This is a genomic window from Ruegeria pomeroyi DSS-3 (assembly GCF_000011965.2).
Classification (GTDB): Bacteria; Pseudomonadota; Alphaproteobacteria; order Rhodobacterales; family Rhodobacteraceae; genus Ruegeria_B; species Ruegeria_B pomeroyi.
On record NC_003911.12, the window covers coordinates 3522971 to 3578997 of the forward strand.

General features: G+C 64.7%; 54 protein-coding genes (2 of these 54 running past the window's edge). 15 read left to right on the forward strand and 39 right to left on the reverse strand.

Features of this window, described 5'->3' with window-relative positions:
* The 3 genes from SPO_RS16835 to SPO_RS16845 all read right to left on the reverse strand — a co-directional run.
* Positions 1–955, reverse strand: partial view of an AAA family ATPase gene (locus SPO_RS16835; protein WP_011049006.1) — the 5' portion only. Its footprint begins 983 nt before the window's first position; only the first 955 of its 1938 coding nucleotides appear in the window; it begins with the start codon at positions 953–955; its stop codon lies off the left edge, out of view.
* Between the two features lie 67 nt (positions 956–1022).
* The gene (locus SPO_RS16840) at positions 1023–2144 is read right to left on the reverse strand and encodes a hypothetical protein (RefSeq protein ID WP_011049007.1); all 1122 of its coding nucleotides are present in this window, start codon (positions 2142–2144) and stop codon (positions 1023–1025) included.
* A 414-nt stretch (positions 2145–2558) separates the two neighbouring features.
* Complete coding sequence (locus SPO_RS16845) at positions 2559–3638, reverse strand: hypothetical protein (protein ID WP_011049008.1); 1080 nt, start codon at positions 3636–3638, stop codon at positions 2559–2561.
* A gap of 189 nt (positions 3639–3827) precedes the next feature.
* On the opposite strand from SPO_RS16845, the gene SPO_RS16850 reads away from it, so the two are divergent.
* Positions 3828–4169 (forward strand): cupin domain-containing protein, encoded by a 342-nt coding sequence (locus tag SPO_RS16850; protein ID WP_011049009.1) that lies wholly within the window; start codon positions 3828–3830, stop codon positions 4167–4169.
* 60 nt (positions 4170–4229) lie between these two features.
* Here the strand turns inward: SPO_RS16850 and SPO_RS16855 are convergent, their stop codons facing one another.
* Positions 4230–5447, reverse strand: a complete 1218-nt coding sequence (locus tag SPO_RS16855) for a M24 family metallopeptidase (RefSeq protein WP_011049010.1) — start codon at positions 5445–5447, stop codon at positions 4230–4232.
* Positions 5448–5702: 255 nt separating this feature from the next.
* Here SPO_RS16855 and SPO_RS16860 point away from each other — a divergent pair, with 255 nt between their 5' ends.
* Positions 5703–7178 (forward strand): NAD-dependent succinate-semialdehyde dehydrogenase, encoded by a 1476-nt coding sequence (locus SPO_RS16860; protein ID WP_044028714.1) that lies wholly within the window; start codon positions 5703–5705, stop codon positions 7176–7178.
* Between the two features lie 6 nt (positions 7179–7184).
* On the opposite strand, the gene SPO_RS16865 is transcribed toward SPO_RS16860, so the two are convergent.
* The 4 genes from SPO_RS16865 to dapE all read right to left on the reverse strand — a co-directional run bounded on the left by SPO_RS16865 (position 7185) and on the right by dapE (position 11739).
* Positions 7185–7586 carry a globin domain-containing protein gene (locus SPO_RS16865; RefSeq protein ID WP_011049012.1) on the reverse strand — a complete coding sequence of 134 codons (402 nt, stop codon included), beginning with the start codon at positions 7584–7586 and terminating at the stop codon, positions 7185–7187.
* A 99-nt stretch (positions 7587–7685) separates the two neighbouring features.
* Positions 7686–9944: a ribonuclease R gene (gene rnr, locus SPO_RS16870; RefSeq protein WP_011049013.1), complete on the reverse strand. Its 2259-nt coding sequence runs from the start codon at positions 9942–9944 to the stop codon at positions 7686–7688.
* A 31-nt stretch (positions 9945–9975) separates the two neighbouring features.
* A complete protein-coding gene (locus tag SPO_RS16875) occupies positions 9976–10587 on the reverse strand; it encodes a TIGR04282 family arsenosugar biosynthesis glycosyltransferase (RefSeq protein ID WP_011049014.1) in 612 nt (203 codons plus the stop codon).
* A 9-nt stretch (positions 10588–10596) separates the two neighbouring features.
* Positions 10597–11739 (reverse strand): succinyl-diaminopimelate desuccinylase, encoded by a 1143-nt coding sequence (dapE, locus tag SPO_RS16880; protein ID WP_011049015.1) that lies wholly within the window; start codon positions 11737–11739, stop codon positions 10597–10599.
* 305 nt (positions 11740–12044) lie between these two features.
* On the opposite strand from dapE, the gene SPO_RS16885 reads away from it, so the two are divergent.
* The 3 genes from SPO_RS16885 to SPO_RS16895 all read left to right on the forward strand — a co-directional run bounded on the left by SPO_RS16885 (position 12045) and on the right by SPO_RS16895 (position 15939).
* Entirely contained in the window at positions 12045–13619 is a 1575-nt protein-coding gene (locus SPO_RS16885) for a Hint domain-containing protein (RefSeq protein ID WP_044028717.1), read from the forward strand.
* 1 nt (position 13620) lies between these two features.
* Entirely contained in the window at positions 13621–14715 is a 1095-nt protein-coding gene (locus tag SPO_RS16890; protein WP_044028718.1) for a Hint domain-containing protein, read from the forward strand.
* Between the two features lie 168 nt (positions 14716–14883).
* On the forward strand, positions 14884–15939 hold the full coding sequence (locus SPO_RS16895; protein ID WP_044028720.1) for a transporter substrate-binding domain-containing protein: 1056 nt from the start codon (positions 14884–14886) through the stop codon (positions 15937–15939).
* 6 nt (positions 15940–15945) lie between these two features.
* Here SPO_RS16895 and SPO_RS16900 read toward each other — a convergent pair whose 3' ends face one another.
* The 6 genes from SPO_RS16900 to SPO_RS16925 form a co-directional block, all read right to left on the reverse strand.
* Positions 15946–16287, reverse strand: a complete 342-nt coding sequence (locus SPO_RS16900; RefSeq protein WP_011049019.1) for a hypothetical protein — start codon at positions 16285–16287, stop codon at positions 15946–15948.
* 73 nt (positions 16288–16360) lie between these two features.
* On the reverse strand, positions 16361–17188 hold the full coding sequence (gene dapD, locus SPO_RS16905) for a 2,3,4,5-tetrahydropyridine-2,6-dicarboxylate N-succinyltransferase (RefSeq protein ID WP_011049020.1): 828 nt from the start codon (positions 17186–17188) through the stop codon (positions 16361–16363).
* 96 nt (positions 17189–17284) lie between these two features.
* Entirely contained in the window at positions 17285–18241 is a 957-nt protein-coding gene (bioB, locus tag SPO_RS16910; protein WP_011049021.1) for a biotin synthase BioB, read from the reverse strand.
* The gene (locus SPO_RS16915; RefSeq protein ID WP_011049022.1) at positions 18234–18821 is read right to left on the reverse strand and encodes a biotin transporter BioY; all 588 of its coding nucleotides are present in this window, start codon (positions 18819–18821) and stop codon (positions 18234–18236) included. The genes bioB and SPO_RS16915 overlap by 8 nt, the downstream gene beginning before the upstream one ends.
* Before the next feature lie 123 nt (positions 18822–18944).
* Positions 18945–19544 (reverse strand): GntR family transcriptional regulator, encoded by a 600-nt coding sequence (locus SPO_RS16920; RefSeq protein WP_011049023.1) that lies wholly within the window; start codon positions 19542–19544, stop codon positions 18945–18947.
* Between the two features lie 45 nt (positions 19545–19589).
* The gene (locus tag SPO_RS16925) at positions 19590–20510 is read right to left on the reverse strand and encodes a threonine/serine dehydratase (protein ID WP_011049024.1); all 921 of its coding nucleotides are present in this window, start codon (positions 20508–20510) and stop codon (positions 19590–19592) included.
* Between the two features lie 88 nt (positions 20511–20598).
* On the opposite strand from SPO_RS16925, the gene SPO_RS16930 reads away from it, so the two are divergent.
* Positions 20599–21441, forward strand: coding sequence for an LOG family protein (locus SPO_RS16930; RefSeq protein WP_044028724.1), 843 nt, complete (start codon positions 20599–20601; stop codon positions 21439–21441).
* A gap of 15 nt (positions 21442–21456) precedes the next feature.
* Here SPO_RS16930 and SPO_RS16935 read toward each other — a convergent pair whose 3' ends face one another.
* On the reverse strand, positions 21457–21666 hold the full coding sequence (locus SPO_RS16935) for a hypothetical protein (RefSeq protein ID WP_044028726.1): 210 nt from the start codon (positions 21664–21666) through the stop codon (positions 21457–21459).
* A 237-nt stretch (positions 21667–21903) separates the two neighbouring features.
* Between SPO_RS16935 and SPO_RS16940 the strand changes: the two genes are divergently transcribed.
* Positions 21904–23019: a cystathionine gamma-lyase gene (locus SPO_RS16940; protein ID WP_011049027.1), complete on the forward strand. Its 1116-nt coding sequence runs from the start codon at positions 21904–21906 to the stop codon at positions 23017–23019.
* A 2-nt stretch (positions 23020–23021) separates the two neighbouring features.
* Here SPO_RS16940 and SPO_RS16945 read toward each other — a convergent pair whose 3' ends face one another.
* From SPO_RS16945 to SPO_RS16960, 4 genes are all read right to left on the reverse strand, one after another.
* Positions 23022–23405 carry a phage holin family protein gene (locus tag SPO_RS16945; RefSeq protein ID WP_044028728.1) on the reverse strand — a complete coding sequence of 128 codons (384 nt, stop codon included), beginning with the start codon at positions 23403–23405 and terminating at the stop codon, positions 23022–23024.
* A 79-nt stretch (positions 23406–23484) separates the two neighbouring features.
* A complete protein-coding gene (gene rlmN / locus SPO_RS16950) occupies positions 23485–24666 on the reverse strand; it encodes a 23S rRNA (adenine(2503)-C(2))-methyltransferase RlmN (RefSeq protein WP_011049029.1) in 1182 nt (393 codons plus the stop codon).
* 169 nt (positions 24667–24835) lie between these two features.
* Complete coding sequence (locus tag SPO_RS16955; protein ID WP_011049030.1) at positions 24836–25222, reverse strand: lysozyme inhibitor LprI family protein; 387 nt, start codon at positions 25220–25222, stop codon at positions 24836–24838.
* A 35-nt stretch (positions 25223–25257) separates the two neighbouring features.
* A complete protein-coding gene (locus SPO_RS16960) occupies positions 25258–25797 on the reverse strand; it encodes an invasion associated locus B family protein (protein WP_011049031.1) in 540 nt (179 codons plus the stop codon).
* Between the two features lie 181 nt (positions 25798–25978).
* On the opposite strand from SPO_RS16960, the gene SPO_RS16965 reads away from it, so the two are divergent.
* On the forward strand, positions 25979–26977 hold the full coding sequence (locus SPO_RS16965; protein WP_011049032.1) for an asparaginase: 999 nt from the start codon (positions 25979–25981) through the stop codon (positions 26975–26977).
* Positions 26978–26983: 6 nt separating this feature from the next.
* On the opposite strand, the gene SPO_RS16970 is transcribed toward SPO_RS16965, so the two are convergent.
* The 4 genes from SPO_RS16970 to serB are packed head-to-tail and all read right to left on the reverse strand — an operon-like array spanning position 26984 to position 29008.
* The gene (locus SPO_RS16970; protein ID WP_011049033.1) at positions 26984–27298 is read right to left on the reverse strand and encodes a YciI family protein; all 315 of its coding nucleotides are present in this window, start codon (positions 27296–27298) and stop codon (positions 26984–26986) included.
* Positions 27299–27334: 36 nt separating this feature from the next.
* On the reverse strand, positions 27335–27769 hold the full coding sequence (locus SPO_RS16975; protein WP_011049034.1) for an SRPBCC family protein: 435 nt from the start codon (positions 27767–27769) through the stop codon (positions 27335–27337).
* Positions 27757–28086, reverse strand: coding sequence for an ArsR/SmtB family transcription factor (locus tag SPO_RS16980; RefSeq protein WP_044028730.1), 330 nt, complete (start codon positions 28084–28086; stop codon positions 27757–27759). Before SPO_RS16980 ends, SPO_RS16975 begins: the two co-directional genes overlap by 13 nt.
* Before the next feature lie 43 nt (positions 28087–28129).
* Positions 28130–29008, reverse strand: a complete 879-nt coding sequence (serB, locus tag SPO_RS16985; protein ID WP_044028732.1) for a phosphoserine phosphatase SerB — start codon at positions 29006–29008, stop codon at positions 28130–28132.
* Between the two features lie 362 nt (positions 29009–29370).
* Here serB and SPO_RS16990 point away from each other — a divergent pair, with 362 nt between their 5' ends.
* Together SPO_RS16990 and serA are read left to right on the forward strand one after the other, a co-directional pair.
* On the forward strand, positions 29371–30552 hold the full coding sequence (locus SPO_RS16990; RefSeq protein ID WP_011049037.1) for a phosphoserine transaminase: 1182 nt from the start codon (positions 29371–29373) through the stop codon (positions 30550–30552).
* Positions 30553–30639: 87 nt separating this feature from the next.
* On the forward strand, positions 30640–32235 hold the full coding sequence (gene serA / locus SPO_RS16995; protein WP_011049038.1) for a phosphoglycerate dehydrogenase: 1596 nt from the start codon (positions 30640–30642) through the stop codon (positions 32233–32235).
* A gap of 52 nt (positions 32236–32287) precedes the next feature.
* Here the strand turns inward: serA and SPO_RS17000 are convergent, their stop codons facing one another.
* Entirely contained in the window at positions 32288–32671 is a 384-nt protein-coding gene (locus SPO_RS17000) for a hypothetical protein (protein ID WP_011049039.1), read from the reverse strand.
* A gap of 105 nt (positions 32672–32776) precedes the next feature.
* On the opposite strand from SPO_RS17000, the gene SPO_RS17005 reads away from it, so the two are divergent.
* Positions 32777–33772 (forward strand): LysR family transcriptional regulator, encoded by a 996-nt coding sequence (locus SPO_RS17005; RefSeq protein ID WP_011049040.1) that lies wholly within the window; start codon positions 32777–32779, stop codon positions 33770–33772.
* Positions 33769–34503 carry a metallophosphoesterase family protein gene (locus tag SPO_RS17010; protein ID WP_011049041.1) on the forward strand — a complete coding sequence of 245 codons (735 nt, stop codon included), beginning with the start codon at positions 33769–33771 and terminating at the stop codon, positions 34501–34503. The genes SPO_RS17005 and SPO_RS17010 overlap by 4 nt, the downstream gene beginning before the upstream one ends.
* Positions 34504–34575: 72 nt before the next feature.
* On the opposite strand, the gene tdh is transcribed toward SPO_RS17010, so the two are convergent.
* The 8 genes from tdh to SPO_RS17050 form a co-directional block, all read right to left on the reverse strand.
* Positions 34576–35604: an L-threonine 3-dehydrogenase gene (gene tdh, locus SPO_RS17015; protein ID WP_044029362.1), complete on the reverse strand. Its 1029-nt coding sequence runs from the start codon at positions 35602–35604 to the stop codon at positions 34576–34578.
* Positions 35605–35618: 14 nt separating this feature from the next.
* Positions 35619–36803, reverse strand: coding sequence for a glycine C-acetyltransferase (locus SPO_RS17020; RefSeq protein ID WP_011049043.1), 1185 nt, complete (start codon positions 36801–36803; stop codon positions 35619–35621).
* A 95-nt stretch (positions 36804–36898) separates the two neighbouring features.
* The gene (locus tag SPO_RS17025; protein ID WP_011049044.1) at positions 36899–38137 is read right to left on the reverse strand and encodes a DNA recombination protein RmuC; all 1239 of its coding nucleotides are present in this window, start codon (positions 38135–38137) and stop codon (positions 36899–36901) included.
* Between the two features lie 57 nt (positions 38138–38194).
* Positions 38195–40060: a DNA mismatch repair endonuclease MutL gene (gene mutL / locus SPO_RS17030; RefSeq protein WP_011049045.1), complete on the reverse strand. Its 1866-nt coding sequence runs from the start codon at positions 40058–40060 to the stop codon at positions 38195–38197.
* A 268-nt stretch (positions 40061–40328) separates the two neighbouring features.
* Positions 40329–41258: a metal ABC transporter permease gene (locus SPO_RS17035; RefSeq protein WP_011049046.1), complete on the reverse strand. Its 930-nt coding sequence runs from the start codon at positions 41256–41258 to the stop codon at positions 40329–40331.
* A complete protein-coding gene (locus SPO_RS17040) occupies positions 41255–42460 on the reverse strand; it encodes a metal ABC transporter permease (RefSeq protein ID WP_011049047.1) in 1206 nt (401 codons plus the stop codon). The genes SPO_RS17035 and SPO_RS17040 overlap by 4 nt, the downstream gene beginning before the upstream one ends.
* 4 nt (positions 42461–42464) lie before the next feature.
* Positions 42465–43268 (reverse strand): metal ABC transporter ATP-binding protein, encoded by an 804-nt coding sequence (locus tag SPO_RS17045; protein ID WP_011049048.1) that lies wholly within the window; start codon positions 43266–43268, stop codon positions 42465–42467.
* Between the two features lie 3 nt (positions 43269–43271).
* The gene (locus SPO_RS17050) at positions 43272–44225 is read right to left on the reverse strand and encodes a metal ABC transporter solute-binding protein, Zn/Mn family (protein ID WP_011049049.1); all 954 of its coding nucleotides are present in this window, start codon (positions 44223–44225) and stop codon (positions 43272–43274) included.
* A 199-nt stretch (positions 44226–44424) separates the two neighbouring features.
* Here SPO_RS17050 and deoC point away from each other — a divergent pair, with 199 nt between their 5' ends.
* From deoC to SPO_RS17065, 3 genes are all read left to right on the forward strand, one after another.
* Positions 44425–45414, forward strand: a complete 990-nt coding sequence (gene deoC, locus SPO_RS17055) for a deoxyribose-phosphate aldolase (RefSeq protein ID WP_030003260.1) — start codon at positions 44425–44427, stop codon at positions 45412–45414.
* 86 nt (positions 45415–45500) lie between these two features.
* Complete coding sequence (locus tag SPO_RS17060) at positions 45501–47834, forward strand: aldehyde dehydrogenase family protein (RefSeq protein ID WP_011049051.1); 2334 nt, start codon at positions 45501–45503, stop codon at positions 47832–47834.
* Between the two features lie 27 nt (positions 47835–47861).
* A complete protein-coding gene (locus tag SPO_RS17065; protein ID WP_011049052.1) occupies positions 47862–48674 on the forward strand; it encodes an SDR family oxidoreductase in 813 nt (270 codons plus the stop codon).
* Positions 48675–48771: 97 nt separating this feature from the next.
* On the opposite strand, the gene SPO_RS17070 is transcribed toward SPO_RS17065, so the two are convergent.
* The 7 genes from SPO_RS17070 to SPO_RS17100 all read right to left on the reverse strand — a co-directional run.
* On the reverse strand, positions 48772–50082 hold the full coding sequence (locus SPO_RS17070; protein WP_011049053.1) for a M16 family metallopeptidase: 1311 nt from the start codon (positions 50080–50082) through the stop codon (positions 48772–48774).
* Positions 50079–51422 (reverse strand): M16 family metallopeptidase, encoded by a 1344-nt coding sequence (locus SPO_RS17075; protein ID WP_044029363.1) that lies wholly within the window; start codon positions 51420–51422, stop codon positions 50079–50081. The genes SPO_RS17070 and SPO_RS17075 overlap by 4 nt, the downstream gene beginning before the upstream one ends.
* Before the next feature lie 78 nt (positions 51423–51500).
* Complete coding sequence (locus tag SPO_RS17080) at positions 51501–52019, reverse strand: DUF3035 domain-containing protein (protein ID WP_044029365.1); 519 nt, start codon at positions 52017–52019, stop codon at positions 51501–51503.
* Positions 52020–52069: 50 nt separating this feature from the next.
* A complete protein-coding gene (lspA, locus tag SPO_RS17085) occupies positions 52070–52543 on the reverse strand; it encodes a signal peptidase II (RefSeq protein WP_011049056.1) in 474 nt (157 codons plus the stop codon).
* Complete coding sequence (purH, locus tag SPO_RS17090; RefSeq protein ID WP_011049057.1) at positions 52543–54132, reverse strand: bifunctional phosphoribosylaminoimidazolecarboxamide formyltransferase/IMP cyclohydrolase; 1590 nt, start codon at positions 54130–54132, stop codon at positions 52543–52545. Before purH ends, lspA begins: the two co-directional genes overlap by 1 nt.
* A 22-nt stretch (positions 54133–54154) precedes the next feature.
* Positions 54155–55894, reverse strand: coding sequence for a heparinase II/III family protein (locus SPO_RS17095; RefSeq protein ID WP_044028735.1), 1740 nt, complete (start codon positions 55892–55894; stop codon positions 54155–54157).
* Positions 55895–55963: 69 nt separating this feature from the next.
* A protein-coding gene (locus tag SPO_RS17100) for an RsmB/NOP family class I SAM-dependent RNA methyltransferase (protein ID WP_011049059.1) crosses the window boundary here: on the reverse strand, positions 55964–56027 show its final stretch. The gene runs 1208 nt beyond the window's last position; the window shows 64 of its 1272 coding nt (coding positions 1209–1272); the start codon falls outside the window, past its right edge — the gene reads right to left on this strand; the stop codon is at positions 55964–55966.

Sequence of the window (56027 nt, forward strand, 5' to 3'; positions counted from 1 at the left end):
CCATGAAGGTGAAGATGAAGCCGCCCAGTTCCGCAAACGGGTTCAGACGGCGCTCGAAATCGTAGGCCATCAGCATCTTGGCAAGCTTCATGGCCTGGTATTTGGCGATATGGTTGCCCACCACTTCGTTCGGTTTCTTGAACGTCATGGTCAGCTTGGTCGAGCGCGCCTTGGCCGAGGGGGTAAAGCCGCGCAGGGTCAGATCGTCGGCCTCGACATGCCAGGCGGCACCGGTGAAAGGGGCCAGATGTCCGGCGCCTTGCGCGCGGGCGGCCGCCTTGGCCATCAGCTGTTCGGCAAAACCGGCGGTGGTGGCGATCAGTTGCGCATCGTCGCCCGCGAACTGCGCCAGCTTCTGGTCCAGATCCCACAGCGCGCCGTGCAGTGCCACTTGTGCGTTGTCGGTCAGGAACTCCTCAACCTCGCCCACCTCGACCGAGGTGGCGCCCAGATGCGGCGACAACAGATAGGCCAGTGCGTTGCCGAACACATGGGTGACAACCAGCCCCTCGGCGGTCAGCAGTTCGGTGAACTCGCCCTTGCGCGCCACTGGCAGGTCGCCCGCCAGATTGGCGCGTTTCAGATCGCCCAGCGGCGTGCGATCGCCATAGCCCTCGCCCATGGCCAGCGCGATGGCCAGCGCCCGGCGGATCGCCTGCGCCACGGTTGCCTGTAGCGGCGAGACCAGCGTGTCGCCGTCATCCGCCGCCTCGATCCGCTCACGCAGATGCACCCCGTCGGGCCGAGTGGTGCGCCGTGTCACCAGACCGGGCGTGGTCGAGCGGAACCGCCGCGCCGTGGGGATACCGGGCGAGCGCTCCTCCGCCCTGGCGGGCGTCCTCGCCTGCGCCACCCGCGGCGCATGGTCGAACCCGTCCAGCAGCGTGGTGGCAGCCGGGTAATGCGCGCGGATCGCCTCTTCGCGCAGTTCCATCTGATCCGATGTCAGGCTCATGTCACAACGCCCCTGTCTTCACTTTGCTCAATATACACCCGCCGGAGGCTTGGCCCGGCAGGACCAATCAATATCGCAGGACCTGCCCGCTATCGCTCACCACGAATTTGCGCACATCGGCGAAACCTGCCGGGTTGCGCTCGGCCAGAACCTGGAATGGACGCTGCGGCAGGATAATCGACCGGCTGGTGCGGGTCGCCCCGGTCTCGGCCCCCTGCCCGCCAAACGGGTCAAGCGCAAAGACCTCGCGCTCGACCGTGCCGAACCAGCCCGCGCGCTCCTCGCGCACCTCCTCGCTTTCCAGCTCTTCGCTGGTCCAGGCCAGCGCCCAGTCCTGACCGGCGGGCGCCTGCGCATCCTCCAGCACCGCGCGCAGCGGACCGGACTGTTCGGTAAAGGCCGAGGAATACATCGGCCCCACATGGATGCGGCGCAGATGCTTGGGGTGCAGGTCGTCGAAATCCTCGTCAAACCCCTTGGCGATGGTCAACAGCTTCAGACCTGCAAGCGATTGCGCCATCAGATGCGCCTGTACCTCGGGCCAGCGGCGGCTGTCCTTGGGCAGCGCCTGTTTGCCGGTATCCTCCAGCCGCATCAGATAGATCACCGGCAGGTTGATCTGGCTGTCATAGACCGCCCAATGCAGCAGGAACCGCCGCCGCGCGCCCTCGGTCGCGATCCAGTGGCATTCGGGGTCGTTGCGCACCCAGAACAGCTGCCCCCTGGCCAGCTCCTCGTAATAGAGCCGTTGTGACAGGGCGAATTGCAGCTTGGTCGGGATCTCGCGACTGCCGAGGATAGTCTGCACCATCTCGTCTTTCAGCGCCGCCTCAGACGGCATGTTGGCCAGATGGCTGGCCGCCTGCTGGGCGTCGTTGGCCATGGTCATCAGCTCGGCCGCCACCGGAAAACCGCTATCGCGCTTGTCCATGTTGAGCGAGCCAAAGAACCGACCCGTATCGCGCCCGACCAGCAGATACTTCATGCTGAGCGCACGAAAGGTGAACAGCAGCCCCGAGATATAGCGCGAGACAATCCGCACCTCATCCCGGCTGATCACGCCCTCGGCCTCCATATTGGCGGCCACCCGCAGCAGATGAGTCGTGATCCCCTCGAACTTTCGAAAGTACCGGCGCGAGGCAAAGGTGTCAGTCAGGCCGACATGGTCTTGGGTGGGATTAGCGGACAATTGCTTTCTCCCATAGCCTACGAACGTCTGCGGAAGCTATCTCGCGCTGCTTGCAAGCTGATCCCACTATTTCCGCTGCGGACCAGCGGTGCGCACGTTGGAAGAAAATCCCGCACTTCTGAACTATGCCTAAGTAGGCAGGACCTACAAACCTCGCCATTTGCCAAGCCAAAAAGGTCAAAGAAACTGGAGAAAGCAGTACAATCGAAACTCTCGTTGTAGTTTCACTGCTGCCCGTAATCCACAGCGCTAGCGCAAAGCCAAATGCGTATACCGCGATCAATGGTAAAGCAAAGAGATAGTACCAGCCTGCGACGTATGCCATCGCAAGAACTGCGCCGAAGATGCCATTAATCCAACGAATGGGCGACCAATCCAAGTGCTTCGACCGGTTTGTATCTACTCGGCCCAAGCTCAACCCCCATACAGGTTCTTGTCGTGCTTCTCGACGATCGCGGCGAACCGGCGGGCAAAGCGTTCATCCGCCTTGGCCTTTTTCTCCAGCACGTCACGGGCAAAGACCATGTGATCCTCATGCGCCTCCAGCATGTCGGCCATTTTCTGATTGGTCGCGGTGCCGATGGCGGCCATGGCGGTCTGTGCCTCCTGGTCGGTCTGCACGCCGATCTCGTTGATGCGGTGGGCAACGTCCTGCTGCTGCGCGGTTTTCAGCGATTTGGTCAGCGCATCATAGAGCACCACGCGCTGTTGCGTATCCGTTTGCAGCTTGTTGATCAGCACCATCTGGGTCGCGGCCTGGTTTTGCAGCGAATCCACCCAGGTCTTGCCCTTTTCGATATAGCGTTCCAGCGTCTGGCTCTTGGCCAGTTTCACCTGCTCGTCGCGCACCTTGGCGTTATAGGTCTTGTTCAGATCGGCCAGTTCGGTTTCCAGCTTGGTGCGCGCGGCGGCATCCTGTTCGACGCTGATCTTGTTTTCCAGCGCGATGATCTGCGGATCCATGGCAAGAATCTCGGCCCGCACGGTTTCCAGTTCCTGCACGGTGAATTCACGGTCGTCCAGCGTGCCCGTCAGGTTGGTTTCCACCTTCTCGCGCTGCTCTTCCAGTACGGTCAGCTGCCCCTGAAGCAGCTTCACGATCACATCGGACTTGGCGATCAGATCCTGCAACTTGTCGTCGATATTGGCGGTGCGCATCCGCTCTTGCCGCATCGATTCCGATTTGCCGCTGGAGAAGATGCCGACAAAGCTCTCCCAGCCGGTTTTCGAACGCATTTCGTCGAAATCCTTGGAAAAGGCCGAGGTCACATCGTCAAGCCCCATGATCAGCTCGGCGATATTGGCATTCATCACCTCGGTATGGGCGTGCACATCTTCCAGCGTGGCGTTTTCGATGTCGATATCGGCCTCGGCGGTGCCGATCTTGGCGCGGGCCGCTTCGATCCGGCTGGTCACCCCCTCGATCTGGGCCTGACTCTCGCGCACCTTGCGCTGGGTTTCCAGGATCATTGCCTCGAATGCGGTATCGGACATGGCTTTATCCTTTTAGGTCAAATACATCTGATAGATAGGGTATGTAACAAAGGTTTACATCCCCCCGGGGATCGGGTTTGAAAAAACTGTGGCAAACTCGGACGCAAAAGGAAAGCGGGTTGAATGTCGCTTGCCGACACACCGGCTGCGCGCGATGCTGCGCTTTGGTTACAGGAAAGGAACGATGGTATGAGCAGTTTCTATGCACCGGTGACGCCACAAGGCGCGGGCGAAAGTGAACGCCCGGCACCTGAAAAGGTGCTGTCGGGCGATCCGGTCTTTACCACCTGGAATCTCGAGGAGCGTGAGGGGCTTTATTGCGGCATCTGGCGCTCGACCCCGGGCAAATGGCGCGTCTCTTATGACGAATGGGAATATTGCCGCATCCTGTCGGGCCATTCGGTGCTGACCGATGCCGAGGGCACAGAGATCACGTTGCGCGCCGGGGACAGTTTCATTCTGCGCCCCGGGTTTTCCGGCACATGGGAGGTGATCGAGACCACCACCAAGGATTACGTGATCCGGTTGTGACGCGCGATGCTCCGCCCCCGTCAGGGGGCGAAGATTTTTCGGCGAAAAATCTCGCCTGCCTCAGCCGACGACGTTGAATTCCGGCCCGTAGGGGTAGCCGGTGATATTCTCGTTGCCGTCCTCGGTGATCACCAGGATATCGTGTTCACGATATCCGCCCGCGCCGGGCTGGTCATTGGCGATGGTCAGCATCGGTTCCATCGAGATCACCATACCGGGTTCCAGCACGGTATCGATATCCTCGCGCAGTTCCAGACCCGCCTCGCGGCCATAGTAATGGCTGAGCACGCCAAAGCTGTGACCATAGCCAAAAGTGCGGTATTGCAGCAGGTCGCGCTCGGCAAAGAAATCGTTGATCTTGTGGGTGACCTCGGCGCAGCTCGCCCCCGGTTTCAGCAGCGACATGCCGTATTCATGGGCGGCAACATTGGCCTCCCAGATCTTGAGGCTGGCGGCATCCACTTCCTGCACGAACATCGTGCGTTCCAGCGCCGTGTAATAGCCCGAGATCATTGGAAAGGTGTTGAGCGACAGGATATCGCCCCGTTCGAGTACCCGGCCCGTCACCGGGTTATGCGCACCGTCGGTGTTGATCCCCGACTGGAACCAGACCCAGGTGTCGCGATATTCGGCATCGGGAAAGCGCTTGGCAATCTCCAGCTCCATCGCGTCGCGCCCGGCCATGGCCACGTCGATTTCGCGCACGCCCGCCTTGACCGCCTCGCGGATCGCATAGCCGCCCACATCGGCCACCTGCGCGCCCTGACGGATCAGGGCGATCTCGGCTGCGGATTTCATCATCCGCTGGCGCATGGTGGTGTCGAACAGATCAACCGTTTTCGACGGAGCAAGGAAAGCGTCGAGCTTGCCCTTCTGCAACAGGCAGAGGTGGTCGCTTTCATAGCCGATCACCCGCCCCTCGCCGGTGACCGAGCGGATCGCGCGCCAGTAGTTGTCGCGCTGCCAATCGGTATAGGTGATGTTGTCGCCATGGCAGCGTCGCCAGGGCTGGCCCGCGTCGATCCCGGCGCTGATGGTCACGCTCTCTCTCGGGGTGACGACCAGCGCATAGGGCCGACCGAAAGCGCAATAGAGAAAGCCCGAGTAATAGGCGATGTTGTGCATCGAGGTGAACACGGCGGCCTCGGCGCCCAGCGCCTCCATCCGGGCGCGCAGCCCGGCAAGACGCGCTTCGTATTCTGCGGCCTCGAAAGGCAGCCTGGCCTCGGTTCCGTTGTGATAGCGATAGAATTCCGGACGCGACAAATCAGCGGTCATGGTTGACCCTCCTTTGCAGAAAGGTCCCGGCGTTCAGGACGGGGAGTGGGCGCATGCCGCGCGGCATGAGGCGACGCCATCGCCAGAGCCCGCGCGGAGATTGGCCCAGAGCCCCGAGTCGTGCAAGCGGGATTTATCGGGCCCTCAGAGGGGAAATTTGATCAAATCTGGATTGATTCCAATTGCACTGTGGACATAGACAGGAACAGCGCCACCTGATTGGGTGGACCCACGAATTCTAGGCGGAGACATGCCATGCTGGATGCAGCAACCGATCTGAAATCCCTTCTCAAGACACCCGACCTGTTGGCGACCAAGGCCTATATCGGCGGCCAATGGGTTGACGGCGACAACGGCACCTTTGCCGTCACCAACCCCGCGCGCGGCGACGTGATCGCCGAGGTCGCGGACCTAAGCCGAGCCCAGGTGGCGGGCGCCATCGCCCAGGCCGAGGCGGCGCAAAAGGAATGGGCCAAGTATACCGGCAAGGAACGCGCCGTGATCCTGCGTCGCTGGTACGATCTGATGATGGAACACGCCCAGGACCTGGGCCGCATCCTGACCGCCGAGCAGGGCAAGCCCCTGGCCGAGGCGGTGGGCGAAGTGGCCTATGGCGCCTCGTTCATCGAGTTCTTTGCCGAAGAGGCCAAGCGCATCTATGGCGAGACCATTCCCGGCCACCAGCGCGACAAGCGCATCACCGTTCTGAAACAGCCGATCGGGGTGGCCGCCTCGATCACGCCGTGGAACTTCCCCAACGCGATGATCACCCGCAAGGCTGGCCCGGCGCTGGCGGCGGGCTGTGCCTTTGTCGCGCGGCCTGCTGCGGAAACCCCGCTGTCGGCGCTGGTGCTGGCGGTGCTGGCCGAAAAGGCCGGCATCCCGGCGGGCGTGTTCAACGTGGTCCCCTCGTCGCGCTCCAGCGAGATCGGCAAGGAATTCTGCGAGAACCCAGGCGTGCGCAAGCTGACCTTCACTGGCTCGACCGAGGTGGGCCGCATCCTGCTGAAACAGGCCGCCGACCAGGTCATGAAATGCTCGATGGAACTGGGCGGCAACGCGCCCTTCATCGTGTTCGACGATGCCGATCTGGATGCCGCCGTCGAAGGTGCGATGCTGTGCAAATTCCGCAACAACGGCCAGACCTGCGTCTGCGCCAACCGGATCTATGTACAGGCGGGCGTCTATGATGCCTTTGCCGAAAAACTCGCCGCCGCCGTGGCCAAGCTGAATGTAGGCGACGGGCTGAGCGACGGGGTCACCACCGGGCCGCTGATCAATGCCGAAGCGGTCGAAAAGGTGCTGGAACACCTGGGCGATGTCACCGCCAAAGGCGGCGCGGTCCTGACCGGCGGCAAGCCCCATGCGCTGGGCGGCACCTTCTTTGAACCGACCGTGGTGACAGGCGTCACGCAAGAGATGAAGGTTGCCAAGGAAGAAACCTTTGGCCCGCTGGCGCCGCTGTTCAAGTTCGATGACGTGGACGAGGTGATCGCCATGGCCAACGACACGATCTTTGGCCTTGCCGCCTATTTCTATGCCAAGGATCTGAGCCGGGTCTACAAGGTCGCCGAAGCGCTGGAATATGGCATCGTCGGCGTCAATACCGGCATCATCTCGACCGAGGTCGCGCCCTTTGGCGGCATCAAGCAATCTGGCCTGGGCCGCGAGGGCAGCCATCACGGGATCGAGGACTATCTGGAGATGAAATACATCTGCATGTCGGTCTGACCCGGATCATTCGGGCGTGGCGAGCATCCGGGTCAACCGGCGCATCGCCACGTCCCATGCCTCTTGCTCTTGAGCGTTCAACGTGTCGCCAAAGACGTCGCGGAAAGCGGCCGACAGGGCCTCTGCGGCCTTGTCCAGATCATCCCGGCGCAGGTTGAATCGCGCATGTGAACGGGCCAGCGCCTGTCCCATTGTGTGAAATGCCTGTACATCGTTCATCCCACGAACCGTCGACGCCAGCATGGTGGCAAACATCTCTTTTTGCGCAAAGAAATCGCCCCGAAACAGGGATTTCGCATCAGGCAGTCGCTCGAACAGGTGGACATAGAAGCGCTCGGCCAGCTCCGCCTTTCTGGCGAATACCCGCGCAAAACTGGACTGCACCAGCCGGATTTGTTCGTCTTTCATCCCGCCTCGACCTTAGCCATTTCCGACGGTCGAACCGCCCGGATCCGCAGTATCGCGGGCGCATGTTAACGAGTGGTTTCCAGGGGGCTGGAAATCCGACTATTTCCGGCGTCCTTCCATCTTGCGCTTCAGCTTGTCGGTCTTGTGCTTGGCCTTGGCTGCCTTACGGCGCACAACGCGCTTGCCCTTGGACGGGGTGCCGCCACGTGGCATGTCCTTGTCCTCGATGCTCAGCATCTCGAACTCCAGCCCCCCGGTCACCGGCGAGGCCTGCGCCAGCCGTACCGTCACCCGCTGACCGATCGCGATCAGCAGCCCGGTTTCCGACCCCATCAGCGTCCCCGCCTCGCGGTCGAAATGAAAGAACTCGCGCCCGAGCGAACGCACCGGCACCAGCCCGTCGGCGCCGGTCTCATCCAGTTTCACAAAGGCGCCGAACCGGGCGATGCCGCTGATCCGGCCGCTGAATTCATTGCCCACCCGTTCCGACAGATAGGCCGCCAGATAGCGATCGGTGGTGTCCCGCTCGGCCATCATCGAGCGGCGCTCGGTGTCCGAGATATGGGTGGCGATGCGGTCCAGCTGCTCGATCTCGTCCGCCGTCAGCCCGTCATCGCCCCAGCCATGCGCCTTGATCAGGCCGCGATGCACGATCAGGTCGGAATAGCGCCGGATGGGCGAGGTGAAATGCGCGTAATTCTTCAACGCCAGACCGAAATGCCCGAAATTCTCGGGGTTGTAATAGGCCTGCGCCATCGACCGCAGGGTCGAGATGTTGATCAGTTCCGCCTCGTCCGTGCCTGCCGCCTGATGCAAGAGCGCGTTCAGGTGACGGGTTTGCAGCACCTGCCCCTTGGCCAGCGTCAACCCGGAGGCCTGCGCCGTCTCGCGCAGCGCCTCCAGCTTTTCGGGGGCGGGTTCCTCGTGGACCCGGAACAACAGCGGCACGCGCTTGGCGATCAGCGTCTCGGCGGCGGCCACGTTGGCGAGGATCATGAACTCTTCGATCAGCTTGTGCGCGTCCAGCCGGTCGCGGAAGGCCACGCTTTCCACATGGCCCTTGTCGTTCAGCACGATCCTGCGTTCCGGCAGATCAAGGTCGAGCGGCTGGCGCCGATCACGTTCCGCATCGAGCGCCTTGTAGGCGGCATAAAGCGGCGTCAGCACCTCATCCAGCAGCGGCCCGGTCTTGTCGTTGGGGCTGCCGTCGATGGCGTCCTGCACCTCCTGATAGTTCAGCGAGGCGACCGAGCGCATCATCCCGCGCACAAACCGGTGCCCGATCTTGTTGCCTTGCGCGTCGATCTGCATCCGCACCGCGATACAGGCGCGCGGCACCCCTTCGTGCAGCGAGCACAGATCGCCCGAAAGCCGGTCGGGCAGCATCGGCACCACCCGGTCGGGGAAATAGGTCGAGTTGCCGCGCTTGCGCGCCTCGCGATCCAGTGCGCTGCCCGCACGGACATAGGCCGCCACATCGGCAATCGCGACCCAGATCACATGGCCGCCAGGGTTCTTGGGGTCGTCATCGGCATGGGCGAAACAGGCGTCATCATGGTCGCGCGCATCCGAGGGGTCGATGGTGACCAGCGCCATGTCGCGCAGATCCTGGCGCCCTGACAGGCCCTGCGGCTTGGCGCTGTCGGCCTCCTCGATCACCTTGTCGGGGAAATCGTCGGGGATGCCGTGCTGGTGGATGGCGATCAGCGATACCGCCTTGGGCGCGGATGGATCACCCAACCGCTCGATGATGCGGGCGCGCGGCAGGCCCAGCCGGCCCTTGGGCCCGGCCTGTTCGGCCTCGACCAGCTCGCCGTCCTTGGCGCCATGCACCGCGCCCTCGGCCACCAGCCATTCGTTCTGGCCCGCCTTGTCGATGGGCAGAATGCGGCCACCTTCGGCGCTCTTGCGAAAGATGCCGAGGATCTTGTGCGGGTTGGTGCCGATCCGGCGGATCAGCCGCGCCTCGTAATTGTGATCCTCTTCATGCACCACGGTCAGGCGGGCAAGGATACGATCCCCCGCCCCCAGCGCCGGATCACTGGCGCGCGGCAGCACCAGCACGATGGGTTCCACCCCTTCGCCATGCCATTCCAACGGACGCGCGAAGAGATCACCGTTTTCATCGGGTTCTTTCACCTGCAACACGCTGACCGGCGGCAGCCGGTCGGGGTCGGCATAGCTGCGCTTGCGCTTCTCCAGATGGCCCTCGGCCTCCAGCTCCTTGAGGATGCGTTTCAGGTCGATCCGGTCCGAGCCCTTGATACCAAAGGCCTTGGCGATATCGCGTTTCGAGGTGAGCGTGGGATGCGCGGAAATCCAGTCGAGGATCTCCTGCTTGGTAGGGATGCGAGTCATGTCTCCGCCGTAGCACGCGGCGCGGTTGGCGTCACCGCAAAAGCGACGACGCCCGCCCGGGCGGAGAAGCGTCGCGCAGATCGGCCAGCCGGTCCACATCGCGCAGCCCGTCGACCAGCGCCACGCGACGTCCCGCAAGTCCCGCCAAGGTGTCCTCCAGCGCATGTTCGCTGGACCAGCGCACATGGCCGAACAGGCCCGGCGGCAAGGCGCCGCGGCGCGCCGCGCCAACCAGCCAATAGCCGCCATCGGGCGCCGGGCCGAACACGAACTCGGCCCTGCCCAGCGCCGCAAAGGCGCGGGCGATATGGGCGCGGGTAACGCCGGGAATATCCGCCCCGATCAGGCAGACCGGCCCCTTGGGCGCGCCCCGTAACTGCCGCGCCATCCGTTGGCCGAGATCGCCGCGCGCCTGTGGGCTGCGCGCCAGATCGGCCGGCCAGACGCGGCTGGCCAGACCTTCGACGTCGGGAGAGACCGCCAGCACGATGCGCCAGCGCGGATCGCGCAGGCGCCGGATCAGTGCCCGGGTCTGATGGCGAAACCACCAGGCCGCGCCCACCATGCCGATATCGCGCCCCAGCCGGGTTTTCACCCGGCCCGGGCGCGGTTCCTTGACCATGATGACCAGCGTGCGCCGCATCGCTCTGGCTCAGGCGAAAAAGTCCCGCAGGATCCGGCCATAGATCGCCTTGAGCTGATGGATCTGGGCGATCTCCACCCGCTCGTCCACCTGATGCATGGTGCGGCCCACCAGGCCGAACTCCACCACCGGGCAATGGTCCTTGACGAACCGCGCATCCGAGGTCCCGCCCGAGGTCGACAGCACCGGCGTCACGCCGGTTTCCGCCTCGACCGCGGCCGCCACCAGATCGGACAGCTCACCGGGCGGGGTGAGGAAGCTTTCGCCGGATATCTTCACCTTCATCTCGACCGCGACACCAAATTCCTCGGCCACCCGGTCGGCCTCGCCCTGCATCCACCCGGTCAGGCTGGCACCCGAATGCAGGTCGTTGAAACGGATGTTCACCGCCCCGCGGCATTGCGCCGGAATGACGTTGGTTGCGGTATTGCCGGTGTCGATGGTCACCACTGCAAGCGTCGACGGGTCGAAATGATCGGTGCCCTGATCCAGTCCGTGGCTGGCCAGCCGGTCCATCAACCGCGCCATCGCCGGGAGCGGATTCTTTGCCCGGTGCGGATAGGCCGAATGCCCCTGCACGCCGGTCACCGTGAACCAGGCCGTCATCGAGCCGCGCCGCCCGATCTTGATCATCTCGCCCATCCGGTCGGGGCAGGTCGGCTCTCCCACCAGGCAGACCGACATCCGTTCGCCCGATGCGGCCATGTAGTCGAGGAGCGCCTTGGTGCCGTCCAGTGCGTCGCCCTCCTCGTCCCCGGTGATGGTCACGATCACGGCGCCTTCGGGCGGGGTGGTGGTGACCAGATCCACCGCCGCCGCGACAAAGGCCGCAACACCCGACTTCATGTCGGTGGCGCCGCGCCCGTAGAGAAAGCCATCCTTTTCCTCGGCCCCGAACGGCGCCACGGTCCAGGCCGCCGCATCACCCACCGGCACCACATCCGTATGCCCGTTGAAGCCGAAGCTGCGCGCGTGTCCCTTGTCACCCCAGCGGGCGAACAGGTTGCAGATGCCACCGCGATCGACCCGGGTACAGGAAAAACCCGCCTGCGACAGCACCCGCTCGAGCACATCGAGCGCGCCGTCATCGGCCGGTGTGACCGAGGCGCAGCGGATCAGATCGGCGGTCAGGCGGGCAGCGTCGAGGGTCATAGAAGGCATCCTTTGCGGCTTTGGCATCCTCTGGAGCAGCAAATGTGACGAAAACGCCGCGTTGCCACCCTTGTTTGGCCCGAAATCACTTAACAGCGGCGGACCTCCCATGCTAGCCTGTCTTCAGAAAACAAAGACCCGAGGCAGGGTTACGAGCAGCACAGCCGCAAAGCGACCAGAAAAAAATCGCAAAGACGGCTGAACAGAACCGGCAACCGCACGACAGATGCGGCCCGTTTTTTCGTCGCGTGGCAACCTAGCCCGCGCCGGTCCCCTGCCCTGGATCACAACTCTTGGGGCGGGACATGGCTACAGGCGCCGAACTGAACTACAACCAGAACGCATCTGCGATGCAGATGGCGCAGACCATCTTTGGCGATGGTGTCACTGTTGTCGGCGCCTCTTACTCGGGGTGGAGCGGCTCTTCGGCGATCTATTCCAACGGTGACGCGCTGGCACCTGGGGCGACGCCGGGCGATACCGGCGTGATCCTGTCCACCGGCCGGGCCAGTCATTTCACCCGCGGCGGTGGCGATCCCAACCGCTCCACCAACACCTCGACAAACACATCGGGCGAGAACAACAACGCCGATTTCAACGCCGCCGCCGGCACCAATACCTATGACGCCTCCTATCTGGATGTCAGCTTCATCCCTGATTCCAGCGTGATGACGATGCAATTCGTGTTCTCGTCCGAGGAATATCCCGAATTCCAGAGCTCGATCTATCAGGATTTCGTCGGGGTCTGGGTCAACGGCCAGCAGGCCCAGCTCGAGGTCGGCAACGGCGATTCCGATCCCGGCAACATCAACGCGGTCAACAACCAGAACCTGTTCCTGGACAATAGCGGCGACGCCTTCAACACCGAGATGGACGGGCTGACCGTCACCATGACCCTGACGATGAACGTGATCCCCGGTCAGGTGAATACGATCCGTATCGGGGTCGCTGACGTGTCCGACAGCAACTACGATTCCAACCTGCTGATCGCCGCCAACAGCCTGCAGACGCGGCTGGTTGCAGTTGCCGATCACAGCACGATCTACCCCAACGGTAGCGTCACGATGGATATCCTTGCCAATGATATCAACCAATCCGGCGCCACGCTGACCATCACCCATCTGAACGGCATTCCCGTCACCGCTGGCAGCACGATCACGCTTGCCACCGGGCAGAGCGTGACACTGAACGCCGATGGCACCATCACCGTGACCGGCGACGGCGATGTCGAACATTTCAACTTCACCTACACGGTGACCAACGGCAGCAATACCGATACCGGTATCGTCAATGTCAACGCGATCCCCTGTTTCGTGGCCGGCACGTTGATCGACACCCCCTATGGAGAACGCCAGGTCGAACGGCTGACGCCGGGCGACCAAGTGTTCACCCGCGACAATGGCCCGCAAGAGGTGCGTTGGGTCGGTGAACGAACCGTCGATGCCGAGGGCGAATTCGCACCCATCCTGATCCGCGCCGGCACCTATGGCGCCCAGCGCGATCTGATGGTCTCGCCCCAGCACCGGATCCTCATCCGGGACGGGCTGAGCGAACTTCTGTTCGGTGAGCCCGAGGTTCTGGTGGCAGCCAAGGATCTGGTCGATGGCCGCAGGGTGCAGATCGTGCCCGGCGGGCGGATCACCTATGTGCATGTCATGTTCGACAGTCACCAGGTGATCTATTCCGAGGGGCTGGCCAGCGAAAGCTTTCTGCCCGGCCCGCAAACAACGCATCTGTTCGAACCAGAAACGCTTGCCGAAATCCGGGCCGTGTTCCCCGACCTCGATACCGCCACCGGGCAGGGCTATGGCCCTGCCGTACGGCGGATCCTGCGTAAATACGAAACCGAGCTGCTGCTCACATCTGCAAAGGTGGCCTGACATGGGATGGATCGCCGTTTCAGCACCCGAAACCCAACATTTCCGCACCGCGGGTCTAGACGCTTCGGCGGGGGCGCCCGCCCTTGTCGGCGACCACGAAGACGATCTGATGGTGCGCGGCACCCTGGTGTTCGAGACCCGGCTGCCCAACGCCCAGCGCCCACGCATCCTGTTGCAATTCGAACGCGGCGGCGCCTGGCCGTTCCATTTGTCGCTGCAGGCGATCCCGGGGGGCGGGCTGATCCTGATCGTCAATCAGGGTGGCTCGGTCCTGCATCAAGTGCTGAACGTGGCCGATACCGGACGCATCGACACGCTGAGGCTCAGCTATGCCTGGGACGCGCCCGCCCGGGCCGGATGGCTGGCACTGGAACATGACGAGCGCGAATACGCGCATCTGATCGAAGTGGAAGCGCCCTGCCCGTTGCGCATCGGCGATCTGCGGATGCTGTTCCGCGACGGGCCGCACCGGTTCGCCGCCCCCGAACTGGTCTATTTTGCCCTGTCGAGCGAGATCGAACCGGTGGGCCCGATGCCCTCGCTGCATCCGGAAACGCCGATCGCCACCCCCGACGGGTACCGCCCGCTGTCAAAGATCCGGCGCGGCGACACGGTGATCGTGGCCAGCGGCGAAGCGGTACCGGTGCTGCACAGGGTCAGCCGCACCATGCCCGCCTTTGGCAGTTCCCGGCCGCTGACAATCCGCCGCCCCTATTTCGGACTGCGGCAGGATATCCAGGCCGCGCCGTCGCAGCGCCTGCTCCTTTCGGGGACCGAGGTCGAATATCTGTTTGGCCGCGAGTCGGTTCTGGTGCCGGCGCGCCATCTGACCGGCGGCCATTCCGTTCTGCCCGCGCGTGCCAGGCTGACCGCGACCTATGCGCAACTGCTGTTGCCCACCAACGAGGCGATGATCACCGCCGGCGCCCTGGCCGAGAGCCTCTTCATCGGGCGCCTGCACCGCAAGCCGCTGCATCTGGCCGCCAGCGTGCTGGCCGGGATCGAGCGCAGCCGTCTGCCCGATCACGGCCGCCCGCGCCACCACGTGCTGCGCGCCTTTGATGCCCGCATCCTGGCCGAGGCGCGCGTGGCCTGAGCCACGCCCACTGATCGGTCCCGCCGGGCCCGGTCCCTGCCCTTGGCCTCCCGGCATACGGGAAGGCAGAAGGTTCTTTCCCCTTGTCCCGCCAAAGCTGACCCTAGGGTCACCTTGTTTGCGGGACCCGGCTGCGGTATGGGGCGGAAAACCGGAAACCGAACCCTTATGCGCAAGTTCCTGATCTCTGCCAGCCTGGTCCTGGGACTTTGGCCGCAATTTCTATTGGCCCAATCGCTGCAGGTGACGACGGTTACCCGCCCGCCCTTCTCCTTTGTCGAGGATGGCGTCGAGACCGGCTTCTCGATGGACCTGCTGGCCGCGCTCGCGGACAAGCTGGGCTTGGGCTACACGCTTGAGCGCAAGGAAAAGTTCTCGGACATGCTCGCCGCCGTCATGGACGGCGAGGCGGATATGGCAATCGCCAATATCTCGATCACCGCCGCGCGCGAGACCGAGATGGATTTCAGCCAGCCGATCTTTGAATCCGGGCTTCAGATCCTGGTACCCGCCGAAACCAATGCCGGGTCATCGCTGCTCAGGGCCTTGTTGTCGCGCGATCTGTTCCTGGCCATCGGCGCCGCCTTTGTCATCCTGCTGACCGGCGGCATGTTGATGTGGTACTTTGAACGGCGCGCGCAGCCCTATTTCGACCGCAAGCTGCACGAGGCCTGGTTCCCCTCTTTCTGGTGGGCGCTGAACCTGGTCGTCAACGGCGGGTTCGAGGAACGGGTGCCGCGCACCGCCTTTGGGCGGCTGTTCGGCGTCCTTCTGGTGATCTCATCGCTGTTCGTGGTGTCGGTGTTTACCGCGCGTATCACCTCGGTGATGACGGTCGAGGCGATCAGCGGTTCGGTCAATTCGGTCAACGATCTCTACGGCCAAGAGGTCGGCACGATCGACGGGTCCACCGCCGCCGGTTTCCTGACCCGGCGCGACATTGATTTTGCCGCATTCTCAGACTTGCAAGAGATGATCACCGCCTTCGAGCGCGGGGCGCTTGATGCGATCGTGTTCGACGCGCCGATCCTGTCCTATTATGCCTCGCATCAGGGCAAGGGAAAGGCTGTCACCACCGGCGCAATCTTCCTGCGCGAAAACTACGGGATCGCCTTTCCCACCGGTTCGGCCCGGGTGGAAGAGGTCAATCAGGCGCTGCTCGCCCTGCGCGAGGACGGCACCTATGAAGAGCTTTATCGCAAGTGGTTCGGCCGCCGGAACTGATCCGGCTCAGCCCGCCGCCTCGTCGTCGAAAAAAGGCGTCATCTGCGCAACGATCACCGAGTTCTCCTCAAGCGCCCGTTGCATCAGCGCGCGTTCTTCCGCGTCGATCTCGTGGCCCTGCGCCTCGCGCTCTTCGAGCGTTCCGTATCCGGTGACGTCCAGCGGGGCTGTATCGGCCTGTTTCAGGATCGCCACGGTTTCGCGCACCGCCTCGGCCTCGTCCACGCCACTGGCATAACACATCAGCGCCGCGCCGGTTGCCCCCTCGGGCAGACCGTCGCCGGTCTTGCGCCCGATCTGCACGACCAGCGTATAAACCTGCTGCCTGGATTTCTGTTTGTCAGCCATGATGCGCCCGGCGCCCCCTTTGCACTGTCGCCCCGGCGCATGCCTTGATGCGCCGGGGCGGTTGGCCCTGTGATCAGTCGCGCAGCAGCTCGTTGATGCCGGTCTTCGAGCGGGTCCGCTCGTCCACCCGCTTGACGATCACCGCACAATACAGGCTGACACCGCCGGTCGAGGGCATCGAACCCGAAACCACCACCGAATAGGGCGGCACCTCGCCATACATGACCTCGCCGGTCTCGCGGTCGACGATCTTGGTGGACTGGCCGATATAGACACCCATCCCCAGCACCGCACCTTCACGCACGATGACGCCCTCGACCACCTCGGAGCGGGCGCCGATGAAGCAGTTGTCCTCGATGATGGTGGGGCCGGCCTGCATCGGCTCCAGCACGCCGCCAATGCCGACGCCCCCCGACAGGTGCACGTTCCTGCCGATCTGGGCACAGCTGCCCACGGTGGCCCAGGTGTCGACCATGGTGCCGCTGTCCACATAGGCGCCGAGGTTGACGAAGGACGGCATCAGCACCACGCCCGGCGCGATATAGGCCGATTTGCGCACGACGCAGTTGGGCACCGCGCGGAAACCGGCGGCCTTCCACTGGCTTTCACCCCAGCCGGCGAACTTGCTGTCCACCTTGTCCCACCAGCCGCCGCCCTGCGGGCCGCCGGACTGGATTTCCATGTCCTTGATGCGGAAGCCCAGCAGCACCGCCTTCTTGGCCCACTGGTTCACATGCCAGCTGCCGTCGGCCTGTTTCTCGGCCACCCGCAGCCCGCCGCCATCCAGCGCGGCCAGCGTTTCCTCGATCGCCTCCCGCGTGGCGCCGGTGGTGGCGGGGGTAATGCTGTCGCGCGCGTCCCACGCGGCCTCGATGGCGGCTTCCAGCTCTTGGTTCGACATGAGGTCTTGCTCCCTGATGAATGCGTCACGTTGGTTTCGCCTATACGCAAGCACGGGCCAAGGCGCAATGCGACGCGCCCGGGCCCGATTGCGGCCTCAGGCCGTTTCCAGCGCGCCCAGGGCGGCGAACAACTCGGCATCGGCGCCGGTCCCGGCATTGGGCGCGGTCAGCAACACGTCGCCATAAAACACCGAATTGGCCCCGGCCAGAAAGCACAGCGCCTGCTCGGCGGCGCTGAAATCCGAGCGGCCCGCCGACAGCCGCACCCGTGTCAGCGGCATGATGATCCGCGCCGTGGCGACCATGCGCACCAGATCAAAGATGCCTACCCGCTCGCGATGCGCCAGCGGCGTGCCTTCGATGGGGATCAGCGCGTTGATCGGTACGCTTTCGGGATGGGGCGCGAAATTCGCCAGCACCTGCAACATCGCGGCGCGGTCGCGCAGGCTCTCACCCATGCCGATGATGCCCCCGCAACACAGCTCAATCCCGGCATCGCGGCAATAGGCCAGCGTATCGAGCCGGTCCTGATAGGTGCGGGTGCCGATGATCTGGCCATAGAACTCGGGCGAAGTGTCGAGGTTGTGGTTATACGCCGTCAGCCCCGCCTCGGCCAGTCGCTGCGCCTGATGGGGCCGCAACATGCCCAGTGTCACGCAGGCCTCCATCCCCAGGGCGCGCACCCCGCGCACCATGGCCAGCACATTGTCGAACTCGGCGCCATCGCGCACCTGCCGCCAGGCCGCACCCATGCAGAACCGTTCGGCCCCGGCCCGCTGTGCCCGCCGCGCCAGAGAGACCACGTGATCGGGGTTCATCAGCTTTTCCCGGGTCAGCTCGACCTCGCGGTGATGGGCCGATTGCGGGCAATAGGCGCAATCCTCGGGGCAACCGCCGGTCTTGATGCTGAGCAGGCTGGCCTTTTGGATGTCATCGGGCGCGTGATGGGCGCGATGCACCCCATTGGCGCGCCCCACCAGGTCGAGCAGGGGAAGGCGCAACAGCGCCTCCACCTCGTCCACGCTCCAGTCAGAGCGGATCGCCTCAGCCATGACGGGCGCCCCCGCGCAGGCGCTCGGCCCAGCCTTGCGGCAGCTTGGTGACCAGCAGGGCTGCCAGCGTGACCTTGACCAGATCGCCAGCCACAAAGGGCGTCATGCCATAGGCGAGCAGCTTGTCCGCAGGCACGAATTGCGCCAACCAGGCCAGCCCCAGCGCATAGATCACCGCCAGCCCCAGCAGCATCGCAGGCCAGAGCGCCAGCCGGTGCAGCCGGTCGGCGGCAAAGCCCACCAGCGCAGAGGCAACCAAGAAACCCACCAGATATCCACCGGTTCCACCCAGCATATAGGCCAGGCCAAGGCCCTTTTCCGGTGTGCCCGCAAACACCGGCAGGCCCAGCGCGCCAACCGCCAGATACCCGGCCAGCGTCGCGGTCCCCAGACGCATCCCGTAAAGCGCGGCCAGAGCCATCACGGCGGCCACCTGCAAGGTCATCGGCACGGGCCAGAACGGCACCTGCACCCGGGCCGACAGGGTCAGGATCGCGATCCCTGCCGCAACACGCAGTATCTGCCCGCTCAACGCGGGTGCACGGGCACCGGCAACGACGGCTTCGGTGGTCTGTTTCATCGCTTTCTCCATTTTATAGATAAAAATTTCGACTCATTCTCGCATTCATGATTTCTATCTATAATTTTCGCAAGCAAAAATCCGTAACCGGGTATTTCTACGCGATCGGCAAATGTCGGAAGGTCAGAGCGCCCGGCGCAGATGCCGACGCAGCACGTCGCAGGCGGTCTCGGCATCGCGCCGCTTCATCGCCATCAGAATCGCCGCATGGTCGGTATCGGTGCGCTGCCGCCAGCGTTGCCGCCAATGGGCATGCAGATGCCGGGACGAGGCGATATGCAGATCGTCGATCGCCGACAACAGGCGAGGCATGGCACAAGGTGTGAGGATGGCGCGGTGAAAGGCGCGGTTGCGCGCCTCCCAGGTGGGCATATCCTCGGCCCCGTCGCAGGCCAGGCGTGCGACATCAATCGCTTGCAGGTCGCCCGGCGTTGCATTCTGGACCGCGTGCTGTAGCGCCAGCGGCTCCAGCGCCACCCGCATCTCGATCACCTCGCGGATTTCGGCCGGGTCCAGAGCGGTGACCCGCATGCCCCGGCGCGGCTCGCTTTGCGCCAGCCCATGCGCTTCGAGCCTCAGCAGCGCTTCGCGCACCGGAACATGGCTGGTGTCAAAGGCGCGCGCGATATGATCCTGGCGCAGCTTCTCGCCCGCCGACAGGGCGCCGGTGATGATCTGCTGGCTGAGCCGGGCATAGATGGTGTCGGCGATGGTTGCGGTCATGAATTATAGATAAAATGCCCAGCGCCACCGGACAAGCCGCAATCATCACCCGGCAAAGGGATCCGGGGCGATATTGCCACCGCAAACCAGTACCGCCACCCGCTCGTCCGGCTCGGGACGATAGGCGCCGCACATCAGCGCCGCCAGCGCGGTTGCACCCGCGGGCTCGACCAGAACCCGGCGCTCGGCCCAGAGCGCGCGCTGGGCCGCGGCAATCGCCGCGTCCGGAACCAGAACCGACCGGGCACCCCCCTGCGCCAGACCGAAACAGATCTCGCCGATCCGCCGCGCGCCCAGCGCATTGGCGGCGATGCCCGACACCTCGACATCGACCGGCCCACCGTTGGTCAGCGCGGCATTCAGCGCGCAGGAGGTTTCCGGCTCGACCGCGACCACCTTGCGCGCACCCTGCCACCAGGCCAGCGCCCCGGCGACCAGACCGCCACCGCCGACCGCGATCACCACCGTATCGGCCTCTAGCCCCTGCGCATCCCATTCGGCAAAGCAGGTGCCCTGCCCGGCAACGGTCGCGGGCGCGTCATAGGCATGGATCTGCATCGCGCCGGTGGCGGCCTCATGCGCCTGCGCCAGGGCCAGCGCATTGGCATATTCGCCCGGCACCACCTCAAGATCGGCGCCGGTATCCCGGATCAGCGCGATCTTGGCGGGGCCAGCCATTTCCGGCACGAAGATCTTGGCGCGATGGCCCAGAGCGCGGGCCGCATAGGCCACCGCCGCACCATGATTGCCACCCGATGCGGCCACCACACCCGCAGCGGGCACGTCGCTGGACAGCAGGGTATTAAAGGCCCCGCGCGCCTTGAAACTGCCGGTATGCTGCATCTGTTCCAGCTTCAGGGAAAGCGGGTCGGACAGGCCAAATCCGCGCGTCTCCATCACCGGGGTCACTTGCACATGCCCGGCGATCCGATCCGCCGCCGCCGCGATATCCGCTTTCCAATCCATTCTCATACCCTCTTGACCAGCCGCCTCTGGCGCTTGCCCCGCGAACCCTATAGCTGTGGGGCAAAGACGCAAGCAGGGAAGCCCGCAGATGAGAGATGACCGTCAGAGCCCGTTTCGTGACGCCCATACCGACCGCTCGACGGCCAGCCATGTGCCCGATACGCCGCAGACGCGCTCGCCCGCCTACAAGCTGGCCTTTGCCGACGAGGATTTCCTGTGTCGGGACGAACTGCGCCCGGTGAGGCTGCAACTGGAACTGCTCAAGCCCGAGATGATGATGGCCGAGCGCGGCATCACCTCGACCGTGGTGATGTTCGGCGGGGCGCGGATCCCGGAACCGGCGCAGAAGCACACCGCACGCACCCAGACCCTGGCGGACCTGTCGGAATATTACGACGAGGCGCGCGAGTTTGCCCGGCTGATCACCGAGAAGTCGAAAGAAACGGGATGCAAGGAGATGGTGATCGTCACCGGCGGTGGCCCCGGCGTGATGGAGGCGGGCAATCGCGGCGCCAAGGACGCGGGTGGCTGTTCTATCGGGCTGAATATCGTGTTGCCGCATGAACAGGCGCCAAACCTGTTCGTGACGCCCGAGCTCAGCTTCAACTTTCACTATTTCGCGATCCGCAAGATGCATTTCCTGATGCGCGCACGGGCGATCACCATCTTCCCGGGCGGCTTCGGCACGCTGGACGAGCTGTTTGAATCGCTCACCCTGATCCAGACCGGCCGCATGGAACGGGTGCCCTTCCTGCTGTTCGGGCGCGAATTCTGGGAACGGGTGATCAACTGGCGGGCGCTGGCGGATGCCGGCACCATCTCGGCCGAGGATCTGGACCTGTTCCGCTTTGTCGACACCGCTCAGGAGGCGGTCGAAATTATCGACAACTGGGAGCCCGCGCCGCCCCGCGATGCGATCCCGGGGCGATAAGGCGGTCTGGTCGGATCAGGCGAATTCTGCGGGCAGCACGCCCAGTTCGACGCCCTGCGGCAACCGGGTGACCACCTGCGCGCCCTGCACGTCCTTGATGGCATAGCCATAGCCCATCAGCCGGAATTTCCATTCACGCGCGCTGAGCGCCTTGGCGCGTTCGCGCTGCAGCAGGTCCAGAACCCCCGCCTCGATCATAGTGCCACCGATATCTGCCTGTGCCATTTCTGTCCTCCATGGCTTTGTTGCTGATTTCGAAACTGACTGTTGATCGGGGCGGAAATTCATCGCGAATGAGGAAAATTCGGGGCGCAGGCCGCTTTGTTGGCACGCGGCGGGCGCTGCCCTGTCGCTTGCGGCGCCTCTCCCGGAGTATTTTTGAGCGAAATGAAGACCTGGGCATCTCTTTGCTTTGCCGGTGCGCGCGGCGGTGCTAGATCGCGAAGGAAACGGAGGGCGAGAATGGGCAACGACGGTCACGAGACACCCCGGATGGGTGCCTTTCTGCATCTGCGCGGCGCGGGGCTGGACAAGGGCGAGCCGGTGGCGCTGCCGCTGGTGCAAAGCTCGATGTATCATCTGCCGGGCACGCCCGATGGCAGCAACAGCTATGGCCGGGCCGACAATCCCACCTGGGTGGCGCTGGAACACGCGCTGGAGCATCTCGAAGGGGCATCCTGCCGGGTGTTTCCCTCTGGCATGGGCGCGATTTCGGCCGCCTTGTTCGCCACGTTGCAGGCCGGACAGCGCCTGTTGATCCCGGCGGATGGCTATTACGTCACCCGGCTGCTGGCGGATCGCTATTTGCGGCCTCTGGGTGTGAATGTCGAGGAACGGCCCACCGCCGGCTTTGCCGAGGGCGGGTTTGGTGGCTTCGACGTGGTGTTCCTGGAAACGCCCTCCAATCCGGGGCTGGATCTGATCGACCTTGCCGCCGTCGCGCGTGCGGTACGGGCCGCAGGCGGCATCACCATCTGCGACAACACCACGATGACCCCTTTGGGTCAGCGGCCGCTGGATCTGGGCATCGACATCGTGGTCGCCTCGGATACCAAGGCGATGGGCGGTCATTCCGACCTGCTGCTTGGGCATGTCGCCAGCCGCGATGCCGGGCTGGTGCAGGCGATAGAGGATTGGCGCCGCATCTCGGGCGCGATTCCAGGCCCGCACGAGGCCTGGCTGCTGCATCGCGGGCTGGAGACGCTGGAGGTCCGGTTCGACCGCATGTGCCGAAACGCCGAAGCCCTGGCGCCGCGACTGGCCAGGCATCGGGCGGTGAGCGCCCTGCGCTTTCCCGGCCTGCCGGGCGATCCGGCGCATAACCTGGCGCGGGCACAGATGCAGCGGTTCGGCTTCCTGCTCTCGCTGGATCTGGGCAGCGAGGAGAAGGCGGAACAGTTCATCAATGGCTGCCCCCTGCTGCGCCCTGCGACCTCGTTTGGCGGCGTGCACAGCTCGGCAGAGCGGCGCGCACGCTGGGGTGACGCTGTGACGCCGGGATTTGTGCGCCTGTCGATCGGTTGCGAACCACTCGAGGAGTTGTGGCAGGCCCTGCGCGAGGCGCTGGACGCGCTCTGAGATCAGGCCTTGGGCGCGCGCAGGCTCTTGAACACATAGCGCGGCAGCAGGATGCCGGCGGCCAGCGCGCCGAGCCAGACCAGCAGTGTTGCGGCCAGCAGATTCGAGATGCCCCCAACCACCAGGCCCGAGGTCACCAGCTCGGTCACCAGAAGGCCGACGAAGATCACCACCAGCGCGATACCGCCCTGAAGCGCGGGCAGGTTGCGCTGGCTCAACCGGCGGATCAGCGGTTCGGCCAGGGCCTGAATCAGGCTAAAGACAATGACCACGACGATCAGCGACAGCGGCGCGATCGAGAACCCGTCAAGCAGCAGAGCGGCCAGCAGCAGGCCAATGGCATTGCCGGCCAGAAGCGCGGCGATCGAAAGCAGACGGCGGGACATGGCACACCTCTTGGACCGGTTCGCCCGAGAGTACCTCATCAACCCGGGAAAATCATCACGGAAGTCAGAGGCCGCGACCTCAGAGGCCGGTCTCGGCCTCGATCTGCTTTTTCGACTTGCGCGCCCGCTCGGTGGCCGATTTCAGCTGCCCACAGGCGGCCATGATGTCGTCGCCGCGCGTCTTGCGGATCGGCGCGGCATAGCCTGCCTGATAGATGATGTTGGCAAATGCCCGGATGCGGTTGTTGGATGATCGCTTGTAGGGCGCGCCGGGCCATTCGTTGAACGGGATCAGGTTGATCTTGGCCGGGATCTTGTAGCGCCGGATATGGTCGAGCAGGCGATGGGCATCCGCGTCGCTGTCATTCACCCCGTCCAGCATCACATATTCAAAGGTGATGCGTTCGGAATTCGACACCTTGGGATAAGCGGCCAGCGCCGAGAGCAGCTCCTCGATGTTCCAGCGCTTGTTGATGGGCACCAGCACATCGCGCACCTCGTCGGTGGTGGCGTGGAAGGAGATCGCCAGCAGGCAGCCGATTTCTTCGGCGGTGCGCGCGATTTCAGGCACCACGCCGCTGGTGGACAGGGTGATGCGGCGTCGCGACAGCTGGATGCCCTCGGGGTCCATCGCGATTTTCATCGCGTCGCGCACATTGTCGAAATTGTAGAGCGGTTCGCCCATGCCCATCAGTACGATATTACTCAGCAGGCGGGTTTCGTCCTTGGGGGCGCCCGGCACCGGCCATTCGCCCAGATCGTCGCGCGCCATCATCACCTGGCCCACGATCTCGGCGGCGGTCAGGTTGCGCACCAGTTTCTGGGTGCCGGTATGGCAGAAGGAGCACGTGAGCGTGCAGCCGACCTGCGAGGAAATGCACAGCGTGCCGCGATCCTCTTCGGGGATATAGACCACCTCGACCTCGTGCCCGCCGGCGATGCGGACCAGGTATTTGCGGGTGCCGTCCTCGGACACCAGGCGGGTGATCACCTCGGGGATCTCGATGGTGAAATGCTCGGCCAGTTGCGCGCGATAGGCCTTGGCCAGGTTGGTCATCGCCTCGAAATCGCGCACGCCCCACTGATAGATCCACTGCCAGATCTGGCCCACCCGCATCTTGGCCTGTTTCTCGGGCGTGCCATGGTCGATCAGCACCTCGCGCATCCGGTCGCGAGTCAGCCCGACCAGATTGATCCGGCCTTCGGGCAGCTTGCGGGGGATGGTCACGACATCCTGGGTGATCGGCGCTTTGACGGACATGGGGCACTCGGCGGCTGAAGGGATCTGGGGCGATGGATGCGCCTCTATATAGGAAAGCGCGCGAAGATCAAAAGATTTCGCGCCCTGTTTGACCGGGTATGCGTTTGATTGGCTTGCGCGGCGGCGCCACTCCCCCCGGGAGTATCTCCGGCGAAATGAGGAGCGGGCGTTACTGCGCCATCGCCATCAGTTCGTCGATCCGGGCGCGGCCCAGTTCGATCTGGCAGGAGGTGATCGCAATGCCGGTGCCAGAGCCGCCACCAAAGCCCGCGCCAACCGCTTCGCAATGGGCAGCGCGATAGGCGGTCCATGCCGATTGCGCGGAGTCGAGCGCGGGCAGAGCCATCTTGCGCCCGGTAACCTCGTCCAACTCAGCCGCCGAGCCGCGGGCGATCTCCAGCGCAATGGCCAACGCGCCTTCGACCCGCGCGCTCATCTCGGAGACACAGGCGCCGGTTTCGACCTGGCTGGCAGCATCGGAGCATTCCAGGGCGGGATCAGCAGCCGTCAGAACAGGCGCCAGAGCAAGGGCAACTGCGTATCGAAGCACTCTCATATCGCGATCCTTCTGAAAGGGCCGGCGACGGGAGGTTACCCGCCGCAGCGTTTTTCAGCATCCTCGACCGCGGCGGTGAAGCCCAGCAGCGAGAACGTATCCTTGGTCTGGGTGCCACGCGCCGAACGGGCGGTCAGCACCGCGTCGGTGCCGCGTTTCAACACGGCTACAATCTTGGCATCGTCAGCAGCGGTTGCCGGCCAGGCCCATTCACCCTCGGTGATCAGCTCGAACTCGGTCCCGCCCACGTTGAGATTGACCGTCGAGCCGGGCGCGAAAGGATAGCCGCCGGTAAAGGTGACCTGCCCCTTGACCCCGGCCTTGGGCCGGAAGAACACCATCAGCAGGATATCGCTGCGGCGCACCGACACGACGCTGCCACCGCGGGTGTTCACGGTTTCCTTGGGCGCCGAAACGCTCCAGCATTCGGTTGGGTTGTCCTCGACGAACACGCTCCAGTCGGTCTTGGACGCGACACGGTTGGTGCTTTCGCTCTGCTGCGCGGATACGCTGGTGGTGGCGGCCGTTGCGGCCAGACACAGGCCCGCAATCGCGCGGACAAGTTTCGATCCCATCTGTTCAGCCCTCCAGCTGACCTTTACCTCAATTCCATCACAGGATGCATTCGCGGAGTTTTGCCGATCCGTCTGGCTTGCGCATCCTGTCGATTGCCGACATAGACACATTAACGCAGGTTTCGCCACGGACGAAAGGGCGATTGGCGAGAATTCGCGCAGATTTCTTGGGGAGGACAGGATGACGCGACCGGTACCGATGGCCGAACTCTGGCGCGGTGCGCTGCTTGAAAGCGTACATATGGGGCATGCGGTGGTCTGCGACAGTAGCGGCCAGGTGGTACGCAGCTGGGGCGACCCGGGGCTGGTGATGTATCCGCGCTCGTCCTCGAAGATGATCCAGGCGCTGCCGCTGCTGTCGTCGGGCGCTGCTGCCAAATACGGCCTGGGCACCGAGCAGATGGCGCTGGCCTGCGCCTCGCATAACGGGGCGGCGATCCATACGCACCGGGTGAACGACTGGTTGGAGCAACTGGGTCTGGACGATCACGATCTGCGCTGCGGCCCGCAGGATCCCGACGACCGGCCCGAGCATGAGCGGCTGATCCGCGCCTTTGAAAGCCCGTGCCAGGTGCATAACAACTGCTCCGGCAAACATGCCGGCTTTCTGACACTGGGTCGGCATCTGGAGGCGGGGGCCGAGTATCACGAGATCGACCACCCGGTGCAACAGGCCGCTCTGGCCGCCTTCGAAGAGGTCACCGGCGAGGCCAGCGCCGGCTATGGCATCGACGGCTGTTCCGCCCCCAACTTCGCCACCAGCCTGACCGGGCTGGCGCGCGCCATGGCCTGGTTCGCCTCGGCCCGGGACCGGTCCGACCGGCAAAGCCAGGCAGCGGCGCAACTGACCGAGGCGATGATGAAGCATCCCGAACTGGTCGCGGGCGAAGGCCGCGCCTGCACCGAGTTGATGCGGGCCATGAACGGGCGCGCGGCAATCAAGACCGGGGCCGAGGCGGTGTTCGTCGCCATCCTGCCCGAGCAGCGTCTGGGCGTGGCGCTGAAGATCGTCGATGGCGCCACAAGGGCCAGCGAGTGCGCGATCGCGGCCATACTGGTCGGTCTCGGCGTGCTGGATCCGGCCGATCCGGCCACCCGCAAGCGGCTGGATGCGCCCATTCTGAACCGTCGCGGCATCGACTGCGGCAGAATCCGCGCCACAGCCGAGATGCGGTTCTGACGCCGATCACATCTCGATGATCTCGGCCACCTCGACGGTGCCGTTGCCCGTCTCGACCATCGGGCAGCCCTTGGCCATATTGATGGCGGCGTCGAAATCAGTCGCGCGCACGACGGTGTAGCCCGAAAGCGGGTTGGCGCCGCCATCATCGGCCACGCCTGCGGCGCTGACCGTCTTGGACGGGCCAACCGGATTGCCGGGATTGACCACTGCATCGCCCATGGTGCCGAACCAGGCCTGCCAGGCGGCCATGACCTCGGCCCCTTCCTCGGGCGTTTCCGGCGTCTTGCCGCCGTGATAGGCAAAGATGAACATAGGCATGTCGCAGTCCTTTCCTTTGGTTTTGAAACGTCGGTATCAGGCGAGTTCCGCCGCAAGCTTGCGCAGCGACGAGGTCCAGCCCTCTTCATGGCGCAGGCTCATCTCGTCATCGCCCAATTCGCGATGGTCCAGGATCAGCCGCGCACCCTTGGCGCAGGGTTCTACGATGAACATCACATGGCTTTCGGCCCCGCGCCGGTCGTCATCGTCATGCCAGCCCCAGGTGAAGCCCACCGATTGCGGCGGCTTCACATGGGTGACCTGGCCCGAAACCTTGTAGCGCTGACCTTCGCCATTCACCATGACCGAGAACCACGGCCCCAGCCGGGTGAAATCGAGGTCATGCTGATCGGCGGGCACATGCAGGCCCTCGGGGCCCCACCATTGCAGCAGTTTCGCGCCATCGCTGACCCAGGCAAACAGGGCCTCGGGCGCGACGGCGAATTCACGTTCCAGTCTCAGGTCGGCCATGTCTTGTCACTTTCGATGGCGGCGGCCAGCCGATCCAGACTGCCCTCCCAGAAGATGCGTTTCGAGATCGTCCAGTCGGCAATCGCGCGCAGCCCTTCGGGCGCCACGGAATAAAGCCGCTGGGTGCCGTTGATGCGCTGGTGAACCAACCCGGCCTGGCGCAACAGCTTCAGATGCCGCGACACGGCGGCACCCGACATGCCCTTGCCCTCGACCAGGTCACCGGCGGGCAATTCGCCCTCGGCCATCAGTTGCTCGACGATGGCGAAACGGGTCGGGTCGGACAAAGCCGAAAAGGCGGCCAGAAGTTGGGTCATGGCCGCATTGTTTAACATTTACGTTAATAAATCAAGGGGCAGATCAGCCGGTGACGAAATCCGCGCGCGCATAGCCCTGAACAAAGAGCAGCGCCGTCAGGTCGCCGTGATTGATGCGCACCTCACATTGTGCCGCGACCGAAGGTTTGGCGTGCAGGGCAACGCCGGTGCCGGCGCGGCCCAGCATGCCCAGATCATTGGCACCGTCGCCGACCGCGATCACATCCTGCTCGGACAGGCCCAGACGGGCCGTGATCTGCTCCAGCGCATCGACCTTGGCCTGGCGGCCAAGGATCGGGCGGGCCACATCGCCGGTCAGCTTGCCATCAGCCGCCAGCAGCGTATTGGCGCGGTTCTCGTCAAAGCCCAGTTGCGCGGCCACCTGCGCCGTAAAGGCGGTGAACCCGCCCGAGACCAGCGCCGCATAGCCCCCATTGGCACGCATGGTCGCCACCAACGCCTGCCCGCCCGGCATCAGGGTGATGCGCGTGTCGAGCACATGGCCGATCACCGCCTCGTCCAGCCCGCGCAACAACCCCACGCGCTCGAGCAGCGCACCCTCGAAATCCAGCTCGCCATTCATGGCGCGGGCAGTGATATCCTTGACCCGGTCGCCGACGCCGGCCTCGTCGGCCAGTTCGTCGATGCACTCCTGCTGGATCATGGTGCTGTCCATATCCGCCAGCAGCATCCGCTTTTTGCGGCCCTCGGCGGGTTGCACCACCAGATCGACCCCCAGCGCCTGTAGATCGTCCCAGACCTGCCAGCGGTTGTCGGGCAGGGTCGCAAGCGAGAATTCCGCCGCCTCGTCCGGGCTGAGCCAAACCGCATCGCCGCCGCCCCAGGCATTGCGCAGCGATTCGACCAGCGCCGGGTCGAGACGGGCAATGGCGGGATTGGTCAACAGCGTGGCGACATACATGGGGCATCTCCTTTGGGTCGAAACCGCCATATCGCAGGCGCGAAATCTCCGCCAGCCCCAGCCGAATCTGCACCCCGCGCCTCAGATCGGACCCCACTCGTCGCGCGACCTCACATTAACCCACTGTAAAGAATTGGATATCTCGCCTCGCCCTGAATGCCGCCTCAGGGCGCCCTGCCCTGAGGCGTGATTTCCTTACTGCGAAACGCAAGTTTCCGATCGTAGTCACAAAGGTCGCAATCAAATGCCAAAGCGGCGATTTTCGACATCTATTTCGCTTGCGTGCCGCAATGCGGCGGACTAGCTCTGTCGGCGGGACACCCCTCCCCAACGAGGGGCGCTTATCTGGAAGGATAGCATTCATGGCTATTGCACAAACGGCATCGCGCGATGACGCGCGTAAACCACTGACGCGGCCGGCCAATCCGCGGTTTTCTTCTGGCCCCTGTGCCAAACCCCCCGTCTTCGATGTTTCCAAGCTCGCCGATGCCGCGTTGGGCCGCTCGCATCGTGCCGCCATCGGCAAGGACAAGCTGAAGGCCGCCATCGAAGGCACACGCGAGATTCTGGGCATCCCCGCCGACTATCGCATCGGCATCGTTCCCGCCTCGGATACCGGCGCGGTGGAAATGGCGCTGTGGTCGCTGCTGGGTGCCCGCAAGGTCGAGATGCTGGCCTGGGAAAGTTTTGGCGCCGGCTGGGTCACCGATGTGGTGAAGCAGCTGAAACTGGACGCCGAGGTCAAGACCGCCGACTACGGCCAGATCGTCGATCTCGCCTCGGTGGATTTCGACAATGACGTCGTGTTCACCTGGAACGGCACCACCTCGGGCGTGCGCGTGCCGAATGGCGACTGGATCGCCACCGATCGACAGGGCCTGACCATCTGCGACGCCACCAGCGCCGCCTTTGCCATGGATCTGCCCTGGGACAAGCTGGATGTGACCACGTTCAGCTGGCAAAAGGTTCTGGGCGGCGAGGCCGCACATGGCATGATCGTGCTGAGCCCGCGCGCGGTGGAACGGCTGGAGAGCTATACTCCCGCCTGGCCGCTGCCCAAGATTTTCCGCATGACCAAGGGCGGCAAGCTGATCGAGGGCATCTTCAAGGGCGAAACAATCAACACCCCCTCGATGCTGGCGGTCGAGGATTACCTGCTGGCGCTCGACTGGGCGCGTTCGGTGGGTGGCCTGAACGGTCTGATCGCGCGGGCCGATGCCAACGCGCAGGCAATCTTCGATTTCTGCGACACCCATGACTGGGTCGCCAACCTGGCCGAGGATGCGGCCACGCGGTCCAATACCAGCGTCTGCCTGAAATTCACCGATGCGCGCATCCAGGATGGCGCGGGCTTTGCCAAGGCGGTTGCCAAACGGCTGGAGGCCGAGGGCGTGGCGCTGGATATCGGCGCCTATCGCGACGCGCCCGCCGGGCTGCGCATCTGGTGTGGCGGTACGGTCGAAACCTCGGATGTGGCGGCGCTGCTGCCCTGGCTCGCCTGGGCCTATCAGGCCGAGATCGACGCACAATCCCAAGCCGCCTAACGCTCTTCCGCCCTTGCGGGCGTCCTCGCGAAGAGGGCCCGCAAGGGACCGATAAGCGCCCCATTCCCCTGCAAAGGACCAGCAGATATGGCCCCCAAAGTACTCATTTCCGACAAGCTCTCCGACGCCGCCGTCCAGATCTTCCGCGATCGCGGCATCGACGTCGACTTCCAGCCCGACCTGGGCAAGGACAAGGACAAACTGGCCGAGGTCATCGGCCAGTATGACGGCCTTGCCATCCGCTCGGCCACCAAGGTGACCGAGAAGATCCTGGAGAACGCCACCAACCTCAAGGTGATCGGCCGCGCCGGTATCGGCACCGACAACGTGGACAAGGACGCCGCCTCGAAAAAGGGCGTGATCGTCATGAACACGCCCTTCGGCAACATGATCACCACCGCCGAACATGCCATCGCCATGATGTTCGCCGTTGCCCGTCAGATCCCCGAGGCCAGCGCCTCGACCCATGCGGGCAAGTGGGAAAAGTCCAAGTTCATGGGCGTCGAACTGACCAACAAGACCCTGGGCGTGATCGGTGCCGGCAATATCGGCGGCATCGTCTGCGACCGTGCCCGCGGCCTAAAGATGAAGGTCATCGCCTATGACCCCTTCCTGGGCGAGGAGAAGGCCAACAAGATGGGCGTTGAAAAGGTCGAACTGGACGACCTGCTGAAACGCGCCGATTTCATCACCCTGCACGTGCCGCTGACCGATCAGACCCGCAACATCCTGGGCCGCGAGAACCTGGCCAAGACCAAGAAAGGCGTGCGTATCATCAACTGCGCCCGCGGCGGTCTGGTGGACGAGGAAGCGCTGGCCGAGATGCTGCAATCGGGCCACGTGGCGGGCGCCGCCTTTGACGTGTTCAGCGTCGAACCGGCCAAGGAGAACCCGCTGTTCGGCCTGCCCAACGTGGTCTGCACCCCGCATCTGGGCGCTGCCACGACCGAGGCGCAGGAAAACGTCGCCCTGCAGGTGGCCGAGCAGATGTCGAACTATCTGCTGACCGGCGCCGTCGAAAACGCGCTCAACATGCCCAGCGTCACCGCCGAAGAGGCCAAGGTGATGGGCCCTTGGATCGCGCTGGCCGGCCATCTGGGCAGTTTCGTCGGTCAGATGACCGACGAGCCGATCAAGGCCATCAACATCCTCTATGACGGGACCGCCTCGACCATGAACCTGGCTGCGCTGAACTGTGCCACAGTCGCCGGCATCATGAAAAAGGCAAACCCCGAGGTGAACATGGTCTCTGCCCCTGTTGTAGCCAAAGAGCGGGGCATCCAGATCTCGACCACCAATCAGGACAAATCCGGCGCCTTCGACGGCTATGTCAAGGTCACCGTGGTCACGGCCAAGCGCGAACGTTCGGTCGCGGGCACCGTGTTCAGCGACGGCAAGCCGCGGTTCATCCAGATCAAGGGCATCAATGTTGATGCCGAGATCGGCGCGCATATGCTCTATACCACCAACGAGGACGTGCCGGGCATCATCGGCACGCTGGGTCAGACCATGGGCGAGAACGGCGTCAACATCGCCAACTTCACCCTTGGCCGGGCCGCTGCCGGCGGTGAGGCAATCGCGCTTTTGTACGTGGACGAGCCGGTCCCGGCCGAGGCGCGCGCGAAACTGGCCGAAACCGGCCTGTTCAACCAGATCAAACCGCTGGAATTCGACGTCGCCTGACCGGCGCCCTAACGGATGGAAACGCCGCCCCGCAAGGGCGGCGTTTTTCCTTTCAGGCTGTCGCCGTGACCCGCCCGGGAACCTTCAGGACGATCCAGCCAAACAATAGCATCGACCCCAGCATGATGACCGAGCCCAGCTTGGCCAACAGCTCTGTCTTGCCCTGGATCGCCAGCGCCACGCCGGGCGCCAGCAACACCACCGCCACCACGACCAGACCGAAATGCAGCCGGGCCAGCGGGTTCGCCGCCGCGCTTGGCACCAGATGATAATAAAAGGCAAAGATCGAGCAACTGACCCAGCCCAGCAGGTTCAGATGCCCATGCGCCGGCGACAGGGTGTGATCCTGACTTGCCGACATCTGGATCCCCCAGACCATGCCGCACAGCCCCGCCACAATCGCCACCAGAAAAAACGCACGCGCCACTCCGTTCATGTCTCTTTCCTCTCCCTGTTCGTGACCGTTTCGCCACCTGAGGCAAGTGTGAGGATTTCATCAAAATATGTGAAATCGATAGATATTATGATATCTATCTGTTTGATGAATTTCAGAACCTTCGACCTGAACCTGCTCCGTGTTCTCGATGCGCTGCTGAGCACCCGGTCCACCACACGGGCGGGCCAGCAGCTCGGCATGTCGCAACCGGCGGTCTCTGCAGCCCTCTCGCGCCTGCGCCATGCGCTGGGCGATCCGCTCTTCATCCGGCAGGGGCGGCAACTGGTTCCCACCGATTACGCCGGTGGACTGCACGCGCCGCTGCGCGATCTACTGGGACAAACCGAAGCCCTTTTGGCCGGGCAACCCGATTTCGACCCCGGCGCCGCGACCGACAGCCTTACCCTGTCGGGCAGCGATTTCTATGCCGAGCTGCTGATGCCCCGGCTGGCCCGTCACCTGTCGCACGTGGCACCCGGCATGCGGGTGCAGCTGGTCGATCTGGTGCCGGATAACTACGTGCAATCGGTCGGCCAGTCGGCGGTCGACATGGCGATCCTGCCCGCAACCCCCACCCCTGACTGGGTCGAAGAGCGGCGGCTGCATAGCTCTCATTTCCTCGCCGTTGCCCGCGCCGACCATCCCGAGATCGCCTCCGCCGCTATAGCACCGGGCGCGGTCCTGCCGCTCGATCTCTTCTGCAGCCTCCAGCACGCGCTGTTCTCGCCCGAGGGCAAGCTGCACGGGTTGGGCGATGCCGCCCTGGCCCGCATCGGTCGCGCGCGGCAGGTCACCATGACACTACCGGTGTTTTCCGGCGTGCTGAACGCGGTCTCGCAAAGCGACCTCATCGCCCTCATCCCGCATCAGCTGGCCGAAAGCGTGGCACCGCGCCTCGGCCTGTCGCTCTATCATCCGCCGATCCCGGTTGGCCCGGTCGAGATCATGATGGTCTGGCACAAACGCGCCAGCACCGCGCCCGCGCATCGCTGGCTGCGTGACCAGATTGCCATGCTGATGGCTGAGCTCGACACACCCCCTTCCATCGGGTGTGGGGTTGCGGCAGAACCGGGCCAGCACACAGCGGAGCAGGCGTCATGAGCACCCCCATCTACGCGGTCGGCGATATTCACGGCCAGGCCGAGCAGCTCGAGACAGCTCTTGCCCGGATCGAGGCCGATGGCGGCCCCGATGCCCGCGTCGTATTTCTGGGCGATTATACCGACCGGGGGCCAGACAGCCGCGCGGTGCTGGACCGGCTGATTGCGGGACAGGCGCAGGGGCGCGACTGGATCACGCTCAAGGGCAATCACGACCGCATGTTCGAAATGTTCCTGCGCGACCATCCAGCTCAGGATGACCGGCTGCTGGTCGGCTATCACTGGCTGCATGAGCAGCTTGGCGGGGTTGAAACCCTGGCCTCATATGGCGTCCCGGTGCCTGAGGGTGCCCGCACCTATCAGGTTCATGCCCAGGCGCGGGCGGCGGTGCCTGCCGAGCACCGCAAGTTTCTGGCCGGATTGTCCAACTATCACCAGGAGGGCGCGCTGCTCTTCGTTCATGCCGGTATCCGCCCCGGCCTTCCGCTTGAACGTCAGGTCGAGAATGATCTGATCTGGATTCGCCATGAATTCCTGGACGACCCGCGCCCGCATCCCTGGCTGGTGGTCCATGGCCACACGCCGGACAAACAGGCCGCGCATTACGGCAACCGCATCAATCTCGACGCAGGCGCCGGCTATGGCCGCCCGCTCGCCGCAGCCGTGTTCGAGGGGGACCGGTGCTGGCAACTGACCGGAACCGGCCGCCAGCCGCTCACCCCTCGGGCCTGATCCCCGTCTTCTTCTGTTCCAAAATACCTCGGGGGAGTCGCGCCTGCGCGACGGGGGCAGCGCCCCCAGCCGTCAGGTCCAGTCCAGCACCACCTTGCCGCTGAGGCCCGATTTCATCGCCGCAAACCCTTCGCGGAACTCATCGACGCCAAAACGATGGGTGATCACCCGGCTCACATCCAGCCCGTTCTGCAACATGGCGATCATCTTGTACCAGGTCTCGAACATCTCGCGGCCATAGACACCCTTGATGGTGATCGCCTTGAACACGATGCGCGACCAGTCCACCGGCGACTTGCCCGGCGGAATACCCAGCAACGCGATCTTGCCGCCCATCACCAGCGCCTCGACCATCTGGTCGAGCGCCGCTTGCGAGCCCGACATTTCCAGCCCGACATCGAACCCCTGTTTCAGGCCAAGCTCGTGGACCACGTCGCCCAGATCCTCGCGCGTGACATCGACGGTCCGCGCCCTGGGCACCACGTGCTGCGCCAGTTTCAGCCGGTCGGCGTTGATATCGGTGATCACCACATGGCGGGCGCCGGCATGTTTGGCCACCGCCGCCGCCATGATGCCGATCGGCCCGGCACCGGTGATCAGCACATCCTCGCCCAAGAGGTCGAAACTCAGCGCGGTGTGCACCGCATTGCCCAGCGGGTCGAGGATGGCGCCGATCTCGTCCGGGATATCCTCGGGCAGCGGCACCACGTTGAAGGCGGGCAGTCGCAGATATTGCGCAAAGGCCCCCTGCACGTTGACACCGATCCCGCGCGTGCCCGGGTCCAGGTGGAACTTGCCTGCCCGGCTCTGCCGGCTTTCGGTGCCGATCAGATGCCCCTCGCCCGAGACCCGCTGACCGATGCTGAGGCCGGTGACATCACGGCCCAGCTCGACGATCTCGCCCGCAAATTCATGGCCGGTGATCATCGGCACCGGCACCGTGTGCGCGGCCCATTCGTCCCAGTTCCAGATATGGATATCGGTGCCGCAAATGCCGGTCTTCTTGATCTTGATCAGCACATCGTCAGGGCCGATCTCGGGCACCGGTGCCTGCACCATCCACAACCCTTCCTCAGGCTTGGATTTCTCCAGCGCTTTCATCGTGTTGGATCGCATCAGATCACCCCCAATGCCTTGCCTGCGGTGGCAAATGCGGCCAGCGCGCGGTCCAGTTCGTCGCGTGTCAGCGCGGCATTCATCTGGGTGCGGATACGCGCCTGCCCACGCGGCACCACCGGAAAGAAGAAGCCCGAGACATAGACGCCTTCGTCAAACAGCCGCGCAGCCATGTCCTGCGCCAGCTTGGCCTCGCCCAGCATCACCGGGATGATCGGATGCTCGCCCGGCAACAAATCAAAGCCGAGGTCGGTCAGCCCCGCCCGCCAATAGCGGGCGTTTTCGAACAGCCGGGCGCGCAGATCGGCGCCCTCTTCGACCAGCCGGATCGCCTCGATCCCGGCGGCGACGATGGCGGGCGGCAGCGAGTTGGAAAACAGATAGGGCCGCGCGCGCTGGCGCAGCAGGTCGATGACCGGCTGCGGTCCGGCGATATAGCCGCCGATGGCCCCGCCCAGCGCCTTGCCCAGCGTGCCGGTCAGGATGTCCACGTCCAGCCCGAAATGGTCGGGCGTGCCCGCGCCATGCGGCCCCATGAATCCGGTGGCGTGGCAATCATCGACCATCACCACCGCATCATATTGGTGGGCCAGCCGGGTGATCTCGGGCAGGTTGGCCAGATAGCCATCCATCGAGAACACACCATCGGTGGCGATCATCACATGGCGCGCGCCATCGGCGCGGGCCTGTTTCAGTTGCGCCTCCAGATCACCCATGTCGCTGTTGGCATAACGATAGCGTTTCGCCTTGCACAGCCGGATGCCGTCGATGATCGAGGCATGGTTGAGCGCGTCCGAGACAATCGCGTCCTCGGGCCCCAGAAGCGGTTCGAACAGCCCGCCATTGGCGTCGAAACAGGCAGCGAACAGGATCGCGTCGTCCTTGTTCAGGAACCGCGCCAGCCGCTGCTCCAGTTCTCGGTGAATATCCTGCGTGCCGCAGATAAACCGGACCGAGGCCATGCCGAACCCCTTGGGTTCCAGCGCGTCGCGCGCGGCGGCGATCAGCGCAGGATGGTCGGCCAGGCCCAGATAGTTGTTGGCGCACAGATTGATCACCTGCCGGTCGCCGACGGTGATTTCACCCCCCTGGGGCGAGGTGATCAGCCGTTCGCGCTTGTATAGGCCCTCGGCTTCGATCTGGGCAAGCGTATCGGTGATATGGGACAGAAAGGATTGGGACATTGCGACCTCCGAGTTGGTGCAATGTCTAGCATAACGGATACGATTCCGAAATAGGGGAATTCACTATATTGGACAAAAATCCGTGAAACTGGACATCAGCGTTCCTGCTTGCCCAGGGGCACCACATTGGGCACCGGATCGGGGGCCAGTTCCTCGAAATCGAAATTGTCCAGCCGTTGCGCCCGCCGCCCGGCCTTGTCGGCGCTGATCTTGATCTCTGACAGATCCTTGGCTGCCTGCCCGAAATGGCGGTCCAGATTCTGCACCCGGTCGCCCAGCCGTTCCACATCCTTGTGCAGCAGACTCAACTCCTTGCGGATGGCGCCCGCCTGTTCGCGCATCCGCGCGTCCTTGAGGATGGCGCGCATTGTGTTGAGCGTGGCCATACAGGTGGTGGGCGACACGATCCAGACCCGCGCCGCGAACCCCTCGCGCACGATATCGGCGAAATTGGCGTGCAACTCGGCATAGACCGCCTCGGACGGCAAGAACAGCAGGGCGCCATCGGCGGTTTCACCCTCGATGATGTATTTCTCGGAGATCGCCTTGATATGCGCGCGCACCGCCGCCTTCATCTGGCGCGCGGCCTCGGCCAGTTGTGGCGGCGTCTCGGCCCGGCGCAGCGCCTCATAGGCTTCCAGCGGGAACTTGCTGTCGATCACGATCGGGCCGGGCGGGTTGGGCAGGTGGATCAGACAGTCGGCCCGCCGCCCGTTGGACAGGGTATGTTGCAGGGAATAGCTGTCGGTCGGCAGCGCCTTGGACACGATATCGTTAAGCTGGATTTCGCCAAACGCGCCGCGTGTCTGCTTGTTGGACAGAATGTCCTGAAGCGACAGCACATCGCCCGAAAGCTTGGTGATATTGTCCTGTGCCTTGTCGATGGCGGCCAGCCGCTCCTGCAGTTGCGTCAGCGAGGTCGCGGTCTGTTTCGAGTTGCCATGCAGGGTGGTGCTCATCTTTTCCTGCATCTCGGTCATGGCACGTTGCGCACGCATCGCGTTGTCGGCCAGCCGGTCGTTCATATGCTGCTGCACGGCCGAAAGCCGCGCCTCGACCGTCTGGATCACCTGTACCTGCGCGTTGGCCTGCGCGTCAGACACATGCGCCAGCCCGCCGCGCAACTGCTCTTGGCCCATGCTCAGCTGTTGCACGTTCTGGCCCAGCCAGGCCAGTTGCTGCGCCATCGGCTCGGTCGTCCGGGCCGAGCGATTGGCGGCGCGCAGGGACAGAAACAGCATGAGCAGGATCAGCAGCAACGCGGCACCGCCGCCCAGAACCGCCATCACCATGGGGTCCTGCAAGGAATAGCTCTGGTCGCCGATCTGAATCATGGTCTGCTCGCCTGTTCTTGTTTTGTTTTCAACTCCTAGCCGGGTTTGCCCCCCGGATCAACTGCGTCCGAACAGCCGCTCGATATCGCTGAGTTTCAGTTCCACATAGGTGGGGCGCCCGTGGTTGCACTGGCCGGAATGGGGCGTCGCCTCCATCTCGCGCAAGAGCGCGTTCATCTCTTCGCCCCGCATCCGGCGGCCCGAGCGGATCGAACCGTGACAGGCGACCCGGCTCAGGATCGCCTCGATCCGGGCCTGGAGAGTGGCACTTTCGCCCTGATCGGCCAGCTCGTCGAGAATATCGCGGAGCATCGCGCCCGCATCCACCGGACCCAGGATCGCCGGGGTCTCGCGCACCGCGACGGCACCGCCGCCAAAAGGTTCGATCGTCAGGCCAAGGCGCGCCAGATCGTCGGAGAGATCGAGCAGGCGCGCGCAATCGGCGGTGGAGAGCTCCACGATCTCGGGGATCAGCAGCGCCTGCGCCGCAACGCCGGTTTCGGCCATCTGGCGCTTGAGCTTCTCATAGACCAGCCGTTCATGGGCGGCGTGCTGATCTACGATGACCATGCCATCGGCGGTCTGGGCGATGATGTAGTTTTCATGCACCTGTCCGCGCGCCGCACCCAGTGGCAGGGATTCGGGCGGGGTTTCGGCGGGCGGCTCCTCCGCCCTGCGGGCGTCCTCGCCCGGCTCCGGCTCGACCATGCGGCCGCTATAGCTGCTGGAGAGTTCGGCAAACCCGGGCGCCTGCGCCTGATGGGAGGCCATGCGCGCGGCAGGTGAGGGCCGGTCCATCTGGTAGATGCGTGCCCCGGTCTGCTCGGGGCGCATCGCCCCCAACGTCGCCCCGGCCACGGTGGTCGAGGCGCGGTGCCCCGCCTCGGCCAGCGCGTGCCGCAGGGCCGAGACGATCAGCCCCCGCGCCACGCCGGGATCGCGAAACCGCACCTCGGATTTTGCCGGGTGCACGTTCACGTCAACCAGCGTCGGATCGCAGTCGATGAACAGGGCCGCCGCCGGGTGACGGTCGCGGCTGAGAAAATCGAAATAGGCCGCGCGCAGCGCCCCGGTCAGCATCTTGTCGCGCACCGGGCGCCCGTTGACGAAAAGATACTGTGCGACCGCCGCACCGCGCGAATAGGTTGGCAGCGCCGCATAGCCGTAGAGCCGCAGCCCCTCGCGCATCGTGTCGATGCGCAGGGCGTTGTCAGTGAATTCGCGCCCCATCACCTGGGCCAGCCGGTCGCGCAGCGCGTCGAACAGGTCGCCGGTTTCCGCATCCGCGCGAAACACCAGCCGCCCTTCGCCGCCCCCAGAGACATCGCGCAGGGTGAAGGAAACCGAGGGTTCGGCCATGGCCAGACGCTTGACCGTATCGGCCACCGCCTGCGCCTCGGCCCGGTCGGTGCGCATGAACTTGAGCCGCGCGGGCGTGGCAAAGAAGAGATCGCGCAGTTCCACCACGGTGCCCGCGCGCAAGGCGGCGGGTTTCACCGGATCGACCCGACCGCCCGAGACGCGGATATTGGCCGCCTCGGCGCCCCGGGCCCGGCTGGTGATGGTCAGCCGCCCGACCGACCCCAGCGAAGGCAGCGCCTCGCCCCGGAATCCGAATGTGTGGATGTTGAGCAGGTCCGACCCGTCGATTTTGGACGTCGCATGGCGCGCCAGTGCAAGAGGCAATTGATCGGGCGTCATCCCGCAGCCGTCATCACTGACCCGGATCAGCGTCTTGCCGCCATCCGCAAGGTCGATGGCGATGCGCGTCGCCCCGGCATCAATGGCGTTCTCGACCAGTTCCTTGACCGCCGAGGCTGGGCGCTCCACCACTTCGCCCGCCGCGATCCGGTTGATCGCGGTTTCGTCCAACTGGCGGATTTCCGGCTGAGCGGGGATGATATTGGGGTCTGTCGATACCATACCCCTAGACCTAGCATGAGGCCCGGCGATTCTGCCACCGGTTTGATGGTCGGCACCGCCCGGTCTCCCTCCCCTGGGCACCAAGGCGGCGCGGGTCGGTCTGCCGCGAAAACCGGGCGGCGGGTGAGTGGTGGTCAGTACCGGTTTCTATCCGGCCCCTTAACTCAACACTGCCAACCGGCCTCGAACAAGTTGGCAGATCCAAAGGCCCAGAAATGGGCGCCGATAAGCCATCAGCGCCGCCTAGTCCCGGCGAATTACCGCCCAATCAAGCCTGAACCGGCGCCCCGGTGCGGCTGCGGCAGGGACCGAACCGGGCAGTCAGCGCCAGGATGAGACCCGACATGGTGGCGATCATGCCCGCAGCGCTGACCGCGTCGCGCGCACCCAGCCACAGCGGTCCATAGCCCGCCAGCACATAGCCCAGCACCGCCGAAAGGATGGCGAAAACCACGCTCCACCCCACCTGCCCTTCGAGCGTGTTGGTCATCATCCGCGCCGCGGCGGGCGGGCAGATGAACATGGCAATGACGATGATCGAGCCGACCGCGTCAAAGGCCGCAACCGCCGCCACCGCCGCGACGATGACCAGCGCCAGCCCCAACAGATTGGTGCGGATGCCCAGCGTGCGGGCGAACCCCTCGTCAAAGGTCGAGAGTTTCAGGGGCCTCCAGAACAGCCAGATGAACCCAACCACCCCGACCAGCGTGACCAGGATGCGCGACAGTTCCACCGGAAGCCCGGCCAGGGCCACCGGATCAAGCAGCGAAGCCCAGCCGGTGGCATCCAGCCAGATCAGGCTTTCGAGATTGCCGTAAAGCGCATGTTCCACATCCAGATGCACGGTCGAGGTGTCGGTCTGCTCCAGCAGAAGCACCCCGGCGGCGAACATCGTGGTAAAGACGACGCCCATCGCCGCGCCCGGCTCGATCCGGCCCAGACGGCGGATCGCCTCGATCAGCACCACCGCAACCACGGCAGCCCCGGCGGCGCCCAGCATCATCGGCCAGGCGGCAATGGCACCTGTCAACAGAAAGGCGACCACGATGCCCGGCAGCACCACATGGCTGATCGCATCGCCGATCAGCGCCTGCCGGCGCAACACCAGGAAATTGCCGGGCAGCGCGCAGGCCACGGCGGCCAGAACGCCGATCAACAGCGGTGTCAGTGACAGGGGGACAAATTCGGAACCGTTCATGCCGGGACCTCCTGCGGGCCGCCGATGCGGCTGTCGATCTCGGCGATCTGGTCACGGGTCAGCACGGTTTCGATGTCGCGCAACCCGTCATAGAGCGCGGCGGCGGCCTCTTGTGTCAGATCGGCGCGCACGATCTGCCACCGCTTTTCGTCGCGCAGTGCCTTGGCGGCGCGGGCGCGGCCCTTGTCGGTGGCCACCCCGTCCGCCCGCACCAGCTCGGCCCGGCGCAGCAAGCGCAGCGTCAATGGCTCGTAGATCGGTTGCCCCTGCGCCAGCGCCAGCAGCCCCTGCCGCAGATGCACCCGGCGCTGGAACCGTCCGTGACGCAAGAGCGCCGCCAGCACGCCGCGCCCAGGCGCCACCAGCAGCGACAGGGCAAAAAAGGCAAAGGCCACCAGCACGATGATCGGCCCGGTCGGCAGATTGGGGGCCGAGGCCGAGATCGCCGCACCCAGATAGCCCGCCAGACCGCCGGTCAGACCGCTCAGCAGCACCACCCGGTCCGACCTCTCGGTCCAGAACCGCGCGGTGACCGGCGGTATGATCAAAAGCGCCACGATCAGGATCAGGCCGACGATCTTCAGCCCGACAACGGTGACCGCCATCACCAGCCCCATCATCGCCAGATCGACCCGGTTCACCGGCACCCCGCGCGCGGCGGCATATTCGGGATCGAAGGCCACCAGTGTCATTGGTCGGCGGATCAGCAGGATCAGCGCCAGCGTGCCCGCGCCACCCAGCGCGATGACCAGCGCATCGGACCAGAGCATGCCGGCGGTCGAGCCAAGCAGGAACCCTTCGAGCCCGGCCTGACGCCCGGCGCCCAGCGTCTGGATCACGGTGAGCAGCACGATGCCAAGGCCAAAGAACACCGACAGCACCGCACCGATCGCCGCATCCTCGGCCAGGCGCGTGTTGCGGGTCAGCCAGTTCAGGCACAAAAGCCCGACCCAGGCCGACATCGCCGATCCGACCAGCAGGCCCGGCAGGCTGCGCCCGTCGCCGCCCAGCGCCACCATCAGCAGAAAGGCCAGGCAGATGCCGGGCAGCGTGGCATGGCTGATCGCGTCGCTGACCAGCGCCCGCTTGCGCAGGAACAGAAAGGTGCCGGTCACCCCGGCAGAGATACCCAACAAGGTCGCGCCAACCGCGACCAGCGTGGCGTTATAGCCAAGTTGCAGCAAAAGCGCGTCACGCAACATCGGATCAGCCCAGCACGCGCGCCAGCTGATCGACCTGCGCCGTTGCCAGCCGTCCGCCATAGGCGGCCTGCAGGTTGTCGGCGGTAAAGGCCTCGGCCACCGGCCCTTCGGCAACGCGGCGGGTGTTGATCAGGAAGACATGGTCGAAATAGTCGCTCACCGTGGCCAGATCGTGATGCACCACGACCACGGTGCGCCCGGCCTGTTTCAACGATTTCAGAACCGAGATGATCGCCTTTTCCGTCGCTGCATCGACCCCGGCAAAGGGTTCGTCCAGCAGATAGAGATCGGCGTCTTGCGCCAGGGCGCGGGCCAGAAACACCCGCTGCTGCTGGCCACCCGACAATTGGCCGATCTGGCGGTCGGCGAAATCGCGCATGCCCACACGGGCCAGGCAGTCGAGCGCCTGCGCCTTGTGGCGGGCGCGCAAGCGGCCCAGCAGGCCAAGCTCGCGATACAGCCCCATCAGAACAACGTCGATCACCCGGGTCGGGAAATCCCAGTCGACACTGGCGCGCTGCGGAACATAGGCGATGCGGGCGCGCTGCTCCTCGAGCGGGCGGCCAAACACGGTGACCTGCCCCGACAGCGGCTTGACGATGCCCAGCGCCGCCTTGAGCAGGGTCGATTTCCCCGCCCCGTTCGGCCCGATGATTGCGGTCATCGCGCCCGGCTGCACCGTCATGTCCACCGAGAACACAGCCGGTTTCTGCCCGTAGGACACGGTCAGCCCGCGTACCGCCAGCGGGCTGGAGGCGATGGTCTCATCCGCCAGACGGATACCTTTATCTGCGGCCAGTTCGATCATCGCTCAGAACCCCGCCGACAATTTGCCATCCATGCCGCGTGTCGGCACCTGCCCGCCCAATGCGGCGGCGATGGTGGTGATGTTGTGATCGAGCATGCCCAGATAGGTCCCCTCGTAAGAGCCATCAGGCCCCATCGCATCGGAAAAAAGCTCGCCGCCCACATGGACCTGATGCCCCTGTGCCGCCGCGCCCTCGATCAGGGCCCGGACCGAGCGGTCCGAGACCGAGCTTTCGACAAAGACCGCCGTGATCTTGCGCGACACCAGGGTATCGACCAGCTCTGCAATACGGTTCAACCCCGCCTCGGACTGGGTCGAGATGCCCTGAACGCCCAGAACCTCGAACCCGTAGGACTGTCCGAAATAGCCAAACGCGTCATGGGCGGTGACCAGCACCCGCTTGCTTTCGGGCACCGTGGCCAGAACGGTTTCGGCATAACCCGACAACCGGTCCAGATCGGCGATATGGCGGGCGGCATTGGCGGCAAAGGTCTCGGCGGCCTCGGGGCGGGTTTCGGTCAGGGCACGCTCGACCTCGGCCACCACCTCGCGCCACAGCTCCGGGGTCATCCACACATGCGGGTCGAACTTGTCGGCATAATCGTCATGGGCGCGCAGGCGCGAGGGCTCGATGCCTTCGGCCACCGCAACCACCTGACGCTTGCGCCCCAGATCCTGGAAAAAGCTTTCCATCTGCGCTTCGAGGTAGAGCCCGTGCCACAACACCAGATCGGCGCGGGTCATGGCCACGATATCGCTGCGGGTCTGGCGATAGGCATGCGGGTCGACGCCTGGCCCCATCAGGCCGGTCACCTCGACCAGATCGCCGCCGACCTGGCGGGCGGCATCGGCGATCATACCGGTGGTTGCCACCACACGCAGCGGCGCCTCGGCCCAGGCCGCAAGCGGCAAGCTGCATGTCAGGGCAAGTGCGGCAAGGAACCCACGGCGAATCATCGCAAACCTCGAAATCTCGTTCTCATGAGGTGAATATGAGAACCATTCGCAACTAAGTCAACGCAATTGAGAATTATTCGCAAGAAAGGTGAATTTTGTCCGAAAGGTAAAATTTTGACGCCGCGACGCGCCTGCCCCCGCTTGCCATTCTGTCGCAGGTCATGCGACCTTGGCCGGGAACCTCCCAAAGGATGTGAAGATGGAAACGCAGAGCCTTGAGCGCACCGCGCATCTGCCGCAAGTGACCGAGCCGCGAAACCCCGGCATGGAACTGGACCTCGACTGGGTCCGCGCGGTGCAGGCCAATACCTCGGCGATCGAACGGCGGGCGGCGACGCTGCCCGGACGGCGCTCGGTGAAAAAGGATCATCAGGCCGCCTGGCTGCTGAAGGCGATCACGCTGATCGACCTGACCACGCTGTCAGGGGACGACACGGTGGGCCGGGTGCGCCGCCTGTGTGCAAAGGCGCGGCAACCGGTGGCGCCGGCGCTGCTGGAGGCGCTCGGCATGGGCCCGATCACCACCGGCGCGGTCTGCGTCTATCACGACATGATCGAGACCGCGGTCGAGGCGCTCAAGGGCACCGGCATTCCGGTGGCCGCCGTCAGCACCGGGTTTCCGGCGGGCCTGTCGCCCTTTCACCTGCGGGTTGCCGAAATCGGCGAAAGCGTGGCAGCAGGCGCCGAAGAGATCGACATCGTGATCTCGCGGCGGCACGTGCTGACCGGCGACTGGCAAGCGCTTTATGACGAGATGAAGGCGTTCCGCGCGGCCTGTGGTCATGCCCATGTCAAGGCGATCCTGGCGACCGGAGAGCTGGGGTCGTTGCGCAACGTGGCGCGCGCCTCGCTGGTCTGCATGATGGCGGGGGCGGATTTCATCAAGACCTCGACCGGCAAGGAAAGCGTCAACGCCACCCTGCCCGTCTCGCTGGTGATGATCCGCGCGATCCGCGAGTATTACGACCGCACCGGATACCGGGTCGGCTACAAGCCCGCGGGCGGAATTTCCAAGGCCAAGGACGCGCTGGTGTACCTTGCGCTGATCAAGGACGAACTGGGCGACCGCTGGCTGCAACCGGACCTGTTCCGCTTTGGCGCCTCGTCGCTGTTGGGCGATATCGAGCGGCAGCTGGAACACCACGTCACCGGCGCCTATTCGGCGGGCTACCGCCATCCCATGGGCTGACCGGCGCGACAGGCGCCGGAATTTTACAAAAATTCCGGCCCGTTTTCCGTGACGGAAAACGGCCCCCGGATACCGAGGACACCGCTATGAGCATCAAGGAACTCTTCGACACCATGGAATACGGTCCCGCCCCCGAAAGCGCCGCCGAGGCGCTGGCCTGGCTGGTCGATCAGGGCGACCGGTTCGGGCATTTCATCGACGGCGCCTTTACCGCCCCGGGCGACGGGTTCGACAGCCGCAATCCCGCAACCGGCGAGGTGCTGGCAACGCTGACCCAAGCGACCCAGGCCGATGTGGAGGCCGCCGTTGCCGCCGCTCGCAAGGCGCAGCCCAAGTGGGCCGCATTGGGTGGCGCGGGCCGGGCGCGGTACCTTTATGCGATCGCGCGGCTGATGCAGAAGCACAGCCGCCTGTTCGCCGTGCTGGAAACCCTCGATAATGGCAAACCGATCCGGGAAAGCCGCGATATCGACATTCCCCTGGCGCAGCGCCACTTCTACTATCACGCGGGCATGGCGCAATTGATGGAGAGCGAACTGCCCGACGCCGAACCGCTGGGTGTCTGCGGCCAGATCATCCCATGGAACTTCCCGCTGTTGATGCTGGCGTGGAAGGTTGCGCCTGCGCTCGCCATGGGCAACACCGTGGTGCTGAAGCCCGCCGAATTCACCTCGCTCACCGCGCTCTTGTTTGCCGATATCTGCCAGCAGGCCGGTCTGCCCAAGGGCGTGGTCAATATCGTCACCGGTGACGGCGCCGTGGGCGAGATGATCGTGGCGGCGGATGTGGACAAGATCGCCTTTACCGGCTCCACCGCCGTGGGCCGCCACATCCGCGAGGCCACCGCCGGACGCGGATTGGAGCTGACGCTCGAACTGGGGGGCAAGTCGGCCTATGTCGTGTTCGACGATGCCGATATCGACAGCGCCATCGAAGGGCTGGTCGATGCGATCTGGTTCAATCAGGGTCAGGTCTGCTGCGCCGGATCGCGCCTCTTGGTGCAAGAGGGCATCGCCGACCGCTTTTATACCAAGCTGCGCGCCCGGATGGACGGTCTGCGCCTGGGTAATCCGCTCGACAAATGCATCGACGTCGGCGCGGTGGTCGACCCGGTGCAGTTGCAGACCATAGAGCGAATGGTCGCCAGCAACACAGCCGGTCAGGTGCATCATGCCGCCTGTGCCCTGCCCGAAAACGGCTGCTATTATCCCCCGACCCTGATCACCGGGCTTTCGACCAGCGACCCGCTGATGCAGGAAGAGATCTTTGGCCCCGTCCTCGTCTCGACCACCTTCCGCACCCCGGCCGAGGCGGTGGAACTGGCCAACAACACCCGCTATGGGCTGGCCGCCACCGTCTGGACCGAGAATGTGAACCTGGCGCTCGACATCGCGCCGAAACTGGTCGCGGGTGTGGTCTGGGTGAATGCCACCAACCTGTTTGATGCCGCCGCCGGGTTTGGCGGTGTGCGCGAAAGCGGCTTTGGCCGCGAAGGCGGATGGGAGGGGCTGGCCGCTTACACCCGGCCCAAAGGCAAGCGCAAGGCGCTGGCCCGGATCGAGCCCACCATGGGCCATGGCGCGCCGGTCGACCCGATCGACCGTACGGCGAAACTTTATGTCGGGGGCAAGCAGGCCCGGCCCGATGGCGGCTATTCCCGGCCCGTCTGGGGCAAATCCGGCCTGTTGGGTCATGTGGGACTGGCCAACCGCAAGGATGTGCGCAACGCGGTCGAGGCGGCCGCCGGCGCCTCGGGTTGGGCAAAGACCACCGGGCATCTGCGCGCGCAGATCCTCTATTACATCGGCGAGAACCTGTCGGCCCGCGCCGCCGAATTCACCCATCGCATCGACGCGATGACCGGCAAGCGCAGCGGCGCCAAGGAGGTCGAGGCCAGCATCCAGCGCCTGTTCACCGCCGCCGCCTGGGCCGACAAGTACGACGGGCAGGTGCATGGCGTTCCGATCCGGGGCGTGGCGCTGGCAATGAAGGAACCGGTGGGCGTGATCGGCGCGCTCTGCGCGGACGAGGCGCCGCTCCTGGGCCTTGTCTCGGTCATGGCGCCCGCGATTGCGATGGGCAACCGCGTGGTGCTGGCGGCAAGCGAGCCCTATCCGCTGGCGGCCACCGACTTCTATCAGATCCTCGACACCTCGGACGTGCCGGCTGGCGTGGTCAACATCCTGACCGGCAGCCATGCTGAACTGGCCAGACCGCTGGCGTCGCACCTGAACGTGGATGCGGTCTGGTCCTTCTCCTCAACCGATCTGTCGGCTGAGATCGAAACGGCGGCGGCGGGTAACCTGAAACGCAGCTGGGTCAATAACGCAACGTCCCTTGACTGGAGCGTGGACCATAGCAAGCGGTTCCTTCAGGCTGCGACCGAGATCAAGAACATCTGGGTGCCCTACGGAGAATAGGGCATCCCTGTCCAAGGGAGGCTCTACATGGATTTCACCGGCAAGACCGTCGTGGTGATCGGCGGCACCAGCGGCATCAATCGCGGCATCGCGCTGGCCTTTGCCCGGGCTGGCGCCCGGCTGGCCGTGGCCAGTCGCAGCCAGGACAAGGTGAACGACACAGTGGCCGAGCTGCGCGCCGCAGGGGCGCAGGAGGCCCTCGGCGCTTCCTTCGACGTGCGCGATGCCGAGGCGGTGGCCGCGGGCCTGCAGGGGTTCCGTGACCGGTTGGGCGAGTTTGACGTGCTGGTATCAGGCGCAGCAGGCAACTTTCCGGCGCTGACCGCCGAGATGTCAATCAACGCCTTCAAGACGGTGATCGACATCGACCTGATGGGAACAGTGCACGTGATGAAGGGCGCCTATCCGCATCTGAAACGCCCGGGCGCCAGCATCATCAACATCTCGGCACCGCAATCCTGGCTGCCCTACGAGGGGCAGGCGCATGTCTGCGCCGCCAAGGCGGGCGTCGACCAGATCACGCGCACGCTGAGCCTTGAATGGGGGCCCGAGGGGATCCGGGTGAACTCGGTCGTACCGGGTTTCATCGAAGGGACCGAAGGCGCCAAGCGACTGGCCCCAAGCCCCGAGGCAGAGAAAAGCTTCAAGAAAGATGTGCCGCTGGGCCGCTGGGGTCAGCCGCAGGACGTGGCCAATGCCTGCCTGTTCCTGGGCTCGGACATGGCATCCTATGTCAGCGGAACGGTTCTGTCGGTCGATGGCGCGCTTTATCAGCGCGGTTCGGGCCGGGCCGGGCAGATGATCGGCCAGATGCTGCGCGCGATGCCGAAACCAGGCTGAACGGGTGCGCATCGCTCACGGCAGGCGCCGGAAAACATATGTTTTCCGGCCCGTTTTCCGTATCGGAAAACGGGCCCGCCGCGCCCGAAGCGTATTCTCAGTTGGTTCCCTCCAGCCCGACCGGCTTGCCCACCACGGTAAAGCTCAACCCCTCGGGGTCAAGGAACCCGGCGGCAAAGGTGTTGATCTCTTCCAGCGTCACCGCGTTCACCTGATCGTTGCGGGTGGCGATGTAATCGATCGGCAGCCCCTGTATCTGCATCCCCGCCAGGATATTGGCGATCCGCCCGTTACCGTCGAAGCGCAGCGGATAGGCGCCGGTCAGATAGGTCTTGGCATCCTCCAGCTCCTTGGCGGTCACGCCGTTGGCAGCCACATCGCGCCAGACATCGCGGATCACGTTCACCGCCTCGGCGATCTTGTCATTGGCCGAGGCGACCGACCCCATATAGATCGAGGCCAGATCCTTGGGCAGCAGATAGGAATAGACCCCATATGTCAGGCCCCGCTTTTCGCGCACTTCCTGCATCAGCCGGCTTTCAAAGCCGCCGCCGCCGATGATGTGGTTGAGGATATAGGCGGTAAAGAAATCAGGATCGTCGCGGTCGATTCCCGGCTGCACGAAGAGCGCCACCGATTGCGGTGTGTCGAAATCCACCACCCGTACAGGACCGGGAACGCTCACCTGCGCCCGCTCGGGGATCGGCGCGCCGGTTTCCGGTAGCTGAGACAGCAGCCGGTCGAGCAGCACGCCCAGTTCCTCGGCCGTGATATCGCCCACCGCACCGACATAGACCCGGTCACGTGCCAGCGCGCCCTTGAAGGCCGCCACGATATCCTCTCGCGTCAGCGCCGAGACACTGTCGATCGTACCCTTGCCCTCGGTGGCGTAGGGATGTTCGCCATAAACCGCCTCGGACAGCGCGGCGCCGGCAATACTGTGCGGATCGGTCTCGTCCGACCGCAGACCGGAGAGTACCTGTGCGCGCACCCGGTCGATGGCATCCTGATCAAATCGGGGCGCGTGCAGGGTGGTGCCCAAAAGGTCGATCACCTCGTCTCGGTTCTCGGTCAGGAACCGGGCCGAGACCGACAGCGTGTCATCGGTCACGTCATAGTCAAAGCTCGCGGCCAGCTCTTCCAGCTTGCGGGCATAGGCGCGCGCATCCAGATCGCCCGCCCCTTCCTCGATCAGGCCTGCCATCAAATAGGTGGCGCCCCGCTTGCCCGGCGCATCGAGCGAAGTGCCCCCCTGAAACCAGATTTCCAGTGCGGTAAAGGGGATCGAGTGATCTTCGACCAGCCAGGCATTGTGACCCTGGGGCGAGGTGACCTCCTGGATCCTGACTTCGGCCCAGGCCGGCAGCGCCAGCACCAGCGCCGTCAGTGCTGCAACAAACGCCCTCATTGGGTCACCTCCTCGACATTGGTCAGCCATCCGGTAACCGAAACCTCGGGCCGCAGCACCGCGCGCGCAGCGGCAATGATATCCTCGCCGGTAACCGCCTGAAGCACATCGGGCCAGGCCTGCACATCGGCGATGGTCAGACCGCTGGCCAGCGCGGCGCCATAGCGGTTGCCGATCCCGTCCACATTGTCGCGCTCATAGATCAGCGCGGCGCGCAGCTGCATCTTGATCCGCTCCAGATCCTCGGCATCGACCCCTTCGGCGATGAAATCCGCCAACACCTTGTCCATCGCCGCTTCGGCCTCGGACAGCGACACGCCCTGTGCCGGCACCACGATCATGTCAAAGGTGGTGTCGTCCAGCGACAACCCGCCATAGAAAGCGCCGGTGTAAATCGCCGTCTGACTGTCGAACTGCAGTTTCTCGTTCATGTAGGATGTGGTGCCACCGCCCAGCAACTCGGCCAGCAGATAGAGCGCGGCGGCGGTTTCCTGGGCACCGGCGTCGCGCTCGGGCGCCAGGTAGGAACGGTGGACATAGGGTTGCGCCACCCGCGCATCCTTGAAGGTCAGGCGTCGCGCCGCGGTTTGCGGCGGTTCCTGGCTGCGAAACCGTTCGGGCAGGTCCGGGTTTGCCGGGATCACGCCATAATAGGTCTCGGCCAGGACGCGCACCGCCTCGGGCTCGACATCGCCGGTCACGATCAGGATCGCGTTATTGGGCGCGTAATAGGTGCGATAGAAGGACAGCGCATCCTCCATGTCCAGCGTTTCCATCTCGTGTTTCCAGCCGATCACCGGCACGCCGTAACGGTGATTGAGGAACTGTGCCGCGTCCATCTGCTCGCCGAACAGGGCGCGCGGGTTGTTCTCGGTGCGCTGGTTGCGCTCTTCCAGGATCACGTCGCGTTCGGTCTCGATATCGCGCTCGGTCAGGCGGATGTTGCGCATCCGGTCCGCCTCCATCCGCATCATCAGCTCCAGCCGGTCGGCGGCCACGCGCTGGAAATAGGCGGTGTAGTCATAAGAGGTAAAGGCGTTGTCGGCGCCGCCATTGGCTGCCACGGTGGCCGACAGCTCTCCGGCCTCCATGGTGTCGGTCGCCTTGAACAAAAGGTGTTCAAGGAAATGTGCCACCCCGGAAGAGCCGACCGGCTCGTCCGCCGAGCCAGCGCGATACCAGACCATCTGCTGCACTACGGGGGCGCGGTGATCCTCGATCACCACGACCTCCATACCGTTTTGCAGGGTAAAGGTGGTGACCGCCTCGTGCCCGTCCGGAGCCGCCCAGAGCGGCGCGGCCGTGACAAGAGCGGTAATAAGAGCAAAGGCCCGGATCATGCGCATCCTCCGTATCGCTTGCCGACAACCTACGGCAGCCCCGGCAGGGTTCAAGACGCGCTGACGTAAAATTAAGGATTATTCACTTTCAGGCGGCGCCGAGGGCGTTGCGGCCCCGGCCCTGCGGAAGCGTTCGTTCTGGTTGAACGGGTTGATCGCGTCCTTGCGATAGGCCTGTTCATAGCGATCGACCGGGAACAGGCGGACACGGGTCCAGCGGGCCTGGCGCTTGCGGAAACCCGCATCCTCTTCGGCCAGCGCGGTGCGGGTATTGGCGGGCACGCCATAGCGGCTGGAAGCATTCACCAGCGCCTGATCCGAGGCCGGAATGCCGCCACCGGCCTGCAGCGCGGTTTCCCGGCCGCCCAGCGCCACCACCGCATCGGCGGCAGGCGTCGGATCGGTCAGGTTGGCACCACCAGGCGTCGGCGCGGGCAACACGTTGAAATCCTGCGGCTGGGTCAGCGGTTTCACCGGCATGATGGCGAACTCGTCCGGCCCGGTTCCTTGCGAACGGATATCGCGCAGGCCCTTGCTGGAGCAGCCCGATACCGCCAGGGCGGTCGTGATCACGATCAAAGCCAGCGGCGCGCGCATGGTCATCTCCTGCCTGTTTCGTCGGGTTTTATCGCATATCCGCGCGCCCGTCACGAGGGCTTTTTGCCATCCAGCAGGATCAGTGCCGCCGCACCGCCAAAGATGAAGATATCGGCCACGTTGAACACAAAGGGATTGTTGATGCCACAACAGGACATGTTGAGGAAATCCAGCACGTAACCATAGATCAGCCGGTCGATCACGTTTCCGAGCGCACCGCCAATCAGCAGCCCGCCCCCGATCAGCATCCAGCGCGACGGGCGCCCGCGTGACAGCCAGACCACCACAACGGCGCAGATCACCAGCGACAGGCCGATCAGGATCCAGCGCGCGGCATCGCTCTCGCCCTGGAACAGGCCAAAGTTGATGCCCCGATTCTCGCCATAGCGAAAGGTCAGGAACGGCGGCAGCACCTCGATGCTGCCGCGATGGGCCACGTCCATCACGTGCACGACCAGATATTTGCTGATCTGGTCGATCAGAAAGGCCCAGAAGGCGGACCAGAAGAGGAGCCGGGCGCGCATCAGTGCCGGAAATGGCGCATGCCGGTAAAGACCATGGCCAGACCCGCCTCGTCCGCGGCCTTGATCACCTCATCATCGCGCATCGAGCCGCCGGGCTGGATCACGCAAGCGCCGCCTGCCGCGGCCGCTTCGAGCAGACCGTCAGCAAAGGGAAAGAACGCGTCCGAGGCCACGGCGCAGCCCTTGGCCGGGCTTTCGGGCAGACCCAGTTCAGTCGCCATGCGCTGCGCCTTGGCGGCGGCGACATTGGCGCTGTCCAGCCGGCTCATCTGACCCGCGCCGACGCCCACGGTGGCGCCATCCTTGACATAGACGATGGCGTTCGACTTGACGTGTTTTCCAACCTTCCAGGCAAACAGCAGATCGGCCATCTGCGCCTCGGTCGGGGCCTTCCTGGTCACCACCTTGAGGTCGGTCAGATCGACATGGCCCACATCCTTGTCCTGCACCAGCAGGCCACCGGCCACCTGTTTCATCGCCACGATGGGCTGACGCGGATCGGGCAGGCCATCGGTCAGCAACAGGCGCAGGTTCTTCTTGGTGGCAAAGATCGCGATCGCCTCGTCGGATGCGCCGGGGGCGATCACCACCTCGGTAAAGATCTCGACGATCTTGCCAGCGGTCTCGGCGTCCAGCGGCTGGTTCAGCGCCACGATCCCGCCAAAGGCGCTGGTGCGGTCGCAATCGAACGCCTTCTGGTAGGCCTCGGACAGGGTCGCGCCCAGCGCCACACCGCAGGGGTTGGCATGCTTGATGATGGCACAGGCCGGGCCGTTCTCGGGCGCGAATTCGGCCACCAGCTCAAACGCGGCATCGGTATCGTTGATGTTGTTGTAGCTCAGCTCCTTACCCTGCAACTGGCGCGCGGTGGCCACGCCCGGACGGTTCGAACCATCGGTATAGAAGGCCGCCTGCTGGTGGCTGTTCTCGCCATAGCGCAGGGTCTGTTTCAGCTCACCGGCAAAGGCGCGGCGGCGGGGCGCCTCCAGCGCCAGTTGATCCGCCATCCAGTTGCTGACGGCGGCGTCATAGGCGGCGGTGCGGGCATAGGCGGTCTGCGCCAGCCGCTGACGGAAGGCATAAGAGGTCTGGCCGTCATTGGCCGCCATCTCAGCCAGCAGGGCGTCATAATCCGCGACATCCACCACGACGTTGACGAATGCGTGGTTCTTGGACGCCGCGCGGATCATCGCCGGGCCGCCGATGTCGATATTCTCGATACAGTCGTCATAGTCCGCGCCCTTGGCGACGGTCGCCTCGAACGGGTAGAGATTGACGACCAGCAGGTCGATGCCCGCGATGCCGTGCTGCTCCATCGCGGCGACGTGGTCTGCATTGTCGCGCAGCGCCAGCAGGCCGCCATGCACCATCGGGTGCAGCGTCTTGACCCGGCCATCCATCATCTCGGGGAAACCGGTCACCTCGGCCACATCGCGCACCGTCAGGCCCGCATCGCGCAGCGCCTTGGCGGTGCCGCCCGTCGACAGCAGCTCGACCCCGCGCGCGGCGAGGGCCTGGCCCAGCTCGATCAGTCCGGTCTTGTCGGAAACGGAAAGAAGCGCGCGGCGCACGGGGGAAAGGTCGGTCATTTGCTCGGGGTCCTTATGCGGATCAGTCGAATTCGGGCTCGTCCCGGTTCAGGTCGCGAATGGCAATCGCGGTGTCCTGCGCCTTGCTCAGCGTCCACCGGATGCGGGTCGCATACTCCATTGCGCGCCCGGATAGAACGATCTGTTTTGTCGCGCGCGGCTTCAGGCGGGTCTTTTCCAGATAAACGCTTGGCTCCAATGACAATTTATATTTGCCATCATGGCGGAAAACCCAGATCTCGCCGCTTTTGAGGGCCATCGACACCGCCGCGCCCCCCAGATCGACCGCCGCGTCCACTTCGGGATGCAGATGCAGGCGCAGGTCGAATCCGACCCCTGCCAGTACTGAGGCGTCCATCGCCTTGTCAAACCGGCGCTTGGCGGCATCGTCCATCGCAAGCAGCATGTCCTCGCCCACCAGTCCGCGCCCGTCATGGCTCAGTTCCAGCGTGCGGGCATGGGTCAGGCCGAACACCTTGGCATAGCCATCATGACCGCCCTGAAAGCGGATGCCGTCGGTCATTTCTGAGATCTCGACCGGCACCCGCGCCGGACCTTCGATCAGCGCCTCCAGCCCGGTGCCGCGCTCGGGCTCGGCCAGGCGCGCGCTGGAGAACCCATCCAGGCAGAGGGTGGAATGGGACGGCGTCGCCCGCCCGGCCCGGCGCCATTCCACCCCGAAACTGACGCCCGAACCGCAATTGACGATCAGCGGGCGGCGACCCGAGGTCAGTTCAAAAGCCAGGGTCGAGGCATGGGCGTTATAAGAGGCGGCACCGCGTGGCGGCACGCTGGCATCGACGATGACGCTGGTCCGCCCGCCCGACAGGCGCGCATAGCCCATCGACAGGCCCTCGGCATGGACCGGTTTCACGCCGCTGGCTGCCAGCGCATGATCAAGCCGCCCTTCGAGACCGCGCCCGCCACCATGGAAGCGGCCCAGTTGGCCATCCGCATGGCGCAGGGCGCGCAAAGTGGGCGCGATCCGTTCGATCGCCGCCGTCTGCGCATGTGGCGCGCCGCGCCCTGCCTCGTGCAGCGCCGCGGTGGCCCAGCTGAGCAGGGTAAACACCTCGAGCAGTTCTTCGGGGTTGCGGGTGGGCAGGCCGCCCTCCTTGTCGATCTGGCTGTCGCAATCGCGGGCCAGCGCCCGCACCGCCGGGTCGGCAAGCTCTTCCAGTCCTTCCAGCGCAAGCCCGGCATAGATGACACCAGTCAGCGCCTCGAACCGTCCCAGACCCGGCTTGGCACCCGGCCAGCGTCTGGACAGGAACCAGGTCTGTTGTCCCAGCGAGCGAAAGAAGGCATGGCTTTGTTCTGGCTCGACACCGCGCAGCAGGAACGGAGCGTGATTGATCCAGCGGATGACCCGCCGTCCGGTCAGTTCCGGCGTCCAGCCGGGACCGCGCCCGCGCCCATGTTCCGCGATCCAGCCCCACAGCCAGCGCTGCGCCTTTTCACGCGCGCGTACATCGCCAACGGCGGCCAGATCGTCGAGCCAGGCAAATCCCTGTCGCTCGTCGTCAAAGGCCCCATTGGGCGCCTCGACCTCCCACAGGCCGCTGCTTTGGGATTCGACCAGATAGCCGGCAAACAGCAGATTGCCCGCCACCAGTTGGCGCCCGCGCGCATAAGACCCGATGGTGCGCGGTTCGGGTTGCGAGACAAAGGCGCGGACCGATTTGTGACGCTGGCTGAGACGCGCGTATAGACGGTTCTGGAACCGTGCCCATCTGCTGGCCATGTTTTGCGAACCGGACATGCGCTCTGCCTCTCACGCTCTTTGGCGTTTGTGGCGAAGGATAGCGGCACCCGCGCCGCAAGTCACCGGTTATTCGGGGCCGTCGGCCGCCTTGCGCAGAACCGCCATGTAAAACCCGTCCATACCGCCCCGT

Excerpts from the sequence above, each read along its gene's own strand:
- SPO_RS16845 (WP_011049008.1), bottom strand. The coding sequence starts at position 3,638 with ATGTCCGATACCGCATTCGAGGCAATGATCCTGGAAACCCAGCGCAAG.
- SPO_RS16850 (WP_011049009.1), top strand. The coding sequence starts at position 3,828 with ATGAGCAGTTTCTATGCACCGGTGACGCCACAAGGCGCGGGCGAAAGT.
- SPO_RS16855 (WP_011049010.1), bottom strand. The coding sequence starts at position 5,447 with ATGACCGCTGATTTGTCGCGTCCGGAATTCTATCGCTATCACAACGGA.
- SPO_RS16860 (WP_044028714.1), top strand. The coding sequence starts at position 5,703 with ATGCTGGATGCAGCAACCGATCTGAAATCCCTTCTCAAGACACCCGAC.
- SPO_RS16865 (WP_011049012.1), bottom strand. The coding sequence starts at position 7,586 with ATGAAAGACGAACAAATCCGGCTGGTGCAGTCCAGTTTTGCGCGGGTA.
- rnr (WP_011049013.1), bottom strand. The coding sequence starts at position 9,944 with ATGACTCGCATCCCTACCAAGCAGGAGATCCTCGACTGGATTTCCGCG.
- SPO_RS16875 (WP_011049014.1), bottom strand. The coding sequence starts at position 10,587 with ATGCGGCGCACGCTGGTCATCATGGTCAAGGAACCGCGCCCGGGCCGG.
- dapE (WP_011049015.1), bottom strand. The coding sequence starts at position 11,739 with ATGACCCTCGACGCTGCCCGCCTGACCGCCGATCTGATCCGCTGCGCC.
- SPO_RS16885 (WP_044028717.1), top strand. The coding sequence starts at position 12,045 with ATGGCTACAGGCGCCGAACTGAACTACAACCAGAACGCATCTGCGATG.
- SPO_RS16890 (WP_044028718.1), top strand. The coding sequence starts at position 13,621 with ATGGGATGGATCGCCGTTTCAGCACCCGAAACCCAACATTTCCGCACC.
- SPO_RS16895 (WP_044028720.1), top strand. The coding sequence starts at position 14,884 with ATGCGCAAGTTCCTGATCTCTGCCAGCCTGGTCCTGGGACTTTGGCCG.
- SPO_RS16900 (WP_011049019.1), bottom strand. The coding sequence starts at position 16,287 with ATGGCTGACAAACAGAAATCCAGGCAGCAGGTTTATACGCTGGTCGTG.
- dapD (WP_011049020.1), bottom strand. The coding sequence starts at position 17,188 with ATGTCGAACCAAGAGCTGGAAGCCGCCATCGAGGCCGCGTGGGACGCG.
- bioB (WP_011049021.1), bottom strand. The coding sequence starts at position 18,241 with ATGGCTGAGGCGATCCGCTCTGACTGGAGCGTGGACGAGGTGGAGGCG.
- SPO_RS16915 (WP_011049022.1), bottom strand. The coding sequence starts at position 18,821 with ATGAAACAGACCACCGAAGCCGTCGTTGCCGGTGCCCGTGCACCCGCG.
- SPO_RS16920 (WP_011049023.1), bottom strand. The coding sequence starts at position 19,544 with ATGACCGCAACCATCGCCGACACCATCTATGCCCGGCTCAGCCAGCAG.
- SPO_RS16925 (WP_011049024.1), bottom strand. The coding sequence starts at position 20,510 with ATGGATTGGAAAGCGGATATCGCGGCGGCGGCGGATCGGATCGCCGGG.
- SPO_RS16930 (WP_044028724.1), top strand. The coding sequence starts at position 20,599 with ATGAGAGATGACCGTCAGAGCCCGTTTCGTGACGCCCATACCGACCGC.
- SPO_RS16935 (WP_044028726.1), bottom strand. The coding sequence starts at position 21,666 with ATGGCACAGGCAGATATCGGTGGCACTATGATCGAGGCGGGGGTTCTG.
- SPO_RS16940 (WP_011049027.1), top strand. The coding sequence starts at position 21,904 with ATGGGCAACGACGGTCACGAGACACCCCGGATGGGTGCCTTTCTGCAT.
- SPO_RS16945 (WP_044028728.1), bottom strand. The coding sequence starts at position 23,405 with ATGTCCCGCCGTCTGCTTTCGATCGCCGCGCTTCTGGCCGGCAATGCC.
- rlmN (WP_011049029.1), bottom strand. The coding sequence starts at position 24,666 with ATGTCCGTCAAAGCGCCGATCACCCAGGATGTCGTGACCATCCCCCGC.
- SPO_RS16955 (WP_011049030.1), bottom strand. The coding sequence starts at position 25,222 with ATGAGAGTGCTTCGATACGCAGTTGCCCTTGCTCTGGCGCCTGTTCTG.
- SPO_RS16960 (WP_011049031.1), bottom strand. The coding sequence starts at position 25,797 with ATGGGATCGAAACTTGTCCGCGCGATTGCGGGCCTGTGTCTGGCCGCA.
- SPO_RS16965 (WP_011049032.1), top strand. The coding sequence starts at position 25,979 with ATGACGCGACCGGTACCGATGGCCGAACTCTGGCGCGGTGCGCTGCTT.
- SPO_RS16970 (WP_011049033.1), bottom strand. The coding sequence starts at position 27,298 with ATGCCTATGTTCATCTTTGCCTATCACGGCGGCAAGACGCCGGAAACG.
- SPO_RS16975 (WP_011049034.1), bottom strand. The coding sequence starts at position 27,769 with ATGGCCGACCTGAGACTGGAACGTGAATTCGCCGTCGCGCCCGAGGCC.
- SPO_RS16980 (WP_044028730.1), bottom strand. The coding sequence starts at position 28,086 with ATGACCCAACTTCTGGCCGCCTTTTCGGCTTTGTCCGACCCGACCCGT.
- serB (WP_044028732.1), bottom strand. The coding sequence starts at position 29,008 with ATGTATGTCGCCACGCTGTTGACCAATCCCGCCATTGCCCGTCTCGAC.
- SPO_RS16990 (WP_011049037.1), top strand. The coding sequence starts at position 29,371 with ATGGCTATTGCACAAACGGCATCGCGCGATGACGCGCGTAAACCACTG.
- serA (WP_011049038.1), top strand. The coding sequence starts at position 30,640 with ATGGCCCCCAAAGTACTCATTTCCGACAAGCTCTCCGACGCCGCCGTC.
- SPO_RS17000 (WP_011049039.1), bottom strand. The coding sequence starts at position 32,671 with ATGAACGGAGTGGCGCGTGCGTTTTTTCTGGTGGCGATTGTGGCGGGG.
- SPO_RS17005 (WP_011049040.1), top strand. The coding sequence starts at position 32,777 with ATGAATTTCAGAACCTTCGACCTGAACCTGCTCCGTGTTCTCGATGCG.
- SPO_RS17010 (WP_011049041.1), top strand. The coding sequence starts at position 33,769 with ATGAGCACCCCCATCTACGCGGTCGGCGATATTCACGGCCAGGCCGAG.
- tdh (WP_044029362.1), bottom strand. The coding sequence starts at position 35,604 with ATGAAAGCGCTGGAGAAATCCAAGCCTGAGGAAGGGTTGTGGATGGTG.
- SPO_RS17020 (WP_011049043.1), bottom strand. The coding sequence starts at position 36,803 with ATGTCCCAATCCTTTCTGTCCCATATCACCGATACGCTTGCCCAGATC.
- SPO_RS17025 (WP_011049044.1), bottom strand. The coding sequence starts at position 38,137 with ATGATTCAGATCGGCGACCAGAGCTATTCCTTGCAGGACCCCATGGTG.
- mutL (WP_011049045.1), bottom strand. The coding sequence starts at position 40,060 with ATGGTATCGACAGACCCCAATATCATCCCCGCTCAGCCGGAAATCCGC.
- SPO_RS17035 (WP_011049046.1), bottom strand. The coding sequence starts at position 41,258 with ATGAACGGTTCCGAATTTGTCCCCCTGTCACTGACACCGCTGTTGATC.
- SPO_RS17040 (WP_011049047.1), bottom strand. The coding sequence starts at position 42,460 with ATGTTGCGTGACGCGCTTTTGCTGCAACTTGGCTATAACGCCACGCTG.
- SPO_RS17045 (WP_011049048.1), bottom strand. The coding sequence starts at position 43,268 with ATGATCGAACTGGCCGCAGATAAAGGTATCCGTCTGGCGGATGAGACC.
- SPO_RS17050 (WP_011049049.1), bottom strand. The coding sequence starts at position 44,225 with ATGATTCGCCGTGGGTTCCTTGCCGCACTTGCCCTGACATGCAGCTTG.
- deoC (WP_030003260.1), top strand. The coding sequence starts at position 44,425 with ATGGAAACGCAGAGCCTTGAGCGCACCGCGCATCTGCCGCAAGTGACC.
- SPO_RS17060 (WP_011049051.1), top strand. The coding sequence starts at position 45,501 with ATGAGCATCAAGGAACTCTTCGACACCATGGAATACGGTCCCGCCCCC.
- SPO_RS17065 (WP_011049052.1), top strand. The coding sequence starts at position 47,862 with ATGGATTTCACCGGCAAGACCGTCGTGGTGATCGGCGGCACCAGCGGC.
- SPO_RS17070 (WP_011049053.1), bottom strand. The coding sequence starts at position 50,082 with ATGAGGGCGTTTGTTGCAGCACTGACGGCGCTGGTGCTGGCGCTGCCG.
- SPO_RS17075 (WP_044029363.1), bottom strand. The coding sequence starts at position 51,422 with ATGATCCGGGCCTTTGCTCTTATTACCGCTCTTGTCACGGCCGCGCCG.
- SPO_RS17080 (WP_044029365.1), bottom strand. The coding sequence starts at position 52,019 with ATGCGCGCGCCGCTGGCTTTGATCGTGATCACGACCGCCCTGGCGGTA.
- lspA (WP_011049056.1), bottom strand. The coding sequence starts at position 52,543 with ATGCGCGCCCGGCTCCTCTTCTGGTCCGCCTTCTGGGCCTTTCTGATC.
- purH (WP_011049057.1), bottom strand. The coding sequence starts at position 54,132 with ATGACCGACCTTTCCCCCGTGCGCCGCGCGCTTCTTTCCGTTTCCGAC.
- SPO_RS17095 (WP_044028735.1), bottom strand. The coding sequence starts at position 55,894 with ATGTCCGGTTCGCAAAACATGGCCAGCAGATGGGCACGGTTCCAGAAC.